The sequence below is a fragment of the Klebsiella sp. BIGb0399 genome (assembly GCF_003752615.1).
GTDB lineage: Bacteria > Pseudomonadota > Gammaproteobacteria > Enterobacterales > Enterobacteriaceae > Klebsiella > Klebsiella lignicola.
Genome location: NZ_RKHT01000005.1, coordinates 907,841 through 960,640 on the forward strand (window position 1 = coordinate 907,841; position 52,800 = coordinate 960,640).

The window sequence follows — 52,800 nt, forward strand, 5'->3', positions numbered from 1 at the left end:
ACCAGTGATCTGTTTAACGAAATGATCCCTCTTGGTCGCTTGATTCAAATGGTTAACCAGAAAAAAGATCGCCTGCTCAACGAGTATCTCTCCCCGATGGATATCACTTCCACCCAGTTCCGGGTGCTCTGTTCCATTCGTTGCGAGGTATGCATTACCCCCGTTGAGTTGAAAACCGTGCTTTCGGTCGATCCTGGCGCAATGACGCGCATGCTCGATCGCCTGGTCTGCAAAGGCTGGATTGAACGGTTACCCAACCCTACTGACAAACGCGGTGTGCTGGTGCAATTGACATCAGACGGTGCGGCGCTATGTGAGCAGTGTCATCAGGTTGTGGGTCAGAAGTTGCACCAGGAATTAACAAAAAATCTGTCGGCGGACGAAATCGTCACCCTTGAGCATCTACTCAAGAAAGTCCTGCCGTAATAAGAAGAGGTAAGATGATGTCCAGACGCAATAATGACGCCATCACTATCCATAGTATTTTGTCGTGGATCGAAGATAACCTGGAATCGCCCCTGTCGCTGGAAAAAGTGTCCGAGCGTTCTGGTTACTCCAAATGGCACCTGCAAAGAATGTTTAAGAAAGAGACCGGTCACTCCTTAGGCCAGTACATCCGCAGCCGCAAGCTGACGGAAATCGCGCAAAAACTCAAGCAGAGCAACGAGCCGATTCTGTACCTGGCAGAGCGCTACGGTTTCGAATCGCAACAGACGCTGACGAGAACCTTTAAAAACTATTTCGACGTTCCGCCGCATAAATATCGCATGACCAATATACCGGGTGATTCCCGCTATCTGATGCCACTGAACAACTGCTGTTAACCGCCTGCAAAAAGACGTATTGAGGAAATCATGAAACTATTCGCTTCCGCTGCTTTTGTCCTGCTCGCGCTGGTCTCCAGCCAGAGCTTCGCGGAGCAAACCACCACGCCGGTACGCCACAATCAGCACGACGCCATGATTATGCCATCCGAGCACAACGACTCGCCGTTTGATTTCAATCATATGGCCGCCGGTAGCGATAAATCGGATGAGTTAGGCGTACCCTATTATAACTAATTGCACTACCCGAGCATTTTGCCCCGTTTACGGGGCTTTTTTTGCCTGCCGGAAAGCCGCGGTTTACCCTTGCAGACGTTTGCTCATATTAATACCGGTGACATGAAAACCGGTAGCCTCATAGACGTGCCGGGCGCGCGCATTGTCGCCCGCGACGCGAAGCCCGATCTGCTCAAACCCCTGCTCCCGCATTGCATCTTCAAACACCTGCATGGCCTGCTTACCCAGCCCCATTCCCTGACAAGCGTTTAAGATATGAAAATCATAGATGAAGACCCGACGCTGGTCGGCATCGGGTTTGTACCACAGGTAGCCGACCAGCCTGTCGTTATTATCTTGTCGGGTCATTAAACACAGCAGGATCTGACCGGGCGTATTAACGCCCTCAGGAAGGTCGCGCTCGATCTCCTGCTTTGCCCTGGCCAGTGATGCCTCAGCAGAAAGCCGGTAGTTTGCCGCAATTTCTCGCGCGTAATCGGCAATAAAATAATCCAGATAGCCCGGATATTCATCCTCGCGCATGGGGCGCAGCGTAATCATTGAAATTCCTTTTAGCGTGTTTTCTTTATAAAGATCCGCGCTTGCCCGGTGAAATCAGCGCAAGCACCTGGGCTTATCTCGGCACCGCGCCAGCCCGACGCACCCGCAGACCGAACACGTTGATATACAGGCCGCCCATGATCAACACCGCCCCCAGCATCTGCAATCCGTTCAGGGTTTCGCCGAGCAGCAGCGCGGCGCTGGCCATTCCCACCACCGGTACCAGCAGCGACAGCGGCGCCACCCGCCAGGTTTCATAGCGCCCGAGCAGCGAGCCCCAGATACCGTAACCGACGATGGTGGCAACAAACGCCAGATACAGCAGCGAGAACACCGTCAACATATCGATATGGCGCAGGCTGTCGGCCATCACCTGCGGGCCATCAATAAACCATGACGCCAGCATAAACGGCAGGACAGGAATCAAGGCGCTCCACACCACCAGCGACATAATCTGCGGCTTCTCGGCATGGGACATGATCTTCTTATTAAAGATATTGCCCGTGGCCCAGCTCAGCGCGGCGGCCAGGGTCAGCATAAAGCCAATCGCCGGCACATGCTGGCCGCCGAGGCTCGCCTCAACCAGCACCAGCACGCCGAAGATGGCCAGTGCAATCCCCGCCATCTGCTTGCCCTGTAGCCGTTCGCCAAAGGCAAAGACGCCGAGAATAATAGTGAAGAACGCCTGCGCCTGCAGCACCAGCGATGCCAGCCCGGCGGGCATGCCTAAAGAGATGGCGCAGAATAAAAAGGCGAACTGGCCGAAGCTGATGGTCAGCCCATAGCCCAGCAGCAAGCGCAGCGGAATCTTCGGCCGGGCGACAAACAACAGCGCCGGAAAGGCCACCAGTAAAAACCGCAGCCCGGCCAGCATCAGTGGCGGCATATTATGAAGACCGAGCTTAATCACGACAAAATTAAGCCCCCATACCACGACCACCAGCAGCGCCAGCAGCCCGTCTTTACGTGTCATACCCTGCCTCTGTTGTTATGTAAATTTTTGTGAACTAAATCAAAGTACCGAAAAACTGCCCCGGCGGATAGATCATTATTTTTGGCAGGGTCGAAAAGCATCTCCGGACACCTGGCAAGGCTATACAAGCTATTAAGAGCATGATATTTCTGAAGGGTACAACATAAAAATAACATTTCATCAGGCAAAAAAATGATACCGACCATCAGGCGCTCGACCATTGCGTTGCTGGCGTCCTCGCTGTTGCTGACTATCGGTCGCGGCGCCACGCTCCCCTTTATGACCATCTTCCTCACCCGTCAGTACCATCTGGCGGTGGATCACATTGGCTATGCGCTGTCCATCGCCCTGACGATCGGCGTGGTGTTCAGCATGGGGTTCGGCATCCTGGCGGATAAGTTTGATAAAAAACGCTATATGCTGATTGCGATACTGGCCTTTATCGGCGGCTTTATTGCCATTCCGCTGGTCAATAGCGTGACGCTGGTGGTGTTCTTCTTCGCCCTGATCAACTGCGCCTATTCCGTCTTCGCCACCGTGCTGAAGGCCTGGTTTGCCGATATGCTGTCGCCGGAGAAAAAAGCGCGGATTTTTTCCCTCAACTATACCATTCTCAATATTGGCTGGACCGTCGGGCCGCCTATCGGCACGCTGTTGGTGATGCACAGCATCAACCTGCCATTCTGGCTGGCAGCGGCCTGCGCGTCGGTACCGCTGGTGTTTATTCAGCTTTTCGTCCAGCGCACGACGGCGGCGGTCGCCCAGGATAACGCGGTGCAGTGGTCGCCGTCGGTGCTGCTACGCGACCGGGCCCTGCTGTGGTTTACCTTTTCCGGCCTGCTGGCCTCGTTTGTTGGCGGCTCCTTCGCGTCCTGTATTTCCCAGTATGTACTGGTGGTTGCCGATAGCAGCTTTGCCGAAAAGGTAGTGGCGGTGGTGCTGCCGGTGAACGCCGCGGTGGTGGTCTCCCTGCAGTACGCCGTGGGCCGGCGACTCAGCGCCAGAAACATCCGCCCGCTGATGACCTTCGGCACGGTCTGTTTCATCCTTGGGCTGGGCGGTTTTATGATCTCTGACAGCAGCTTGCTGATGTGGGGTCTGTCTGCCGCGGTGTTTACCCTCGGCGAGATTATCTATGCCCCGGGCGAATACATGCTGATTGATAACATTGCCCCGCCGGGGATGAAAGCCAGCTACTTTTCCGCCCAGTCGCTGGGCTGGCTGGGTGCGGCCTTTAACCCGATGATGACCGGCGCTATCCTGACCCATATGCCACACTGGTCGCTGTTTGTGGTGTTGATGGTGGCGATAATCGTCGCCTGGATCATGATTTTACGCGGCATGAAAGCGCGCCCGTGGCATAGCGGCGGTTGCGCAACCACCAGCGCCTGAGCCACGTGTCATGGGGCTGTCGGGTTACTGTCGGGTGCGGATCGTGGTGCCCGACGGTGCTCTGTCGCACACTCCATCTCAGGTTTTCACCCGGAGATAGACAACATGAACAGCAGCAATCAGGTTAAACAATTACGTCTGCAACGTGCCTGGTCCCAGGAGCAGTTAGCCGAACTCACCGGCGTTAGCGTGCGGACCATCCAGCGTATCGAAAATGGCGATCGTCCGGCGCTCGAAACCCTCAGCGCCCTGGCGGCGGTGTTTGAGGTCAACGTCGCCGACATTACCGCTGATGCGCCGGCTGGCAACGAGACGTCGCTGGACCAACGTATCGAAGAGGCAAAAGCGCGCCTGCATCAGGAGAGCCGCTTTTTGCGATCGCTGTCGACGGCGCTGGTGGTATGCGTACTGCTGGTGCTGCTAAACCGCTTTACTCATCCGGACTATTACTGGTCTGCGTGGGTGGCCGCGATCTGGGGTACGCTGCTGCTGGTGCGCGGATTACGCCTGTTTGTCTTCGGCGGGCTCATCCGCAACTGGCGTCAGGCTCGCCTGCAGCGACTGCTGCGTAAATAGCGGCGGTGCGGACAACCCTCGGCCCCGCCGGGCCGATGGGGTTAAATCGTCACCATGCCGCGTACCCCTTCGGCTTCCATATCCGCGCCATTGCCCTGCTGAATAATCGTGCCGCGAGACATCACCAGATAGCGATCCGCCAGCGCCGCGGCGAAATCATAAAACTGCTCCACCAGCAGGATTGCCATGTCGCCACGGTTCGCCAACTGGCGGATCACCTCTCCTATCTCTTTTATGACCGACGGCTGAATGCCCTCCGTAGGCTCATCGAGGATCAGCAACTGCGGGCGGCTGGCCAGCGCACGCCCGATAGCCAGCTGCTGCTGCTGACCGCCGGAGAGGTCGCCACCGCGCCGCTGCTTCATGGTTTTCAGTACCGGAAACAGCTGATAAATCTCCTCCGGCACCTGGCTGGCCTCCCTGGCGGGAAAGCGCGACAGGCCCATCAGCAGGTTCTCTTCCACCGTCAGACGGGGAAATATTTCGCGCCCCTGCGGCACATAGGCAATCCCGGCCTGCACCCGCTGGTGCGGCTTACGCTGGGTGATGGGCTTTTCCTGCCAGATAACGTCGCCGCTGCGGGCCGGAATCAGCCCCATCAGGCACTTCAGCAAGGTGGTTTTGCCCACGCCATTGCGCCCCAGCAAGCAGGTGATTTCGCCCTGACGGGCCTCAAAATTTACGCCGCGCAGAATATGACTGCCGCCATAGTATTGATGTAACTGGTTAACCTGTAGCATCCGCGCTCCTTAACGTCCGAGATAGACTTCAATCACCTGCTCGTTGTCCTGCACTTCGCGCAGCGACCCTTCCGCCAGCACCTGCCCCTGATGCAGCACCGTGACCCGGTCGGCGATGGTTTCGACAAACCCCATGTCGTGTTCCACCACCATCAGCGAGTGCTGCCCGGCCAGGGTACGAAACAGCTCGGCGGTATACTCGGTTTCGGCATCGGTCATCCCGGCGGCGGGTTCATCGAGCAGCAACAGATGCGGCTCCTGCACCAGCAGCATGCCGATCTCGAGAAACTGTTTTTGCCCGTGGGAGAGCAGCCCCGCCGCGCGCCCGCGTTCGGCCTCGAGACGCAGCAGGCGCAGGATTTCGCTGATGCGGTCCTCCTGCTCGCCGTTGAGCCGCGCCCGCAGGCTGGCCCACACAGACTTATCGCCCTTCAGCGCCAGCTCGAGGTTTTCCGCAACGGTTAACGCTTCAAACACCGTGGGTTTCTGGAATTTGCGTCCAATTCCCTGACGAGCGATCGCGATAGGATCGAGGGTCATCAAGTCGATCGACTGGTCATACAGCGCCTTGCCGCTTTGCGGCCGGGTTTTGCCGGTGATCACATCCATCAGCGTGGTTTTCCCGGCGCCGTTGGGGCCGATGACGCAGCGCAATTCCCCGACGCCAATCTGCAAAGAGAGATCGGTCAGCGCCTGGAAACCATCAAAATTAACGTTGATTTTTTCCAACTGCAGCACCGGGTCGGTCTGTTCGCGAAAGCGGTCCGTCGGCTGCTGACGGGTAAATAAACCATCATCTGGTTGCATCAGCGATCTCCTTTACGCAGCAGGCCAATGACCCCGCGCGGTAAAAACAGGGTCACGATAATAAAAATCAGACCGAGGAACAGCTGCCAGTACTCCGGCATCGCCACGGTAAACAGGCTCTTGGCGCCGTTCACCAGTCCGGCCCCCAGCACTGGACCAATCAAGGTGCCGCGTCCGCCCAGCGCGACCCAAATGGCGGCTTCGATGGAGTTGGTCGGCGACATTTCGCTGGGGTTGATAATCCCGACCTGCGGGACGTACAGCGCCCCCGCCAGCCCGCACAACACCGCCGACAGCGTCCACACCAGCAGCTTAAATCCGCGCGGATCGTAACCGCAGAACATCAGGCGGTTTTCCGCATCGCGCACCGCGGTCAGGATGCGGCCAAACTTGCTTTGCGCCAGCAGATAGCCGATCCATAGCGTCAATAACAGCAGCAGAACCGTCGCTAAAAACAGCGCCGCCCGCGTGCTGGTCGCGGTGACGGAAAAGCCCAGCAGCGTAGTGAACCCGGTAAAACCGTTATTTCCACCAAAGCCGGTTTCGTTACGGAAGAACAGCAGCATCCCGGCATAGGTCAGCGCCTGGGTCATGATCGAGAAGTAGACGCCTTTGATTTTCGAGCGGAAGGCAAACCAGCCGAATACCAGCGCCAGCACGCCCGGCACCAGCACCACCAGCAGCATCGCCCAGGCAAAATGTTGCGTTCCCCACCAGAACCACGGTAGTTCGTTCCACGACAAAAACGACATAAATGCCGGCAGGCCGTCACCTGCCGCCTGACGCATCAGGTACATCCCCATCGCATAACCGCCAAGCGCGAAAAAGATGCCGTGGCCCAGCGACAGCATCCCGGCGTAGCCCCACACCAGATCCAACGCCACTGCCACAATGGCGTAGCACAGGATTTTGCCGGTCAACGTCAACAGCCAGGTCGATACCGCCAGCGGATGCGACTGGGCCAGCAGCGCCAGAAACGGCATGCTCACCAGGCCCAGAATCAGCAGCAGCCCGAGCCACTGCAAAGGTCGCGGCGCCTTACGCGCCAGCGTCAGTGTTATCGGTTGGCTCATCAGTCAATCACCCTGCCTTTCAGTGCGAACAGTCCCTGCGGACGTTTCTGGATAAACAGAATAATCAGTACCAGGATCAGGATCTTGCCCAGTACCGCGCCGAGCTGCGGCTCAAGAATTTTATTGAAGATACCCAGACCAAAGGCTGCCACCACGCTACCCGCCAGCTGGCCTACGCCACCGAGCACCACCACCAGGAAGGAGTCGATGATATAGCCCTGGCCCAGTTCCGGACCGACGTTACCGAGCTGCGACAGCGCCACCCCGCCCAGCCCGGCGATCCCCGAACCGAGACCAAACGCCAGCATATCGACCCGCCCGGTTGGCACGCCGCAGCAGGCCGCCATCGCCCGGTTCTGCGTCACCGCCCGCACGTTCATGCCCAAACGGGTTTTGTTGAGGATAAGCCAGGTAAAGAACAGGACCAGCAGCACAAAACCCAGCACCGCCAGCCGGTTCCACGGCAGGATCAGGTTTGGCAACACCTGCAAACCGCCGGAAAGCCAGGCCGGGTTTGCCACTTCGAGGTTCTGCGCGCCGAACAACATGCGCACCAACTGGATCAGCATCAGGCTGATCCCCCAAGTCGCCAGTAACGTTTCCAGCGGCCGGCCATACAGATGGCGGATAATGGTGCGTTCCAGCGCCATCCCGATACCGCCGGTGATCATAAATGCCACCGGCAGCGCAATCAGCGGATAAAAAGCCAGCCACTGCGGCGCGAATTGCGCCAGCGCTTGCTGAACCAGCCAGCAGCTGTAGGCGCCGAGCATCAGCATTTCGCCGTGGGCCATATTGATAACGCCCAGCAGACCGTAGGTAATCGCCAGTCCCAGCGCCGCCAGCAGCAGCACCGACCCCAGCGACAGCCCCATAAAGGCCTGCCCAAGAACATCGCCCAGCATCAGGCGCTGTTTAATCTGACTGAGACTGTGGGCCGCGGCCTGACGGACCTGCGCGTCCGGCTCATGCTGGACATCGGTAAAGGGAATTAACAGCGCCTGGGTGTCCGGGTCAACGGCGTGGCCGAGCCGCTCAACGGCGGCCAGGCGGCGAGCGCTGTCGGGGCTGGCCAGCTGCAGCCGGGCCAGCGCAATCTCCAGCTGGGCTTTCACACCGTCATTAGTCTCCTGCGCCATCCGCTGCTCGAGCAGGCCTGCCATTTCCGGCGTCGCCTCCCGTTGCAGGGTTTTGACGGCGGAGAGCCTTTCTGTGACGTTGTCACTAACCAGCAGGTGCGTCGCCAGCGCCCCGGCGACCAGATTACGCAGGCGGTTGGTGAGGCGAACCGGTTTTGTCGCCCCTTGCGGCGTCTGCGCGGCGCCCAGCGGCTGTTGCTGACTGAAGGCATGACCGCTGCCATCGACCGTCAGCGTTTCCGCCTTCAACGCCCGCAGCAGCGGCAGTCGTTGCGCCTGGGGCGCGGCGGCCCACTGCTCCAGCAGCTGCGCCTGCTGGCTGCGGGTTGCCACGACAAAATCGTCGGCTTCCGCAGCCTGGGTCTGCCACGGCAGCAGCATTATCAGCAACGCAAAACCGTAACTCATGATGCGCCATGCGTTCATGATCGTCTCCTTGTGCTGTCACCCGTTACGGGTATCCCCGGTCATAACAACGCATGCCGGGGCTACGGTGAGATATCCCGGGCCAGGCCCGGGTGGACAGGATTAATTCGCGGCGGTTTTTACCGGGTGATCGGGCTTCTTATCGTTACCGGCGATCCATGGGCTCCACGGCTGGGCGCGAACCGGCTCCTCGGTCTGCCAGACCACGTTGAACTGACCGTTGGCTTCGATTTCGCCGATCATCACTGGTTTATGCAGGTGATGGTTGGTGGCATCCATGGTCAGCGTGAAACCTGACGGCGCTTTAAAGGTTTGTCCGGCCATCGCCGCCCGCACCTTATCAACATCCGTCGTACCGGCTTTGGCCACCGCCTGCGCCCACATGTGCATCCCGACCCAGGTGGCTTCCATCGGGTCGTTGGTGACTACGGTATCGGCGTTTGGCAGCTTATGGGCTTTGGCATAGGCGCGATAATCGGCGACGAACTGTTTGTTGGTCGGGTTATCCACGGACTCAAAGTAGTTCCAGGCCGCCAGGTTGCCTACCAGCGGTTTGGTATCGATGCCGCGCAGCTCTTCTTCACCCACCGAGAAGGCCACCACCGGCACGTCGGTGGCTTTCAGCCCCTGGTTCGCCAGCTCTTTATAGAACGGCACGTTGGAGTCGCCGTTGATGGTGGACACCACCGCCGTTTTGCCACCGGCGGAGAATTTCTTAATGTTGGCCACGATGGTCTGATAATCGCTGTAGCCGAACGGGGTGTAGACCTCTTCGATGTCTTTATCCTGAATCCCTTTGGCATGCAGGAAGGCGCGCAGGATTTTGTTGGTGGTGCGCGGATAGACATAGTCCGTCCCCAGCAGGAAGAAGCGTTTCGCCCCGCCGCCATCTTCACTCAGCAGATATTCCACCGCCGGGATCGCCTGCTGGTTAGGCGCCGCGCCGGTGTAGAAGACGTTAGGCGACATCTCTTCGCCTTCATACTGCACCGGATAGAACAGCAGGCCGTTCAGCTCTTCAAACACCGGCAGCACCGATTTGCGCGATACCGATGTCCAGCAGCCGAACACCGCCGCGACTTTATCCTGAGTCAGCAGCTGGCGGGCCTTTTCAGCGAACAGCGGCCAGTTTGAGGCGGGGTCCACTACCACCGGCTCGAGTTTTTTTCCCAGCACCCCGCCTTTGGCGTTAATGTCGTCGATCGCCATCAGCGCCACATCTTTTAACGGCGTTTCGGAAATCGCCATCGTCCCGGAAAGCGAGTGCATAATCCCGACTTTAATGGTGTCGGCGGCGTAAACCTGGAATGAGTAGCCCATGCTGATCACAGAGGCGGAGAGTGCAAAAGCTTTTAATAATGTTCGACGCTGCATGATTCACTCCTGAATAGCGCAAAGACAAAAAATGAATTAACGACTAACCGGAAGTGATAAGGCAAAAATGGTGCCAGGTTATCTGGCAATCAGAAAGCGCGATGTAGCGCGAGGGGAAGGGAAAAAAGCGGCAGCGTTGCTTCAAAACGGTGCAACGCTGCGCTATGACGAGCGCTTACCAGACCTGCGCGGCGATCCCGGTGACCAGGCGGACTTTATCCCACTGCTGGGACTCGGTCAGGGCGTTCCCCTCTTCGGTCGAGGCGAATCCACACTGCGGGCTGAGGCAAATCTGCTGTAACGACACGAACTGCGAAGCTTCTTCAAGGCGGGCTTTCACCCCTTGCGGATTTTCCAGTTCGCCGTTCTTGGTGGTGATTAACCCCAGCACCACCTGCTGCTTGCCCGGGCGGATGAAGCGCAGCGGCGCAAAATCGCCGGAGCGGTCATTGTCATACTCGAGGAAGAAGGCATCGACATTAACGCCGCCAAACAGCACTTCCGCCACCGGCTCGTAGCCGCCTTCGGAGATCCAGGTCGAGCGGAAGTTACCGCGGCAGACGTGCAGGCCAATGGTTAAATCTTCCGGCTTACCTTCCAGGGCCTTATTCAGCACCCGGGCGTAGGTTTGCGCCAGCTCGTCAGGGTTATCACCGCGTTCGCGAACCTGTTGACGCTGCTCATCGGAGCATAAATAGGCCCAGACGGTGTCGTCGAGCTGAAGATAGCGGCAGCCGGCGTCATAAAACGCGCGGATCGCGTCGCGCCAGGTGGTTGCCAGATCGTCGAAGTAGTCGGCGAGATCCGGGTAGACGGTGGCGTCGATATCTTTACGCCCGCCGCGGAAGTGCAGCACGCTCGGGCTCGGAATGGTCATTTTCGGCTGGGCATCGCCGCTGATGCTTTTCAGAAAACGGAAATCCTCCAGCATCGGGTGATCGCCAAACCCCAGTTTGCCGGTGACTCGTACCCCGTGCGCTTTGGTCTGAATGCCGTTGAACTGGATCCCCTTATCGGAATCGTAGCGCTCAACGCCCTGTAAGCCGTCGAAGAAATCGAAGTGCCACCAGGCACGGCGGAATTCACCATCGGTCACCACGTGCAGGCCGCAATCGCACTGCTGCTGTACCAGCTGACGGATGGCCTCGTTTTCGATCTGGCGCAGATGCTGAGCATCAATGGCGCCTTCGGCGAGCTGCTGACGGGCGAGTTTTATTGCGTCCGGACGTAAAAAACTGCCGACGATATCAGCGCGGAACGGGGCCTGTTGACGTTGCATGGTGTCTCCTTAGCGGTGAGCAGAGTTAGTTGCCTGCCGTGATAGTTCACTATTTGAATTTATAGACTTCTGGATGGCTATATGTCCAAATACTGGCATGCACTGCCGTCAGCAGCAAACGAGAATATTTCATGGGAGATGAATTAAATTCATGTTGTGGCCGACGACCTTACGCCACCGGCCCTCGACACTATTGCGCGAACGCGAAACCTTCATCCTGCCAGCCGGTGATCCCTCCCAGCATCATTTTCACCGGTCGCCCCAGCTCCGCCAGTTTGAGGGCGGCGATATCGGCGCCGTTGCAGTGCGGGCCTGCGCAGTAGACTACGAACAGCGTCTCTGGCGGCCAGGCCTGCATCCGCTCAGCATCGATCTGCCGGTGCGGCAAATGCAGTGCCCCCGGCAGATGACGACGGGCAAAGGCTTCGGCGCTGCCGACGACATGCAGCAGGACAAAGTCGCCCTCGCCATCACGCATGGCGCTATGAACATCTGCGCAGTCGGTTTCAAGGCTCAGCTTGTGGCGAAACCAGGCAACGGCGTCGCGGGAAGTGGCTGGGGTAAAGGCGGTAACAACACTCATGGCTTATTCTCCTTCTCTGTGGTACCACTACTTTACCGAGCCTCTCCACTTCCCGTCCGCCGCTAACGATGACAGAAAACGCTGAAATCCTGACAAATTCTCCCGCCACGCCGTCACGCCATCAGATTGTGGCACTGGCCTACGATGGCTTATGTACCTTTGAGTTTGGTATTGCCGTCGAACTGTTCGGCCTTCCCCGCCCTGAGATGGGCGAACGCTGGTACCGTTTTGCGGTGGCCGCGGTAGATGATGGCGAACTGCGGGCGACCGGCGGGATCCGGCTGATGACCGATGGCGGCATGGCGTTGCTCAGCGAGGCAGATACCATCGTGGTTCCCGGCTGGCGCGGCGTTGATGCTCCGGTGCCTGCGGCACTGTGTGAGGCCTTAACCGCTGCTCATGCCCGGGGATGCCGGATTATCTCCATCTGTTCCGGGGTGTTTGTCCTGGCCGCCGCCGGGCTGCTCGACGGCCGCCGCGCCACCACCCACTGGCGCTATACCGAGATCCTGCGCGAACGTTATCCGCTGATTGAGGTGGTCGCCGATGTGCTGTATGTCGGCGCCGATGGCGTGATGACCTCCGCCGGCAGCGCCGCCGGGATCGACCTGTGTCTGCACCTGGTGCGTGAAGATTTCGGCGTTGAGGCCGCCAACACGGTGGCGCGACGACTGGTGGTCTCTCCGCATCGCGATGGCGCGCAGGCTCAGCAGGTGGTGCGCCCGGTCGCCCAGGCGCGAGAAAGCCAGCGGCTGGGGCTGGTATTCGATTTTCTGCATCAGCATCTTGCCGCCAGCCACACCGTCGGATCGCTGGCGCAGCAGGCGGGCATGAGCCCGCGCACCTTTTTGCGCCGTTTCCAGGCCGCCACCGGGAAAACCCCGGCCCGCTGGCTGCTGGAGGAGCGTTTGCAGCGCGCGCAGCAGCATCTTACCCATACCCGCCTGAGCATTGAGAAAATCGCCGAGCTCAGCGGTTTTGCCGATGCCAGCACCTTGCGCCACCATTTTCGCCAGCAGTTCGCCATCAGCCCTTCCCGCTATCGTCAGAAATTTTCGCCTGCCGCAGTGGAAAAATCGGCATAAGCAGTCACAATGGCGTTCACATTGATGAGATTGCGCAAGGAGCCTGTCTGATGAAAAAAGAGTGTCGCGTTGTTATCTATAAAGAAGGAATTCTCGGGAGTCTGTTTTTTGGTGAAGCCAAAGCCGACCCGGAGAAGATGAGCCGTTTCCTCAATGAGTTCACGATGCAGGGCTGGGAAGTCAAAACCATGTCCGTAGAGCGCCGCAGAACCGGACTGTTCTGGTCGCGGGAGGCCTATCTGTTCGTACTTGAACGCCCGCTGTGATCGTGACACGTTAATTTGTTTCATCACGAAATTGTATACCTGGTTAATTATTTGTTTAGATTAACCAGGCTATGATTCATTCAACAACCGTACACCACGTTCAAAAAGGACAACTTAGCGCACACGACACACTGATGGAGGTTAATCATGCTGGGAAATATGCATGTATTTATGGCAGTACTGGGAACCATTCTGTTCTTCGGATTTCTTGCTGCGTATCTAAGCCACAAATGGGATGACTGATGAACGACGATAATCCCCACCCGTAAAAGCCCCCTGCTGCAACCGCGCCAGGGGGCTTTCTGTTTTTGGTTTTTTATCATGATGTTATCTTTATCGCGAAAAAATATTGTTGTGCTCCCGAGTCCGCAGCCACGCCACTAATGGTAGTTTTCTGAATAGCCATACGTACGGCACTTCTCACCTGAATCTTGGACAATAGCGGACAAATACGGACATTTGATTGCCCCAAATCGTGCCCCAAACGCCATTTTGCCCCAAAATCTGCCCCAAAAAATTGTCACACGGGACTCTGATTTTCTCTCACATCGATGATGGTGAATGTCACCACCCCAAGAACATGCACTTCATCCAGAGCCTCTCCCTCGATCGCCTCTCCGTCCCTGGTGATGAACGCGCGCCCCATAACCTTTGCAAAATCGGTAAGGCCGTCGTAAGCAATCAGGACCGTGCTCTGTTGTTGTGGTTTCATCGACACATCAATCACCGCATAACCAGAGTCTGTTTCGATGATCCTGGTATTCGGCCCGGTACCACACAATGAGTCTGCCGAAAGACGTTTCTCTACGTAGTCAGTAGCTGGCGAAGCAAATCCCATCACAGACCTCCGTTCGGGTTAAATAACTGGAACGTGCGGTCATCACCTTCTTGCGTTGAGACATCCCGGAATGTCGTCACGTAATGCTCTATCCACTGATTGGCCTGCCGTGGCGACCAGTGCCAGTTCACCTTTTCCAGCTCCTGCAGAAAGCGCCCGGTAGTAATAGTGCGCCGGCCGTTGGGCTCGATGACTATCGCCGCCCGGCAGGCAACTTCGATTTCGTATCGACGTGGCATGATGCCCTCCCGCCAAACAAACTGTATGCATATACAGTATTTTAATTTTCGGGGAAGGATCAAGGGCTACTGGCAGGATTTAAGATAACGGTTTGATGTGTTGTGGAATTTAATCAACTGGCCGATGGTCTTCAGGGAAATCCGTCAATTGGTACACTTCAGTTGGCAGGTAATTGCTGTCAACCACCTGGCTTCGATCCTCACTGACAACAACACCATACAGGCTGCCGCTTTCATCAGCGTAAAGATAGGTCACTGAGCCGTCGATTTGGTTCTCGATCAGCAGATTTTCCAGACGCGTTATTCCACTCATCGTGCATTCCCCTTGTTAAACAAGATACTCGTTAGCTAACGTTACCTCCTGGGCGATTAAATCAGTCGCAACAGTTGTTTTCCCGGTGAGGTTTACCAGCATCGGTCGCCCGATTTTCATCCCACCCCACGGGCTGTGGATTGTGGCAGGGTAACTACCAATACGCGGCAGATTAGTCGGTGCTGGAATCACTCCATCCCACGCGTTGTTGGTCGCTGTCGCTACCAGCGTGTTATCAACATAAATGCGCGTAACAAGTGTTCCCGCTGTGGTTTCCCCGTCAGCGTATACGGACACCACATGCACATTCCCATCGGTCAGTGTTGCAAGCTGGGCCGTGGCCGAAACCGGTACTGACCCCATCAGTGCGCCCTGTACGGATGTCAGAACGCCGGCAGTGCTGACAATCCCCCAGATACCAAAATTGATACTGGCAGCAGCGGTATTATTAAGGCGGCCAAAAAACATAGGGTACCGGTTAGCAGCTGGCGTGCCATATCCAGATGCAGGCAGTTTTACCGCCACGCTCGCCAGGGCGCGTTTGCATCCGGCAGGTAACGAAAACTCAGCCGTTGGCAGAAGCACATAATCGTTGATGTTTGGTTCGGTGCCGTCGAACTTCAGCATACCGGTTTCCAGTACGCGGACATTCGGACCGTTTGTGGCATTGGTCCCGCCATACACCAGGTTCAGCAGGTTCGCGTAGGCCGGGATTGGTGTGCCTCCGGAATAACAAATATCATTGCTGAAGTCGAGCAGGCCCAGCGTCTGCCCTCGAATGATTGCAGAGTCGTTTTCAAAATAGTTTCCGCCGCCAGCCAGAGGCGACTCGTCTGATTGTAGAAATCTCGCCATTCTCAATAGCCTCGTTTAGTTCTGAATTGATAGCCAAGGGCTGCATAAATTCCGTAGCCGGCTGTATTGGGATGACGGTTATCGCTGCGCAGCGACGAGGGTGTTATATCATTGCCGTAATCAGTTACATCCTGTGCTATAGCAGGGTCGTAATCTGCAACCAATGTTTCGCGCAGGTCCAGACCGTTGTTCCCCCGGACGTAATAGTCTGGGTATTTCTGAGTCCAGTAGTAATTGAGTTCCAGGATGCGCGGATAGCGAATGCCGCCGTAATATTCGACGGAATAATTATCAGCAGTTAAACCAAACAGAAGGATATTCCGGCCGGATTTCTCCGCAAACGCCACCATGGCATCAACATTAGATTTTATGCTCGCCACGTCATCATCGTAATCGGCAGAGGTCGTCGCTCCGGAGCGAAAATCATTAATACCGGCATCAATCCACGCTTCAACGTCTGAATAATCCTGCAGCGCGTAATCAGGCACGAACAGCGACCCAGGCAGACAACGCACGCCGGTACCCTCCAGCGCTGTCAACGTGTACGCCTCCGTTTTGGTGTTGTCGTTGGCGCCACTGGCCGTTCGGGTGATGCGGCATTTCACGCCGCATAACCACCCGTCCAGAGTGCGCGTTGTATTGTCCGAATTGGTGCTGAGGATGCGGCGGTCCTGGCTCGGATATGCCGGCGCAGCCGTTGCGCTGGCGCCGTTAAACTGCGTGATGGTAACGGCGCTGTTTGCCGCCGGGATTGCGTTACCCTCGACTGTGATATACGTCGGTATAGCCCCCATCCGCATAGCTATTTGACCAGACCTCTGTCCACCGATTCCATAATTCACAGCAGTAAACCCATTTCCAATGAGTTCTGCTAATTGCGTGGGATACGGCGTACCTCCAGTTCCGGCCGTTTTGCTGTTACCATGCGCGTGAGCAATAACTGCATGCGTAACACCGCCGGAATTATCAATCAGCCACTGGATTTTTTCGTCAATATTCCCGCTGAGATAGGTAACAAACGCTCCGTCTGACTTACGGCTGCCGTACAGCAGCTCATCATTTTTCCCGGCGGCCCCGGCAATATATCCTGAGCGCTGAAATTTATCCGTAATCTGATTTTCCGTGATGATGGAAAATACCGGAACAGGTGCATTATTGACGTTGGCGTAGAGCACAGGATTATTATCAGCGTCAACATAGACGAAACACATATCCTGTGCCGTTTTATCCATTGCAGTATTAATATCGGTATATACACGCAACGTGCCAATAACATCCTCTAAAACAGTGCCGTCGGCAATTTCCGTTTTCCCGTCGGATTTGCGTCCACCGATGCAAATCGTGCCGTCAGCACCAAAAACCCCAGCATAAAAACGACTCCGGCTTGAGGAAGGTAACCTGACGTCGATGTAGCCCTTGGACACCATAACGTGGCCAGTTGGCTCCAGCGTCCCGCCTACATTCATGATTTCAATAGCCAAGGCTTTATTATCCGGGCTGCGGTAATAGGTACTAGAACCGAGAGGAATGTTCGCGATATCATTTTGCGCCTCCGACAGCGTCGTGTACTGCTTCCCGAGAGGGATCAGGTTCTGGCGCGTTTCCTCTACGACAGCTGCGCCCGCAGCAATCATTTTTTTAATCTCACCGCGCAAGGTATCTCTTTCATTCCCAAGGCGATCAATAAATGTGTCTGCCTCACTATTCAGATAATCATCGTTAGCAAGGGCGTTATCATTTACGTCCTTCATGCTGTTTGAAGGGCGTGGGTTTCCGGTGTTATATCTTTGGGCCATAGTGAGTTCCGTTAAACCGTAAACACTCGGTTTAGATTGATAAAATCAGTCAAAGAGGCTAATATTTTTGGTTTAAAGCATTTTGAACTATTGTTTTGTATGGCATGTGATGAATTTAATAATTGAATACACACTAACCCCTGAGAGACAAAAAACGCCGTTCAAAGGGAATAAATAATAATGAAGAAGAGTTTTAATCACTGGCTTGATTTCTGCAGGGCCTCCGCAATCATTTTGGTGCTACTTTCTCATGGTAGGTATTTCTTACTCCCGTCATTCCCTCAACTTAACTTCTTTAAGTTCGGTGGATTCCTTGGTGTAGAATTATTCTTCGTCCTGTCTGGGTTTTTAATAGGTAAAATTCTTCTAGAAAAAATAGAGAACTCTACTTCCCCGACTGACTGGGTCATGGGTTTTTGGTGTCGGCGCTGGCTTAGGACATACCCAAGCTATTTATTATTCCTATGTGTGAATTTGACATTACTATTCAACATCAGACCTGATTTATTCCCAAATATTATTAAATATCTAACTTTTACTCAGGGGTTATTAGCCCCTCACCCGACATTTTTTGGTGAAGCATGGAGCCTGGCTGTTGAGGAAATTTTTTACTTGTTAACCCCTTTAATATTCTCAGTCTTCCTGTGGCTATCTGGCAACAAAGATCTATCTCTCAAAATAACAATTACCGTGCTTATAACAATCCCCCTCGCATTAAGAGTTTATGCCGCGTTTAATTCACAATTATCGCTTAACGAAATAAGAACAATATCACTATTTAGAATAGACTCAATCACCTGTGGGGTTTTAGCTATTTTATATTTAAAAAAATATGGCAGCAACTATTTAAACAAAGTGGGAATGTTATTAGTCCCAATATGCATATACATTTCCTCCAAGGATGATTCATACATAAATGACAGCACCTTTTTAAAAATATTTTTATTCCCCATGGCAAATTTAGGTTTTGCTTGCTTAATTTGCACTGGCCTAAGCATTCATTTCAATAAATATATTGCAGTTATATTCTCCAACATCGCAAGATGGTCCTACGCTGCTTACTTAGTAAATCTACCTGTATTATTCCTTATTAAATATTTGCTTTCCCCACCAGCAACATACGCTGAATGCTTTTCGCAATGGATATTATTTATTACATTAACACTGGCAATCTCTTGCCTTATTTATAGTGTATTTGAAAAAAACATTTTACGATTGAGAGACAAGCTTGTAGCCTCATAAGGATTGGCCGAAAGGCCTATCCTTACACCCCAAGTGAAAACCAAAAAAAGTTATCGATGGCCACTGGATCATTAGCCAACCGGCCATAAGCTGTAAATCCATTCACATCTGGCTCACCAACAGTTGAAAACCTACCATCACCAGAAGTAATCTTAACGGCTGATACAAAAAACACTGACAACGAAAAAGGAATTGGGTACTGAATATTGACAGATATGCTATTTGAATACTCACGCCCCCATTGAATAACCAATCCCGAAGGAAGTTTTTGATACCCTCTGGCTTCCAAAAGTGCAGGATTATTGGTTTTTATTAATTTATTAATGGATTTAAGAGCCTGACCATCATCATTAGGATCAAGCGCTATCCCGGCCCCTTCAACCACATTAACTAATTCACGCTGAAAGGTGTTAAGCATCTCTGCATTAATAATCGTCGGCGATACTCCATTGGCAACGTTACCATTAGTATATTCGCCATTGGAATCAGCTGTGTCCGTTGTACTTCCTACTTTTTTCATAATTAACCTTAATATCTTTAATTTGCAGAAATGTACCCTGAGGCAATATCAAATATCGTTGCGAATTCCGGGGTAACTTCATAAACCCCTTCATCATTAAATCCGAAATAGATATACCCGAACTTGACCAGGGTATAGGAAGGAGAAAGCGCAGACAGACGGCATTCAAGTTGCCGGTTTCCCCAGGAACGCAGCGGATCACCACAATAGCTCAACCCAACACGCGCATAAGAAATATTGGTTTCTTCCCCCTCCACCAGCCAGACAAAAGGCCAGTCATCACCATTTAGCCCATCCCCACATGCAGAAAGGCCTGAACGCGCCTGCCGATATTCTTTAATCGTGATGTTGTAACCCAGCGCTTTGGCGATACCAATAAAGTAACTTTTCGACTGGCCACCAGTGCTGATGAATTTTGAGACGATAGCATTTTGACGCTTGGCGATCGTATCCACTTCCCCGATCGAGCAGTCATCAGGCAACCCAAGGGCCTTTTCCCATTCTGGCAGCATGATTGTTGCCGTTTGCGGGAAAGCGCCGCTCAGTATCCCCAAAGCATCATTGTCGCTACGCTGAAAGCTGGCGGCCAGAGACCTGAGAACGGCAGCCTGGACCGTATCAGGGTCACGTGGCCACGCCCGCCCGGTTGGGATAAGCGCCTGCAGCGCCTGGCGGTAATCATCCGTCGTGAAGAGGCTCATGTATAATTCACCTCACCTCGTACCGGTAACTCCCCCACTCCTGGCTCAATATTGGCTGACGGCGAAACCAGAATAAAACCTGCAGTGCCAGCGACATCACCAATAGCCCGGTTAATATCGGAAAGATAAATTTTCCCGGTGCCAAGTGGGTCACCATTTTCAAAAAATACGCTGTCTATGGCATCCGCAATCGCAGTTGTCGTTTCACTCCCGACGCTGGAAATGCCACTGATCTCAAAATCAATAATGCCCGGAACGGGTGAACATACGTAATTCAGGGAGGTCACGGGTGACCGCGGGTAAATGTAATCGGCCACCCTGCCCTGATCGCCGGTGGCTTTTGTGGCTCCCCAGTCATCCAGCGATGAGACGCCATCAGTACCGACAGGAAATCCGTGATTCGTCGTATCCCCACCGTCGCACATGATATATATCACAACGGTTCCCGGCCCCATTCCACGGCGTCGGATCCACGCACGGGTGACGCCGGAAACTGACAGTGCCCAGCCGCGATAATCGGTATCGCTCCCCCCTTGCGGAGGGTTCTGATAAGCGAGCAAGCCACGCAAACGAAAATCCTCTTCCTTTTCGATGTCGGCACCGCCCGTTGCTGGTTCTGTCAGCGTCACGGTACTGTCAATCCCCGGAACGTTGGCGTCCAGAGTCAGCAGCGTCCCCGCGTCAGCATTTCCGTTATTTCCCCCACCGGTCACATCATCTGAAATATCAGGCAGAACAGCCGTAACGGCTACAGAGGCATTTTTTGTTGCATCAATCAGGACATCCGCGTCTGTGGTGTACTGATAGCCATTAGCGCGGTTCAGGACGCTCCCCTTTTTTAACGTTACACCCGGCGTACCAGAGATACGCGCGGCAGTCGAACGGGCGGGCGTGGCTGCTTTGCGATAAATCTGTTTTAACGCCATCCACCCCGCCAGCCATTCTTCGGTGGACGTAAACGGGTTTGTTTGCCGGGCAATATAGTCCAGGTAGGCGTAGTGAAGATGAGCCATCCCGGCATCCATATCCGCCAGCACCTTCAGGTTTCCATACCGAAGCAATGCCCCGACTTTCTCCAGTTCCGCCTGCATGAACTGGCGGTTATCCGTTCTCAGTTCACTGAGTGTTTTTCGTTTAAATGGCATGACTCAGTTGCTCCCATAACCAGAAGAATTTGAATTCCTGCCAGTCGCCGTCTGGAGGCAAATACCGGATAATCAGATTCAGCCTGGCAGGAAACACGATTTCCGAGGTGGCCTGAATATCCCGGGCGATGCCGTCATTTTTCATCCACGCCAGCGCTTCTTCAGCGTACTGTTCTGCCCGCATGGCAACGTCACGAGTCAATTTCTCGCGACGCAATAACCAGAGCCGTGAACCAATAGGTTTCTCGTTATCCAGATCTCCCCACCAGCCGCGGCGGTCAGTGCCTTCAAACGGGTCATCCGCGCGCGCAAGTCCATCGGTGAACAGGCTAATCAAAACAGCGGTCTGCATATCATTGCCGGAAGTCAGCACGCCGAAGTTTTCCTGCCAGTCGGCGTGCATCTCATCGACATTCCAGAAGGATGAAATATCACTCATCGTTTACCTCGGTCGCCTCGATCACCTGCTCCGCTGTTTTTTCACTGGTGATGGTGCTTTCGCCGGACTGAACTTCTTTCACGTCATGATCATGATCGTTATAGGCATCACGCAGCTGTTTCAGCGTTTTGCTGTTCGATTCGCAGTTGTCCACGATATCACCCGTGCATTTTAGTAATGGCGTGTTGGCCATGATGCTTTCACTGGCATTGATGGTGACAGTGGCTACATTGTTGACCTCAACATTTTTCCCTTTGACATCAATGAAAATGCCGTTTTCCGTCAGGTGAATATTCAGCCCCCACTGGTTATAAACAACCGATTCCCCCGGCTGGAGATCAGCATGGCGAAAATTTTGGTGATTGGTGGCGATAACCACCGGGCTTGACCTGTCACCGCCCAGGAACGCCAGCACGACATCCGTTCCAGCCGGCAGCCCGGAAGAAAAACCAAAATCAGCAAAGCGCGGGGCGCTGGCGACCTCAAGAGGAGTCTGATACTGAACCTCCTGAACCACACCACCATCTTTTTGACTGGTGATGCGTCCAATCCCCAGTAACCCAGCAATACGGGTTGCGGCTTTTTTTAAGTTCTGGTTCATTGATTCAATCCTGGGATCTGCTGGTAAAAGGCGTATGGCTGAATGGCGAATGCCTCCGGCGGCATCAGGTAGAGGCGGGCATGGGTACCGTCGCCATCCCTGATATAAGTCACCTCCGCAATCAGCATCTCCGTGTCGGGGAGTTGAAGGGTTGGAATGTGTACCGGGATCAGGGTATTTGGTTCCCAGAGTGCGCCGGCTTTGTCCCTCCAGGAATCAATCGTGACGGTCAACTGCCTGGAGCGTCCGTAACGCCGGTTCATTTCCCAGTCAATGGCGCGTTGAGCCTGCTGTGACGCCATCAGCGTACTTTCCACAATAATGATCCGTTTGCGGTACCGCATATCGGCAGCTTCCGGATCTCGCGCTGTGGCCAGCGTCACGGAGTCATAGGCGGTGTCCGGTGAAAAGCCGGCTATCGGGGAGATGCTCATGGACACGCCGATATAGTCAGAGAAGCGGTCAGCCATGGAGCGGCGATAGTACGCCTGCTCAATATTGACCCCTTCAGCGACGCCGCTTGCGGCCCGGCGGGCGCTCACGCGGGTAAGACGAAGGTTTCCATCAGGTTGGTCATAATAAAGCAACGCTGACCAGCGGCAGACACGCTCTATAATTTCCTGCGGAGACTCACCCCAGTTCAATGTGAACTGGGGAACCTTAACCAGGTCATCCACATTCGTTGTCACCGAAATGCCATAATACGACGCCAGACGGTTCGCAATTTCCAGCGCGTTACTGCTGTTGATAACGTTGTTCGGCCATTCAGCTGAACAGTCGACGAGATCCGCACACTTACTTCTGCCCGTCGCCCGGACTTCGTGCCGGGAACGGGAAATAGCGGGCGCCCAGTCATCAACATAACCGGTGACAGTGAGATCGTTACCGATTTTGACCGTACAGGGCATCCCTTCTTCCACCAGTTGCTTTTCACCACTGCCGGGGAAATAATCCATCAGACCTAAATCAAAATCGGAGGGAAAGCGCTCTATCCCACGGGTCACCCGTACCGAATCCCACCCCTCAATGATTTTTCCGCCAACGTTGAGAGATACGACATCCTGATCGCTCATTGTCTCAACACCCTCATGGTTATCGGCATAAATGCCGGATGTGGCACGTTGGCTTCCTGAATTAACTCATTCGCGCGGGAGCCATCCTGGTAAAGACGATTCGCCAGCACAAGCGCGGGCAAGGGGCTGGCGGTATTAATCTGCATGAGCTCGCTAAGCCCTGCAGAAATCAGATCCATTGCACTGAGGAATGACGCCCTGACCTGCATCAGTGCGTTATAGAGTTCGTCATCACCACGGTCCCCGGCCAGAATGAGCGCCGTATCCAACTGTGTGGCGACGCGCCGGGTAATATCTTCCGCCTCATCACGACTGGTCGGGTTGGCGTTTGCGGCGGCAGCGGTCATGGCGCCACTGCATAGAATGACAATGAGCGTGTTTATCGTCGCCGCAATTTGCTGGCTGCTCTCAGCGCGTTGGTATTCCGTACTGATCGAGGCCGCCAGCTTCTCAAATGCCGAAATCTTGTCGTTCACACCACCGGCACTGTCCAGAATAGCGTTAACGACATCCGCAACCCCCTGAACAAATGCATCCGGGGTCGTTGAGGTGTTCAAATTAGTGGTTTTGTCCAGCACGCCCTGACGGTCCATAACCGCCTGAGCGGTGACCTGACCGGAAAGCGCCTGATAATCATCGGTATCATCAGCATCCCGATCCCCTTTCAACCCCGATGAACTCCCGCCAATAGCCCCTTTGCTGTAGCGACCGTAACGATTATTACCAAAAGTTGAGCTCAGCACGTTGCTGACGTTGGTCACCTCACTGATGGTGCTGTCCACCATGCTGGTCCAGAAGGTGATCGTTCCCTTAATCGTGTTAATCCCCTGCGTTACCCCACGGATTTCACTCTTCACTCGGGCGATAGTGCTGAGCACTGCCGTGCTGACCAGCTTCAGATAGTTGGTCCTGACCGTCTCACCCGACGTGGTGTTGCCAGTAACAGCGAAAACTTTGAGGCCGGACTCAATCACCATCAGGGTGAATTCGAAAGAGCGACCTGACTCGGCGGAGCCGGAGATCCTCAACCCATTTTCAGGAATGGATACCGTCATCTCCCCCAGAGTCGGATGCATCAGCGTCCCGCTCCCTTTTTCCTCGCACGCCGCAATCAACGCCAGCCGCTGGGAAATAACATCTCCACCACCGTAAACCAGGCTGTTCTGGACGAGGAAACCACGAATAATAAAACGTCGAGTTCCCCTCCCCATGTCCTCAATCCAGGCAGTGTCCCGATACGGGTATTCGTGGACCGCCTGCCGGCGCCCATGGCTTCCCTCTTCGTTAAGAATCGCAAAAGGCACACCGCGGAAAGAACAGGGCTTTAACTGGCTTTGCCAGTCATCACTGGCGCTGCCACCCATCAGGGTGGTGATTGCATCCTGGATAATTGGCATCACGCCTCCGGAATAAAAAACCCGCCTAAGCGGGTTATTTTGACTTTGGACATAAACTAATAGGAAGGGAGTCTTATTTTGCTTTCGAGGAGTAATGAATCAATGATAGCTGGAGGTATTTCAATAATATCACCGACGTTTTCAGCTTTGCTTTCTGCATATTTACCAACTTTATCAAGGAAATCATGATGCATCTGAACTAATAACTGAACGTCACTAACGATTGGTTTGAACTCAGATTCCCAATCACCTTTATTTTCCAGACAATTATAATAAAAAAAGTATATTTCTTCAGCTTTCCAGAAATCAGAGTAAGCGCCCCCGGTCCGGCCCATCTCATGATTAATGCGATCGTAATCAAAACGTTCGCCATCATAACCATCAGCATATGCACCACAATATAGGACTTTTACCCTTCCGCGGGCGTAATCTCTTACGTCCTTGATAGAATTTAAATCAACCTGATAACTACATAATGCATACCCGTAATGGTTGTTCTCTGAGCCAGGTACCCTTAGTTCAATTTTTCTGGGCCTCCACCCAAGCGTATACGCCGCAAGCCAGTGACCAGCTTCATGCCTTGCTATCCGATACACTCCTTTCTTATAGTCGTAGGCGTTCATTTCCCCTCCTGTTTTTGAAACAGATTAGGGCATAAAATGAACTTAATCACCACATCTTGAGGGGTTAGCTTCAACTTCAATATCAGGAGTGGTGTACGGAGCAAATCTTTCTAAATTTACTGGATAAGTAATAAAAGTATCCTCCAAATGTTCTTGAACGCATTTCGAATCCGCGCAAGGAATAGGATGGAGATCGGTTTTTTCACCAGCGAAATTATCAGTCATAATGCTTCTCCCTGTTTATTGAGCGTCGATAGGCTGCTTAAAACGGGTTAGTAATTCATGGCAGTTGTTATCCTGCCGTTATCCTCAACGTTATAGGTTTTCTTCTCTCCCTTATCATTGACCAGGGTGATTTCCAGCTTCATTTTCTGATCCGCCATCGCCTCCTTGAGGGAGCGCGTCAGGTTATCACTGGCTGAATCCCTCCCGGTGCCTGAGGCTGTCAGGATGGAAGAACTGTCAAACGTATCAGGCTGAGGACCGAGGATGTTCTGTCTCTGTTGGCTGAGTGCGCTGCTATCACGACGACCTGACCAGCGAGGATCACTGATGGCCGTCTGAATTGCAGCCCGTATATCATCTTCAGAATATGGCTGCGCACCATTCTCATGTTGAATCATGGCGGCCATGACAGACTTCAACACTTCAGGATTATGGAGATCCATTCGTTGCTGAGGCTGAAATCCCGTCGCGGCCGAGACGGAGTTGATGTAGGACTGAGTATCATTTTCTGAACGTGGCGCATAAGTGTGGAGCATGCTGTTCAGCGTATTATTGCCACGATCGCCATATAACATCAGTTGCCGTGCCATCGCCGCCAGTCCATCATTGCTGTTGTCATAGGTGACAAAGCCACGATTAACACCCGTCGCATTAGGCGCCACCCTCAGGTTGCCAGGGTTATTATTTCTCAGACCCAATGCCTGGTTTGACGGCTGGTTGTAGTTCACATTCCCGCGCGAAGTTGCTGAACCCGGAGGCAAGATAATGGATAAGTCATTACTGAGTTGCTCAGCCAGATCACCAGGACGGTATTGCGCATCGTAGCGCTGCCTGACGGCATCCGTCATAATGCCCGCATCAACCGCCCCACGCTCACGCCTGGTAAGCGTGTTATACAGCGCTTTATCTCTCTGAATGCGTCGTAATTTATCGGCATCTTTGCTGCTGACAAACCCCAATGCATGTGAAAGCCCGGTCAGGTCGCCATGAGAGAATAAGTCTGTAACCCCTTCAAGCCCGTCTTTTACCGAACCATCAGAAAGAAGACCTTTGAAGAGTGAGTTTTTAGAGCGATTTTTCAGCCCATCCCATGCAGCGCCGAGTTCATTCATCGTGCCGTTAATGGCGGAAAGTTTCTGATTAAGCTCGGGGTCAACCGTCAAACCCAGTTCATCCGATTTAGCCAGCAACGCTTTCATCCGGACGCCTTCTCGCATCAACGCCAGCATCTCAGGCGTCAGGCCAAGCGCATCCGAAACTGATTTTTGCTGATCAGGCCGTAGCGTCGGAAACACCCTGGCGATTGATTCCAGCGTTCTCAGCGTATCGACAGACCCATCATTATTTTTCTGGATCTGAACGCCAATCTGCGCCAGCGCCCCCAGTACCTGGCCATTCGCACCGCTGGCGGCTTCCTTCAGGCTTTTAGCCATCCCCTCGATTGAGGTGTTAGCGCTATCCCCGTCAGCCCCCAGAATACGCATAGCCCCGGAAAGGCGGGAAAAATCATCAACCCGCATACCGGCATTTTTAGCCGCAGTATCAAGGTTGTAGGCTTCCCGCGATGCCTCCCGGAATCCATAGGCAACCTGTTTCAGACCATACCCGGCAGCACCGACCACCCCGAGCGCCCCCAGTTTGCCTGCGAGTTCCCCCACCATTTTCAGCGGAGGAACCATATCCCCGATATATTGCACGTTATCACGGGCATTTTTGGACAGATTTTCGAAGCGGGAGATAAAACCGTTCAGGCCATCGAGGGTCTCTTGTCCTCCTAACTGCAGCCCCTCTTTTGTTTTATCCAGCTTAGGCTCCAGATCGCGGATAGCCTCATTGATACGCTCAATGGCCTCCGTCGCCTGATCGCCAGCCACCAGCTCAAAGTCGAAAGAATTACTCATCGGGTTTGGTATTCCTGAGTTTATTGATGCGGGTGGCCTGCGATACCCACCACTTCAGACGGGCATAGGTCATGCCCCATGCCCTGTCCTCTGTCCAGCGAAAAAAGAACGTGACGTCAGCGGCCGTTTCCTGCCAGGCAGTCAGGGCTTCCAGGTCAAAAAACCGAGCAAATAATCCTCGCACTTGCGGAAGTCGATAAAGTCCATTGGCTGAAGCACGCTCTCCCGCGTATCCGTGACCAGTGCGATCAGCAGACGCATCGCCGCCAGTGAAGTGGACGAGGCCTGTTTTTCATAAAACTGCTCGGCCTGGCTGAGTGTCGGGGCCTTCAGCTCCAACTGTTCATAACGCGTTTTTTGCGCCTCATCTGCCAGCGGCTTGATAAGAGGAATAACTTTTGTGCGTTCGAGTTCTGCCATCTTAGTTCTCCGTCACGTCCCGACCTTCCCAGCGAACATCAAACACGGCATCTTCGCTTTCCACTTCCTGAACGTTGACTGTCCAGAGTGCACGACCGATGATGGTCTTACCATTCGCCAGCTCGGCGATCACGTTGACGTTCGTCTGGTCGTTAAACCCTTTTACGTTAGTACCGCCACTGTCACGCAGACGAGCAGAAATATACGGGGCAACCGGCTTTTCTTTATATCCGTGCACACCGTCCATTCCGGTAAGCGTGGTGCGGTTTACCGTGGAAGGCTGATATTTGAATGACCCCTCCACCATCACGCTCACGCCATTTACAGTGACATAGGCGGTACCCGCAACGCGGTTAGAAGTATCTCCGGCCATCTTTTACGCTCCTGTTGATTCAGCCTGCAGGCGGAACTGGTTAAGCAGCGCAAAAATACGCAGCTGATTGATGAGGGTTCCCGGCCACAGCACGTCCACCCGGTTAGGATTTGAGGCGTTTTGTTCAACGATAATGTTTTTCGCGAACGCGTCAGCATCCTGGGCGTAACCGTTAAACACCAGCGTCTGGTATTCGGCGATCTGGTCAGCTTTGATGATGTTGGGCGTCACAATGGGCTGCCCTGGTGCAAAACGGGTCCCGTCAGCAGCCAGCTTCATGCGCCCGAACTTGCTGGTCACCGCTGTGCGCAGATAGCGGGTCACGAACATCAGGCTGAACAACGTTTCCACCTGCAAGTAACTGTCGTCTTCATCGCCGTAACTGTTTTTCTGGTAGGTGGTGATGATGTTTTCCACATTCACCGTTCCGTCGTCGGCGACGGTATAAGTTGAAATGCCGCTGTACAGCAGGTTGTTACGCTCAGTGAGTTCGAAGCGGTCCTGCAGATCGGGCGCCAGTACGCCATAAACCGGCAGGCTCTGCAGCGGGCGGCCCGGATCATTACGCAGGCTCGGGGCAATGGCACCGGTCAGCGCGGCAGACCATATATAACGAGGCGTTGGAGAGCAATAGACGCCCAGCAGCGTTTCATGCTGGTTATTTCGGGCCTCGCCTTTTGTGCCCAGCTCGGCATAGGTTCCCGACGTTGTGCCGAAAGCATGCCCGTACAACTGTTTATCCCACGCCCAGCGGCCGGAAGCATCGTTCAGAAACGCCTTCATGGCATCAAGAGAGGCCGTATCGTCGTAAGGGTTGATGATGAAATCGAACGTTTTATCCTGCAGATTGCCGAGTGCATCCACAAAATCCGGAGAGCCGGCGCCGCCTGCCATCGAGGTAATGGTCAGGGTGAGACCTGCAGGCGTCGATTCCCCGCCCTGCGTCCCCAGATAGTTGAGGCGAATATCAATCCCGTTACCCAGGAGCCCCCTGTTTTTTGCCGTGAACTCCACTGTGTCAGTGGCATCCGATTTAACAGCTGCTGTAACCGGGAGGTCAGTTTTTCGGGCGATAGCGGCGACCAGTGCCGCAGCGATTTGCGCCGGCGTATCGGTTGCCAGAACGGTGAGCTGCACGCGGGTCCCGGCGAGGTAGAGAGAGATTACGCCCGTCTCAGACGCCTGTGACGCAACCTTGATATTCCCCTTCGCAGCTACCATTGACCCGGAGTCGTCCGCCAGCGGCAGGATCCAGATTTCAGCGGCCGTATCATTCTTCTGATAGGCGGTCATCATGCCATGCAGTTGTGACCCCTTACCGGTCAGCTCTCCCACGCCATTCGGCGAGGAGACTTTGACGGGGATATTGGCCTGCGTCGAACCAGCAGCCAGCATCTGGCCAATCAGCAAGGTTCGTTGCGTCGCCGTCGCCGTATTGGCCATGGAGTTGTCGAACTCGACGTAAAACAACGGCGTCCGGAGGTTACCGGGTACGCGAGAAAACGGAACGGTCATTTAAGCGTCCTCTTTTTTAGCGGTGTTCTTCACACCTTTTTCCAGCACCAGGCTGACATCGCCATCCTTCAACCGACGGCGCCAGAACGTATTATCAGGCACCTCTGCGCCATCTGCGGGTAAAGGTTCACCCCTGACGGGGCAGCGAACGCTAAGCCCGTCCTTTGGTTTTACAAACATGGATCACTCCTGCAGGTTGATTTTTATACCTGGCTTGAACGTACCGGCTGGCATTTCGACGGTGATATCGATCCCCTCCAGCGGAGGCGGGTCGATGGGATAAAAATCTTCCGGCCCCTGATAATGTTCGATATCGATTTCGAACAGCAGCTGGCCCAGATGGGCTTCCCCCTCACCGTCAACGTTAATCGTCGAACGGATTTCCGCGTACTTCTGGATTTTACGGGTGAGCTCGTAGCTGTTGATGACCGCCCTTTCCACCTGCTCACGCAGGTCTTCCAGCGCGGTCTCAGCTCGCAGAGCGCCGTCATCATCAGTTTCCCCGTCATACTCCTGGACGCGGCCAGTGATGCGAACGGTGGTCACCGTGGTGAACGCCGGCGTATTCCGCCCCTGCGCCTTTTTATGGTCAAACGGGGTTTGTACCAGCAGCGCCGGATAAAGCGCCGCCGAGGTTGGCCAGTCCCGCGGGGAATAAACGCGGTCTCCGGCATCGGTGTGCCCGACCAACGCCGTCACCACCATTTTGCGAATAGCTGATGCATTCATCGTGCTTTCACCACATTGAGAACAAGGCGGGATCCGCCATGACTGTCAGGCTCGACATTGGACACCACGAATAACTGATTAATGACGTGGCCGCCGACGGTTTTAATAAACACGCGGTCAGACTCCATCGGCTGAGATTTACCCAACTGGCGGAACTCGGCATCACGTACGCCGAGCATCGGACTTGACGTGTTAATCACTGAGTCACCATCGAGGTTTTCAGCAGCCTGGGCATACCCACGGTCAAAAATGCCGTTAATCGTGAAAGGAGAAGTACCGTCTTTAGGGCGGTACTCGTGTTCATCGCCGAAGACGCCATGTAGCGGACTCAACAGGTGTAAATCCCAGTCCACTCCCATCGCGCTTACTCCGTAGTAATTTTCACGCCACGCGCAGCAGATAACGCACGCTGCCGAAGAACCTGAACATCGGCGATCACACCTGCAGCCAGCAGACGTTCTGCGTCCTTACCGGAGACCGGAATACGCAAATTTTCGCGGTAAATCTCGCCGTCATGGCGAATGCAGTTCCCCTTCAGAACGACGTATTCAGGGGCAGCGGTTTCATCTTCATCGCCATCCGCTTCCTCTGCTGAATCACCGTCTGTTTCGTCATGCTGTTGGTTATCCTGAACGATGCCTCCTGCATTCAGATCGTCAACATTCAGGACTTCTTCGGCGGTGCCTTCCGCATTCAGGTCATCCACCGACCCGGTTTTGATTGTTTTAGCCATATCAGACCACCGTTGCGCAGAGGGATGCGTTTACCCGGCTCGGAATAACAAGCGGGGAGGATTGCATCAGGATAAGGCGTTGCGCTGGATCTTCTTTCACCCAGGACTTGGGCGCATAAGCCAGCGGGCCATAGTTGAATGCCGGGTCCAGAATCACACCAAAGGCACGGGTGCCCATCAGGTCCGCGCCGCTCATGATGACAGCGCCATCAGGGATCATTGGTTTCTCGACATTATCAAGCGGGTCAATAAACCAGTCGTTATACAACCAGAGGTCAAAGTTACCCCAGCGGCCTTTATAGATAGCTCCCTTCATGACCTGCGGGCCCGCATTAATCTGGTTACCAAACGGGCTCAGCGCCGGAAATGTGATGGCGTTATCCTTGATGGTGGTATCGAGTCGGAATGCACGCCATGACTTATTCGTGAAGACCAGGTCGGTGGCGACAGAACCGGATTCTTTCAGGAAAGTGGTCTGCCAGACTTCGATATCATCAGAAGGTTGGGTATTGGTCGCGCCGGCGGCAACGGTCAGCGGCCATTTGTCCGAACCGCTCAGGGTGATGGTCAGGTCGGAAGCACGACCAAAATCCACCACTTTAGTTTCGTAACCTTCCCCGGTGACCGTGACGGTCCCGGACACCAGCGCGCTGGCCGCCATCCACTCCAGACGACGGTTGATCATGTCGATCTGGTCAGTCATTTCAAACTGCAGATTTAACATTTCACGTTCGGCGGCAGTGTATTCGCCACCAATTCGCTCGCCAATCTGACGACGAATCGGTTTACGCAGATCAGGGGCGCGCTTGTCTTTGATGTACGCAGGTTTAAAGGTATTGGTCTGGTATTTACGGGACTCGACCAGCTTGCCCTCCACCAGCGGAGAGACAAACGGCGCCATACGACGCAGGCCGACATCGACATCAATCGCCACTTCTTCAGTCTCATAGGTCACGACATTCGGGAAGAAGCGATCCAGTAACCAGTTCTGACTGGTTTTCAGGTTAGGAACGACCTGTACCAGCACGCTGGTATCAAAAATATTTTCCATATTCAGTCTCTTGATAATGCCAGCTGCACGCTGGCAAAAATTGGAATGAGTCAGCCCCTGCCGGTTAAAGCATTAGATCAGGAGTGAGAGGGGTAAATCAGGAAGTGGCTACAGGGGCCTGAGTGCTGTCTTTCAGGAAAATAGCCAGCGGACGCAGCGCGGTTTTCATTGCCGCCAGAGTCCATGATGCATCAATAATGATATGGTTCTGGTTGAACTCGCCCATCAGATAGAGTCCGCCATTCTGATCGGCTGACGAGGCATCGACATTATCAACAAGAATTGCCACAGGCGTTTCACTGCCATCTTCAGCCGTTTTCACACAAGCAGTGTATTTGCCGCTGGCGGTCACCATCCCCAGTACGGTTCCACGCTTATAGGTCCCACCGGTGATAATGCCGGTATCAGTAACTACCTGAAGCGTACCGGCGATGAGCTGGTCCGGCATAAACAAGGCACTTTTCATACCCGGAGCAAACTGATTCTGACCATACTGATCCATTATTTCTCTCCTTTAGTGGAGTTGTAGAGACTGGTCATTTTGTTCACCAGCGTCGCTTTACCGCCAGATGGTTTCTCCCCATCCTGCCCAAGCCGGACATTCTCGCTTTCCTGCATGCGCTGATCGAGAGAGCGCTTGCGCGTCGCCTGGGGTTGAGTAGCTGGCGCGGTAGATGCCAGAACGTCGATAGCAGCCGCAGCGCTCATCCCGGTGTTGAATGCGAGCGAGGCGGCCAGCGATGGATTCGCAGCGGCATGCTTACTACCGAAGATGCGGGCGCAACGTTTACGCTCAGCAATGCGGGCACTTTTAGCCGCTTTGCCTTCTTTGCGGTCGTCGTCATCGTCGGGATCATCCTCTTCGGAAGCATCCGGATCGTCATCATCATCTTCCGCATCGTCGTCGCGTTCGTCTTCTTCGGCGTCGTCGTCACGCTCATCGTCTTCCGCATCATCATCGCGCTCGTCTTCTTCCGCGCGACGGGCTTTCGCCTTTTTGGCTTTTTTATCGTCTTCCTCTTCGGAAGCCGACGCGCCAAGTCCAATAAGGTGGGCAAAACTAAACGGTTTCTTTGCCATTTCAGGCTCCTGTTTTTTCAAGTAAATGTCTGAACGCAGCATCCGGAGGGCATACCTCATCAGCCAGTCCAAGCTCCACACCATCAGCAGCCATAAAACAGGCGGCCTGCGTACTTTTAATCACCTTCGGGCTGATCCCGCGATTTCTGGCGACGGTATTCACAAATAATTCCCCCATCGCGTTAATATCCCCCTGGATGGCATTGAACGCTTCTTCAGAGAGTTCACGTAATGGCGAGCCTTCTGCTTTACGGCTTCCGAAGGTAATGATCGTCACTTTCAGACCGTCGTCTTTAATTCGCTGCGTCCAGTCCAGGTGCATGGTGATGACGCCGACTGAACCCACGCCGCCGGTTCTGGGAACGGAAATACGGTCAGCAGCGCTGGCAATCGCATACGCCGCGGAGTACGCATTTTCGGTCAGAATGGCATGGATGGGTTTCGTGCCCCGGGCGTTGTAGATTTCATCAACGAGATCAAAACAACCGGCCACTTCACCACCGGGCGAATCAATATCAAGGCAGATGCCGTTAACTTCCGGGTCCGCCAGCGCGGTCAGAAAGGACTGGCGGATGCCGTCATAACCGGTCATGCCGCTATACGGTCGCAGACTTCCCAGTTTTTGAACCAGCGTACCGCAGATGGGGATCACGGCGACCCCGGCCACGTTGTCATATCCGGGGTCGCGTTTTGACTCCCGACCACGTTTGTCGTCGTAGCCGTACCAGTCATCGTCTTCCATCGCCAGAGAGGATTCGATTCTGCTGATGCCAAACCGGTCCATAACCGCGGCCATGATGACCTCGGCTTTATTCGGATGAAGGGCCAGCGGCGTATTAAACAGACGTTGCGCCAGATGAGGTAGATTCACTTTTCCTCCGGATCTTTGATTGTCTCGCTGGCGAACTTGTCCGCCTGCGCCCAGCTGGGTAATGGAAGCCCGCGTTTCAGGCAGGACTCAATTTCGAGCTGCCGTTGGTCAAGCACTTCCTCCCAGTCCTCACCGACGTTTTCCCCCACTTCAATTTCAAGCGTGGAAAGCCCCGCATCCAGACCAAGAATGGCGCCTTTTTTCTCTGCAACCGGATCCACCCAGCCGCGGCCCGGCCCCATCCAGCGCGCGCGGGAATAGGCGGCGCGGGCCTCTACAAAGTCAGGCGCACCTGCTGGCAAGGGCAAATCTTCGTTATCGTGAACTTCCTCAACAAAAGCCGTCAGAATGGGCTGTGCAGTACCCATAGAGAAATCATCACGACGTCGGGTCAGCGTCTTCCATGCTTCCAGCAATGAAGATCGCGCGGAACTGTAGTTAACATCTGACCAGTCCTGAGTGACCTGCTGCGGAGAAAGTCCGGTACCGGACGAGAAGTTACGCAACACGGCTGATTCGAACACCTCAAAGTTGCTGTAAGGGCGGGCGGCATTAACCGTTGTTATTTTTTCACCTGGATAAAGAATCGGCATCCGGGCGCCATTTTGCAGGGTCAGCCGGCGGTCATTGTGAAATTCCACGCGGCCGTCCTGATAGGCTCCCAGACTGGTGTCATCGAAGCTTTCCCCCATCGCAGCCTGAACCATTTCAGAATCATAAGGTGACTCTATATATGCTGCGAAAATGGCATTCAGAATGGCGGCCTCCAGTTCGCTCTGGTCATATTTCACCAGCATTTTCAGACGCTGAATGACCGGCGTCAGGATGCCATTGCCGCGGTGTTGAGCACCCCGCTCATGGTCGAAATCATGGACGACATGCGGACGCCCCCAGGCGGTTTCACGGGGTATACGCCGCCATGTCATAGTTTTGGCACCGCTCCACCAGTCGCCGATATGCGCCTCACGGATGTGATAAGCAATCGGTGCGCCGTCCTCATCAATCTCCACGCCACCGCGAATATTCGGCATATCGAAATTCTGCTGTGGGTTACTGAGCCTGTCAGGATCGACGACCTGAACAGTGGTGGCATATCGTCCCCTGCCCCGCCCCAACCGGTCAGGCCGGTACTGGAGGACCATCAGCGCATCCCCGTCAATCAGCTTGTGGCGAAAGGCCAGGCGCAACATCTGCGGCACAGTCAGCTTGCGTTCAACATCGCAGTACCGCCCGGTGTCATATGCCCAGGTGCGCCAGTGCGCCTCCAGCGCTTTGCCGTACTCTTCAGCCCATGTTGAATCGAAGGATTTATTACCGGTGACCATACGCAGCACCCGGTAATCGGGTTTCATGATGGGCCTGAAATTGGCGCCGACGGCGTTATCCAGAAGACGGGTTACCGCGCCGTTCGCCCACCCGTCATTACGGACCAGGTCACGGGCACGCGAAACAATGCGATCGCGATAAATGTTGATTTCGTTGTCCGGCGACCATAGCGCTGGTTGCCAGTTCGCCAGCTGATCACTAAACGAATCGGCGGCGTCATAAGGTACCCGGCTGCCGCCCGTCAGCATGCCAGGCCGCGGTGCGCGATAAGGGGTACCATCCGGGCCAAGTATTTGTACTTTATTCATCAGAATCGAAACCTCACTGGCTTACGTGGCCTCACGACAATACCCAGATACGCCTGTAGAAGCTGAATCAGCCCCAATAGTTCGGACAGTGTGGTTTGCTGGTAGGACACGGAGCGTGTTCCGTCTCCCTGCGTATAGGAAAATGAAACACCGTGGCTCCCTGCGGCTAAGTCAACGTAAGCAGCCTGGGCTTTAGCTAATGCTGCCCGCGCCTGATCATCACTCATTCCAGCCAGCAGGCTGGTATTCCGGTTGAACATGGTTTTCCTTATTGCGGCAGGAGTTTAGAAATTTGCTTACGCTTAACTGGCGTGGGTTCTTCAATAACCGCACCGGGTAACTCGTAGCTGATTTTTTCTTCTGGTACGGCAGGTGCCGGCAGGAATTTTTCGGGGTTGGCTTCAAGGTTTGCGGCCCGGACGTTGAGCTTTAACCCCATATGCTTGAGTCCACACAATGCGGCATAGCTGTAAACCAGGCAGTCGAGCGCTTCGTTCGCCCGACCCGGTATCTGCTCCCAGACACTGAAGCGCTGGCCCGCAGTCACTTTGTAAACCAGACGTTCGGCCAGCAGCTGGTTGAAATACCCCAGGTCCCGATCATCAGGGAAATGCATATAACCCGCTGCGGCTGCGCCCGGTGCGGGAGGGTCAAGGTGGAGGCGACCACGCACAACATCCTTGGCAGAGTTCACACCAATGATAATTGGCCGGAAACTGGCTTTGCTTTTCGATGTCGGGCGCTTTGTCGGCCAGACAGGGTTACGCCTGCCGCTCTGAGCAGACTCACCTTTGATCGCCCACACACGACGCCCCAGACGCTCCTTAGCAAATTCGTAGACCTTTTGCGTGTGGTGTCCGCCGGAGTCCATGCATGTCGCCATGATGTTGAGTCCACGACCATCACCCCGGCGCCAGATCTGTTTCAGGTACGCATCGAGTCGTTTCCACGGCTCATCCGTTTCCAGATCGCCATAAATCACATCGTGGGAAACCGACCATGATTCTTCATCCCTTCCCCAGCCGGTGATCGTGATTTCGAAGCGATCATCCTGGGTATCTACGCCTGCAGTTAACAAAGCCACGCCATCAGGAACGATGGCCGGGAAGACTTCACGACGCGCCAGCAGAATATCAACCGGCAGCTGCTTGCCGTGGTTGGGTCTGTGTGGCAAACCCATCTGGGTATTCCACCAGGCCTGCTCTTTATCTGGATCCCCCTTCGCCTTGATATATTTTCCCGCGATATCCGACGGTTTATCTTTCTGCCAGGGGCTGAACAGTTTGGAAGCCTGATAACCGGCGTGGTGGTTATCGACAGCCTCTTTGCCGCAATCCGGACAAATCGCCCGGTAGACCGCATGCCGCGGTGATTCGGACCATTTCCAGACAGCAGCCACGCTATTTTCGTCATTCGCCCGCCAGGCCTGATCGTACTCGAGCAACGGGGAATGGCGTGCTCCACAACACTCAAACGGCCGGGTCTGATGCCAGCGGATAGTCTGTAATGCGCGCAGGCGCTCACCTTCAGACCAGCCGGCACCGCAACACTCACAGTGGATCATTGCTGATTTTGTCAGGTGTTTATCACCCTCTTTCGGCCACTGGACGTGTTTGAAAAAATCCAGAAACTGCCGATGCCCGCAGTGCGGACAAACGACCGAGGCCCGCCGCTGGTCAGATTCGGCATAGCTGTCGGCAATTCGGCTTTCGTCCTCAACGGTCGGCGAACAGGCGCGAACGGAAAGCCAGGTCAGGCCATACGTTGCGGTGCGTTCCTCCGCGAGGGCGATCGGATCCCCCTCTCGGGTAATCGGGTATTTATCCACCTCATCCGCCAACAGAACGCGGATAGGTCGGCGTGCCAGGTTATCCGGGCTACCGGCGCCAGCCAGCGCCAGAAATCCGCCCGTAAACGCTTTATAGAGGATGGTTTCTTTTGAACTCTTCTGTTTTGAGTCACCGATGATTTTCCGTAGTACCGGTGTCACCCGCACCAGCGGGCTGATACGCTCCTTAGAAAACTGCTCTGCCGCCTCTTCTTTCGGCTGCAGGAGCAAAATCGGGCACGGGTCGAGGTGAGCGAAATAGCCGAACAGGTTTTCAAGCAATGCCGTTTTCATCAGCTGCGTGCAGCACATCACCGTGACGACATGCACGCCGGATTCAGTCGCCGCCAGCATCGGACCACGGGCAATTTCTACAGTCGAGGTATCCCAGTTCCCTGACATGCTCCCGGCCTCTTTCGCCAGCTTCCGGTAGTCATCTGCCCATTGCGGAACGCTGATACGCGGCGGTGGCGTCCATCCTTTTCTGACACTCAGTTGAAGCCGTTCAATCTTCAGCTGAGTTAAATTCTGGCTCTCCGAGGACTGAGATATGTTTGTGGACATGTTCGATCAGCACCTCTGTCATCCTGTCCGCCGGCACACCCAGATCAGCGGCTATAAGCGGTGCCACCCGGGAAGGCCAGTTCATCCAGGCATCCCGCTGTTGGCGAAAGGCGTTGAAAAGAATCTCCTCGGCGGCGACCAGTTCAATCGTCTGGCCACTGTCTTTTTCATACTGAAGTTTGGCCAGCAGAGCCATATAGTTTTCGCGCACCCGCGCGGCTTCCTCCCGGGTAAGATCGGCACCTTCGGTAAGGATAATTTTTCTGGCTGTGTCTTCAATTTCATCACCGACATCATCGACGACCGTCGGCGTTTTCTTTTTCTTCGCGTTCGATGCGCGCGGATCCTTTCCGTCACGGTTTTTCTTCAGTGCGGCATCGCTCGCATCTACATCAATCAGGTCACCGTCCATCACGATGAAACGCCCGGCTTTAATCCAGCGCCCAATCGTTTTGCGATCGACGCCTGAGTGCTGCGCATACTGGCTCTGATTCATCATGGTCATGGGACATCACCTGGGACATTTTGGAGTTGGGACATTTACCTGGGACATTTTTGCAATGTCCCACACGAATGTCCCACTGGAATAAATGGAATAATCCGTGCTGGCTCTGGCGTGGATGACGATCCCTTGAGGTGGGACATGGGACACAAAATAAAAAGTTGTAGCTACAAAAACACCGCGGCGCGCAATGCCCGTGCCTTACAAAAGTCTCAGGAAGGACCCATTTTTTGTAGGGTGGTATTTGAAAACATTTTTTTACATGGCATCACGATGAATCACCCCCTATCATTGTCACGATTAATGCAAGGGGATAATGATGAAAAAAACTCGTTTGATTAACGCGGCGTTGGCTGCTGTTTTACTTACTTCTTTTGTTGCACACGCTCAATGGCTCACCAAAGTAGATGACGACCTGTTTACCGGTGGGAAAAAAGCTTTGATGATCGGTGATTTATCATCCTCAGATTCTGGTCTGATTTTTGACTGCACCAAAAATAAGTTATCAGTTGCATACGTAGAGACAGACAAATCGACTGACTCCGTTCCTGCTGTCGCAATGGATTTGATCATCAAAATTGATGGCAACCCAGCCAATAAGCTTGAAGCCTCTCTATCACGCAGAAATGCCCAAGCCGTTGAAGTAGGAGCTGATGACGCAGAAAAAATAACTGCAGTTCTTAAGCAGTTACAAAACGCCAAGTCTAAAATTTTGGTTGGTATACAGACTCAAGACGGAGGTAATCAATCCTCGTTCTCGGGCAATGCATCCGGTTCTACCACTGCGACAAATAGTTTTATAAAAGCCTGTGAGATATCTCTGTAACTCACATATCAGCATGGGGCATCACTGCCCCTTACTTAGCTGTCCTGATAGCCTCAGCAACCGCTTTGCTAAGAGCCGCCGGCATCAACGCTTCCGCCATCGCCTTTGAGCGGTCCATGTATCCCAGTACTGGCGTTACGGGCAACGCATCACCAAACCTGACCAGCAGCTTAGGGGAGCGCTGTTTCGACTTCGGTCTTCGCGTACCGTTCGCAGAGCGTTTTGCCCGTTTCTTTTTCGCCTTCTTCGGCTTCCGGCGTTGCCAGACAGCATCAACGCCATTCACCTCACCGACGAACACATTCGGCGACGCTTTCATCTGCGAAAGCTTATTGCGTGTCATGTTGCCGTATTTGTTCAGCTTGATGTTCTTCGGGTTGAGCAGCGCCTGACTGTTCAGCTTATGCTCGCCGCCAAACTCGAATGGCTCCAGATACTCAGCGGCGATATCACGCACATAAACTTTTGCACTGAGGTTGTTCTTTCTGGCCCCCGATGAGCCCACAGCATTAACCGTGAACGGCGTCGGCGATTCCAGCCTTCGACCCAGTGCGATTTTTTGCGCTGCGGCAATTTCCCGTACGACAGCTGTCATAGCCTGAGCGGTGGCAAAGGGGATTTGTTTCTGTAACTGAGTTAACTGGCGGGAAAGATCTTTCAGAGTTGCCATGATCACCGCCATTAGTTAAGCCATTAAAAAAGCCACCCGGAGGTGGCCTTTGTGATGACATTAAATAGCCCGACAGGGCGCGTTTACCATAGATATTTTAGTCAAAAACACCGTTGATTACTGAAGTAACGATAGCCGTACTTAATGCGACTAATACCAAATCATCACCAACTGCTCGCCATTCATAACCAGGATAATATGGCAGGTCGTTGATCATCGATGCTGGAAGCGTTTTCTTTGCAATCCCCGGAGGTAACGGCTTGCCACGCACTAAGTTCTTAGCAATCCCCGGCGGCAAAGCCTGATAACCAACCAACCCGTAGTTCACCGCCAAAGAACGTGCTCGAGAGAAGCTGATGTCTGAGTCTACATGGTCTGGCTTACCGTAATTTTTACGATTTCCATGTTCATCACCTGACTTACCGTTCCCCTGAGCTTTGTCCCCGTGGTCTCCGCTATTCCCGTGGTTGCCACTATTGCCATGATTGCCACCGCCGCCGCTGTTACCATGCCCACCTCCGCCATTACCATTACCTGGGTTTGCGTAAACAGGAGCAGCAAGCACAGCAAGTGAAATAACCGCCGCCAGTGCAGTTTTGAGAGTGCGACGTTTAGACATGATAATTGTTCCTTTAGGTTAACTTGACGCCTTAAACATAAGACAAAGCAATACCCTTAACAATCTCATGTTTTCTTATTTTTGGAATGGCTCCTGTATGGCCAATAAAAAAGCCGCATCAGCGACCTTGGTCTTTGTTTATTTATTCGAAACCTTACTGGCTCAGTCACGTATAGAACCAGCCCAATACACCAATAGCCATTGCAAGCACTATGAAAATAATTGAAGTTTTACGCATTAACACACCGTAAAAAGCTAAAGACATTGCGATACACAAAGTTATCAACACTGGCCACATGCTGAGTAGAAGTAAGAAATATGCCTCGATATCACTGTGAATAGTCATTTTTTTGCGAAAATCCGTAAATTTGACCTTCCATGGTCCTAAACTTCATCGCATGAGATCATGTGACGGCCCCTGATGTTGTTTGGACATTATCACAGTCACTCAGTGAAAACCGTTAAAAATCCGTTGGATGGTTTACTTACAATTTAGCTGGTGCAGCGTTTCGGTAATAGCTTTTTCCTAACGAAATTAGCTTTAGTCATTTGTTGCCATATCCCTCGCACAAAAAGCAAGTAACCACAGGGCAAGGAAGGTTATAAAGTGAGCTATCCCCTGTCCTATAGTGTATGGTTAGCAATCACTCACTAAGGATAAACTCCATGTCGACGCTCAAAGACAAGATACGTACACTCAGACCTTTAAAAAGCACCTGCCCTCACTGCTCTCGCCAGTCAACATACACACTATCGAGAATAAAAAATGATGTAACGTTAATCTGTCCCTACTGCGGAAACATTTTCCTTCCCTCTGAAAGTAAACCTATTAAGTAACTGATTAACTGTTCTCCTGAAGCTTGATCGGCACTTAGGCTTAAGTTCAGGTAAACGAAACTACTGTCCACTTTCAAGATTTAAACCGGCACTCTCTATACGTTGTGGAGAACATTATCGAGCCAACTCGCAAGGTGGCTCTGTAATGCCCTACTCAGCCGGGATGATATCGATGAAATACTCTTTACCCTGCTCAAACTGTTCTGCTGCTGCAGGGTTAGAGATGACCATTTGAAGTTGACCGCTGGGGGTATACTTCGACCAGGTTTCGTTCTCCGTGCTGCCAGTCGTTACCGCGATAAGGTGGACGACAGCAGTAGAATTATCCGGCGATTTATTGATGCTGTTACATTGAAATTTTGCACGTACGGTCATTGGAACTCCTCGGTTAGTAAAAAGCCCCGCTATTGCGAGGCGATTCTTGTAGCGGCTCTTATCTCAGCGCAGCCCCTTACTGCGTGCTGGATACTCAGTTGAGTGGGCCAGCGTTGAGATATTTGACCTAACTGCTAGCCAGGCCGGCTTCTCCGGTAGTCGACAGAGCCATATCGACAGGAGAATGAAGAGTATGAGCATGGCTACCTCAGACACTGCGTACGGACAACCGCCAGAACATCTCAAATAAACATTGACACAAATCACATTAATACAATAAGTAGTAGGAGTTACCTTAAGCCATACAGGAGTAATCCAATGACTGACACAATCCTGCTGGGAGTTTCGGTGGTGCTTTTGGTGTTTGCTGCATACTCTCTTATTACTTATGTGCGTGGTAGACGTCGGCAACATTCAGCCTTTAGTAAGAAAAAGTGGTAAGAATCGGTGACGAATAGCTAGTCGCCTCGGAAAGTGGCTCTGTAATGCCCTACTTCAGGCACTGCGTGCGGATGTAGTCCTGCAGATAGCTCACTTGTCTTGTGATGGTGACGATTCGCTCTCTGAGGGTGAAATAATCCCGTTCAGCGGAGTCTGTAAGTCGGGGGCCGGAAGCATCGCCCACGCCGCCGGTTGCGGTCGCTCCGTTCGCGGGACATTTTGCGTTGATGCGCAACCCACACTTGCCAGAGCTAACGCAACGCTGCAGATCATCAAGCTGAGATTTCGCATCGGCTAATTCCTTCGTGTACTTCGCATCCAGCGCAGCGACATCACGCTGGCGGGTTTGCATGTCGGTGATGGTGTCGTTAGCCAGGTTTAGTTTTTGCTCGGCGCCATCGGCTCGCTGTTTTTCCTGCTCGGATTTGCCTTTGTAGTGGCTGGCAGCGATAGCAAGCGCTGCAATCAGCAGGACGACGAGCGCCGGCAGCCAGAATTTTTTCACCAGCGCCATAATGGCCTCGACAATCATTGCGGCTTACTCTGACTAACCAGGCGGCCCACAACACCACAGGCAGCAATCACCGCTGTAATGGCGCCCATCGTACCCGGTGGAATTGAGGCTTTAAGGTCCGGCGGCAGTTCTGCCCACACTGTAGGGATTACCCCGGCCAGCACCAGCGCATGCATGGAGAACCAGCGCCAGGCGCTTTTCCAGTCATCAACGAGTTTCATGATTTAACTTCCGCCACGTAGCCGCCAGCGGCTTTGAATTTGGCAATGAGGTTATCGGCTTTATGTTCAAACTGCCCGTAACCGGCGCCCGGGAGCGACGCCCAGATATTGCTGCAGCGATCGATAGCCTGCCGGATGTTCCCGCTGTCGATAAGCGGGATAGCGCCACGCTCTTTAATCTGCTGAAGAGCAACCTGGTCCTGCGACGCCGGAGAGAAGTCTTTCAGCCTAAGCTGTTTACGGTACGCATCCCACCATCTGGCCAGCAGCTGATACCGCCCGGCTGCCGTGGATTTAAGTTTTGGGTTTAACGTGATCAGCTTGCGGGGATGGTCGGAGTAATTGCTAAACAACGAGCCGCCGACAATTACGTCATACCCGCGGTTCTTTGTCGGCTGGCCGGCTTTGTCTGTACCTTCAGACCAGGCGAGCATGTCCAGAAACGCTTTACGCTGCTTATTAATTTCCAGCATTTTTTAACCCCGTCAGCCGCTCCCAGAAATACGTCAGCGCAACGGAACCCATCGCACCACTTATCCCCGATGTCGCGAGTATCATGTAGATGCTTAATCCGCTTTCAATGCTCACCAGGCCAGCGATAACGCCGGTAAACCCTGAAACCACCATTTGGGCAAGAGCATTGATCAAGCTCCATGTTGCCTTGCTCTGCTTTACATCAATCAGGTAGCGGACAAGTCCACCCCAGCAAGCAATGATCAGCAGAACCAGCCAGGACATCCCGGCAATGCTCTCTTTGTCTTGCATACGTTTAGCCATAGTTACCGCCTCCGATGAAAGATCAGGAAGCTGTGTGAAGAGGGAAAGGCCGCCAGATGGATTTACGACAACACACAGAGTGAGTGACGTTCTGGCGGCACAAATAAAAAACCCGCTCAAGGCGGGAAGATGTAATGAGGGTCGAACAATGTCGGCTTTATTGCCGTAATGGTCCCTGGTAGCGGGATTGGGTGTGGCGGCCGGTGCTGAGCTCCGACATAACTACCGTTTCAATGAGTAGTTGTTGCACGCGCATCAGCCTGCGCATTCACCACAAAAGTAACATTTTCTATTTGTCGAAATCCTAGCCTTATGCGACTTTGAGTTGTCGAGATTCAAGTAACGCAATCAACAAGGAGATCAAGCAGTGGAAAATTTCATCAACGCAATTCAAACATCTATCGAGGGTAAAAATTGGTACTCGGTACTATTTATTTCACTAACCCTTCCAGACATTTGCGGAAAAATAGATACCCCTTCAAGTAATAGTTCTAAAACCAGAACCATAGAATGGTGTGATAAATATTTAACCCCGCTATACACTGTTCACAGTGGTAGTGCTCGAGAAGAACGTATTCTCTTGGGTGGCGCTGACTTTTACGCGCTCCGTTGTGCATATTTGCATGAGGGTAGTGACGACATAACTACGCAAAAAGCAAGGCAACACCTTGATAATTTTAGGTTCATCCAGCCACTAACTGACGGGATATGTATCCATAACAACAAAAGCTATAACACGTTGCAACTTCAGGTTGATGAGTTCGGGAAGGACATAATAAAAGCAGTGCATAACTGGCTTGACGATATTAAAGACGACCCAGCGAAAAAAGCAGAGGTTGACTCTCTGCTTAGTATTGAAATGATTGATCCCTCGAAAGGGTTTTCTTTGTAGGCCGCTTACCCCCCTCCCACCAAACCGATACATGGGGGACTACGCGACCATAAGGTTTCTGCTTTAAGCGTCATCAGGCGCAGGGGGTATCCGCTTGGGCATCTACTTAGTAGGCGATGATGCCGTAAGACTTGTAATTAAATCCCCAGCGGTTACTGAGTCTTGTTGGTTTTCATTGTTGCTATACGACGATGTGACAGGGGCACTGATGCAATGCATCTCGCGAATACCCCTGTCGTATCGCCGGAAAGAAAAAACCCCGCGCTGGCGGGGTTCTCGTTATGTTCAAATTGTCGCTTTTTAACGCTGCCGAGTGGCGCAGCTCTGCCAAGCATGAATAAATTATCTAAACTTCTGGGTGAAATTCAAGTTATTTTTCCAAAAAAAATCACGGTTAGATAGTTCTTGCAGCCAGAAAGACCTTTGACCTGAATATCTGAAGACACCATTTAACACGCTCCCTTGCCTGTTCTGACGTTAGCCACGGGGCTAACCGCTGCAGCTCTCTGGTGATATCGGATATTTTTTTTCTGGTGGTGTAGTAGCTCACGCCAACAACGTAGACAGGATCGCTTAAATCAAATGCCTTGAGTACGCATTGCTCAACAAAATCGACATCATCATCACGGATAGCGGTATCTATTACACTACTGGTAGCCTTAGGCCATAGAATTGCGTGAGCCCTGTTTAATGCCTGTTGCCCACTAAACCCCTCTCCTCTTGCCTGCTCAATGGCGACAGTAAAACGCTCCAGCGCTTTATCTGACCAGCGCATTCCCTTCTGCATCCTCCAGCAGGAATGGCTGGTTGGCTTCCTGGGGGCTGCCCCACCGCAGACACTTTCTCCCCAAATGGTAAGCAGCGATTTAATCCAGGCGGACTGAATGCCAGTCAACAATTCAGGTCGCCCCAGGTATCGTTTATGGACGGCCGCCGCCACCTCTGACAGGGCACCATTGTGTTTACGACGCTGTTGTGGGGTCATGCGTTTTCTCCTTTGCCAGTAGCAAACTGCGCCAGTGTCAGAAATGCGCGGCCCTTTGCTTCGATGTCTGTTCGATTGATGTAACTAAAGCGCTCTCCTCGCCAGGCCTTATCAAATACGGCAATAGCACCTGCGAAAAATGCACTAGTCGCCTTTTGTTTTTCATCCGCAGGCTTAAACCAGACAGGCAGATCGAAACCAATTCGCCTACGGATAAAGCAGACATGATCCGCATCTTCCGGCCACCATGTTTCACTCGTTGCTGATTTAACCAGGAATACGTAGCGCCCGCCCTTCTCACGTTGCACAGCCGCGTAATTCATGATGTGAGTCATGCCAGTGATGGCTTGCTTTTCGTGATATTGAGAGCGGCTATATGGAGGGTTTCCGAAGGCCGCACCGCCAAGTTCATCCAGGCGGCCAGACCAGTCTTGCACCAGCGCATTGTCTTCAGCGGTATACCAGGCGGGGCATTTTGCGTTGCTGTCGTCGGCGAACAGGTCCAGAACCAACGGACCGAACATAGCATTAATGCCCCAAAACAGCGGATCCGGGGTGCGCCATTGGTCGCCAACCTCTTTTAATTTATGAGATGCCGCTACGCGCTGAGCAGCAAGGGATTCGCAGTAAGGGTTAGTCATGCGCTGGTTCCCCCTATCTCTTGGAGAACCTGGTTAAGCAACTCAGCCTCGGTACCGAATTTTTCTTCCCATGACTTACGCCCAGCATGAATGGCAACGCCGTAGCCACCGGTGCGGTGATGGGCATGGCACAGAGGAATTACATGGAAGTTATTAGCGCGGACAGAAAGGCCCGTACCAGAACTACAGTGATGGATTTCTGCCGGTGATTCACCGTAGTCAAGATTTCGGCAAACTATGCAACCAAGCGCGGCCACACGGCTAAGATGGAGCTTTTCAGCTTTGTTTTTTGATTTGCTCATATCGCACCACCTGGGCACGACAGACAAACAGAAACACCGCGCACAAAGGCACGGCGTAGAATGGCGTTACTGCGTTTTTGCGTCATCACTTTACTCCGGTGATGGCGCGATAGGTTCGTTCGGTGTTCAGCCGAGATGACTAGTATAAATCACTTTTTCTTCTTCCGGAAGAATACTTTACACTCCTCGTGAGATTCCTCAGTAGTTACAATTTTACCCTTTTCAATTGGGGTAACGACATAAACGCCACCAGGAAGGTGATCGACGACATAGCTGCCCAGGATGCAAATTGCTTCATTCATTTCTTTCTGATTCATTAGTCAGCACCTTATGAGTATTCCATAAATCGTAGGTTTTGCTTTTCCTGTACAGGGATGGATAAAAATGAACTCGCGACGTCCTGGAATACAATGACATATTTAGATCGTCCATCAAGACCCTATTTTCACGGGCAAAAGAGAATAACAATGAAAACACAAATAACAACAAATTCAATGCATTACAAAAATACACAGATTCTAAAAAAGTCATTCATATTCTTTCTTTGGCGCAACCCCCTATTTAAATAAATTAAAAGAGCCAAGCAAATTTCAGAGTTTAATTAATTGCAGATCAAATGAGATAGCAGAAAAAACTACCGCAGCAAAGAATGCACATTTTGTGTAGCGTGCAACCCCCTATTTTCCAGGCAAGAAAAAGAAAACCCGCAAAAGCGGGCTTAAGGTGATGGGCTAATAATCACTGAAGTAACTTGGGTTCGACCTTGCTGTGAGTGTTTTTGGGGGAGGCGGTTATAAGAGGTGGAATTAAAACCTCGCCGAAGTGGACCCTTAAGAATAACTCAGAACTCAATCAACTGAGCAGGTCGGGAATTTAATATCCAACTTTCCTGATGAATATAGTGCAAATCAAGCTGATTAGTATAGATCTCGTATTTAGCCTTGCAATCCAATCCATTCTGAGTGTTTGTACCCACATCTCCTGTATCAGTATCAGCAATCTCCTTTAGCCTTTTATATTCATGATGTGCATCAACAATTTTCATAAACCCGCTAGTCTTATATGCTTTATTATAATAGTTAGAATACATGCCGGCATGTTTGTAAGAATCCATAATTGTATACGCCCCATCCCCATCGACATCAAATGGCGAAGACATCCACTTAAAGACGTGAAGCAAAAAAACGTTGGCATACCACGGGAATTCCATTGCAATAAATTGCTCAGTTGTACTTAAACTTAGACTCTCATGCAAATTCGTCGCACCAGCAATAATAATTTCTGGTCCCTGCCCTCTCCCCTTCCCAGCATTAACATAGTTGAATGTTCCTGCGTAACATTGCCCTAAATAAATGATAGCCTTATCCAGGTTAGGCGCATTCTTCAATGCATTCAACAATTGACTTGGGGTAATTGGCTGAGGCCCATCCATACCTTTTGGACCACCATGACCTGAGACGAACATGACCAAATTGGCGTAATCATTAAACATCAAATCTGAAAAAAAATCAGAACTAGGGCGTGCTATAAAAGGGTGAGCGGATGCCAATCCAAAAAAACCATTATAATTCTGACTCGGACTATCAATATAAATAAATATATCATTTGGGGATATCCCAGCTCTTTCGAGACAAAATACACCGTATACCAGATCCATCACATGACGCTGGTCAGCAACAGGTTGTGAGCATGGTAAAAAAAGCACCCATTTAGTACGTTCAGTTCTGAGGCTCATAAAATCCCTTTTCTCCTAGTTACCAATAGTAAATCTAACGAGCTAATTGGTAGGAAGTATTGCTGAGTGATTCTGGTTTCGGAAGATCAGAAAAGTAGAATACTTCAGTCATATCTAATGGTTCGCTTATCGGTGAAGAAGGCATAACCTTTCCCGTTTCACTCAAAGCGAAAATCTCTTTGCCTGCACGCAAAAAAAACATCACCCCACAGGTCTTAGTATTTGATTTAAAGAGCGTCCATTGCCCAAGATTCACACACTCTTTGACGGAATCAGAGGTATCGGGCAGTGAAGATGACTGTAACCCTGTGAATTTCATATAGTATTCCTTAATAGACCGAACGCCGTTTGTCAATGTGTTTATTTTAGCTGACGTAATATCATACATCCACTCGCATTGCACCAAATAACATCATCCAACAATGTTTTGTTGCGGTCTTTTGTATTCCAAAAGAAAAACCCACATATGCAGGTTGCACAGGGGATCACTCAGGAGGCTTAGCCACTACCTTGCTATGAATCTCCCACAGGCAGATTCCACAGCTCCCACAGAAGTTAGCCAGGTAGTCCAGCCCGGACCACTCCCTTACTCCGCCCCGAGCAGCTTCTACGTACACACCAATTTCTTTATCACGCCATAGGCCGAACAATCGCCAACCACCGCTATCGGCATTTCTGACCGCAACTATGCGAGTCAGGACGCCAGTCTGATACAGCTCAGTGAAGGCGGGCTTCTTTCTGGTTATCATTCGCATAAATACAAACCTTGGATTTGTTGAAAACAAATAGCGAGTTTGAGTTTTACGGCTTCACCTCCTGCAGGGCGGCTCGGCAAGTTTTCTCTGTCCACTTCAGATACTTTCCTTTCACCCCGGCATCCAAGCCGCCACAATCGACAAGGTTCTCAACCAGTTCGCTAGCCAGTTTTTTGAAATTGGGTACTACCGGCGCTGGCTGCGCGTGGCGATAGAGCGGGAAAGCACCTTTCACATTCTTACTGCACTGGTCGATGATGTCCTCGTCATCCGGGTCAAATCTACTGAAGTAGCCAACCGGCTCGCTGTCCATTGCGGACTTGCGGCGTTCCTGTAGCTCACGCAGCGCTGAAATCATATCTGCATATTCTTCCGCTGCACCTGTATAGCCGTGCCCCTGGCATCCAGTGAAGCTTTTCTCCATTTCAGAAAGAAGTGCGGACAATTTGTCGTCTGTTATGGTTAATGTGCTGGTCATTGATTAGCTACCTTAGCTCGGCATTCTTGCAGCTCTATCACTATGGAGAGCATTCTTTCCCACCATTCCTCATCGACAGCTGGACTACGCAGTGCCAGCATTCGTTCAGCGTCCTTTGTCATTTTTCCAAGGGCAAGATTTGATATCGGGCTATTCATGCAGCATCCTCCCCTAACACCCAGCGCAGAGCTTCGGCATAATCGCCACTGGCACCATCCAGAGCCTTAATGATTTCTTTGCGGGTTCTAAGGCGTGGTTTTGTTTCGCCCAGCACCTGGCGCTGACGACGTGATTTTTCGTGACCAGTGGTGCCAGCCGTCGCCGCTTCGATTTCCGCTACCTTTTCCCTCTGCTCATCTGGTGTGAGAGATGTAAGCTGGCGAGCCTGAGTTACGGTTATGGCACCTTGTTCCACTGCATCTCTAACAGCCTGGGTTGCATCCAGCAAAGACAGTGTTGCGCGTACGGTTTGGATGCTGACCCCGAACATCAGCGCCAGGTCCTCTTCATCGTGACCACGATCCAGTGCATCGGCCATCTTCTTAGCTCGGCCCAACGGCGTATCGGCCTGGCGGATTTCGTTAGCTGAAACCATCGCTTGAGCCATGCGAACAGCTGAACCGCGTTTAGTCACCGCCGGGACTAGTAGTGGGGCTTTACCCTCTTTTGCCAGAAGCTTGTTTGCTTCCAGTGTATGGCGCACTCGCTGGCGACCATCGACGACGCAGGATTTACCAGTCTCAGGGTCTTTCCAGACGATGATCGGTTCAAGAACACCCTGATCCATGATGTTCAGCACCATCGCCTCGTTAATCGGCAGATGGATACGCTCGTCGTAAAGCGGGTGGGTTTTATCGGTAACCAAGTGCAGGTTTTTCGGTTCGAACATCAGAACGTTCGTTTTGCCGCTGGCGCCGTATGCGTCGATTGAGTTCTTAGCCATTTTTAACCTCGTTGTTATTCACCGCCGCCACCCATTGATCTTCCAGAATGTGTTTGGCTTTATTCTTTCCACCAGCCCAGTAGCTGTACTGGACGCGATAATGTTCATTCGGGCACTTCAGGGATCCAGAGCAAGAACCGAACGTGTAATTCTTCCAGTGAAACTCCGGGGGAAGCCCACAATCAGGGCATACAGGTAATTTCACTGAGCCACCCCGCGACATTCTCTCAGCAGGTTTTCAAACATCATCCGCAAACGGTTTGCGCAACCAAACGGCATGTCGTTAAAACGCCAGGTGATTACGCCATCACGTAGCCCGCTCTGGACGATTTGAGCGCCACCATGCAACTGCCGCAGTTGACCGTTCACTGACGCCATGCCGCGACCAAGAGCATTGGCGATCTGACGCGCTGTTAAATCCGGGTTGGTTTTGAGAAATTCGAGCGCTGTGATTTCACTGCGGTATTTTGTTTTCTGTGATTTTTTCGTTTTCATGAAGAGTCCTCAGCCCCGAAAACCTTTCGGGATGTTGGTATCCAGTTTCCCGCTCACGCCAAATGATCCACCGCCCGTTGCCAGATTTACCGGGCACAGCTTCAGCGCCAACTCTTGCCATTTGCTGCGTAGTGTTTTCATGGACTGAACTTTCGGGCACCAGAACTGATCGCGCTGAATGCGCTCAATCATGGTGCGGATTTGGTCGTGGTTGCAGCCGTGCTCCTGGCGCAGCAAACGAATTTCGTTCGCCCAGGCGACAAAGTTTGGTTCTCTCGGTTTTGCCAGAGAGCCGTCAAATTCAGCGGCGCGTTCGTACATTTCGATGATGGTCGACCAGAACCACATCGCCAGATCGAAGTCATCTTCGGTCGAAAGGATGCTGTCTTCAGTAGCGTCAGGGAGGTTATTTTCCCGACCTGATTCTGGGAAGTTATCCACAGGAGAAATCTCTCCCGCGTGGTTTTTATGATCTGTATGTAGTGATCTGTTTTTAAGATCTGTATAGAGATAGGATTCGGCTTGAGAGCCGTTTCCAGGATTCGGCTCTTGGGCCGTTTCCATTCGGCTCTTGGGACGAATGCATTCGGCTTGAGAGCCGTTTCCATTAGTTTCAATTACTTGCTTCGATTCGGCTCTTAAGCCATATCCATTCGGCTCTTGAGCCGTTTCCAATACTTTCAATGGCTTATTGGAATTAGCCCCTTGCGGGAATATTCTGGCAATTAACTCATCCTGATCGACCCGATAATGCTTCTTCGGTGTGCCGTTTACCTGCCTGAGTTCTTCCTCAATTACCCCCGACAGGTACCCCTCTGTAATCTTGAACATAGCCTTCCGGACCACGTCGCCATCTTTGGCGCGAATCTCTTTCGCCAGTGCTGCGTGCTCTTTGTAAAACCAACCATCGTCCAGGCTTGATTTACCCGACCAGAACACCAGCTGATTTAAAATCGCCGCCAGCAAATGCTGTTGCCTGTCCCCAGCAAAGAAATCCAGATACGGTCCGGGGATCGTGATGCAGTTCCCCTGCCCCGACATGGCCTGAACAATGTCAAAGACCTGATTGTTCATACCGAAACCTCATTGTGTAACCGTAAAAATTCACGTAACCCCATCCAGCAAGCAGTCCCGCATGCCTTCCGGTATGAAACGTCTTTCTCAGTCGCGATGATGACTGTCACCATGTAGCCCCTGCGTCCGTGCTTAAACCGCGCCCCAGGCTTCAGGATGCTATTTGATGGCCGGTCGGCCGGCACATGTGCCGGGTACGCCTTTTTGAGGCGAGCGATAAGCTCAGCAGCAGATGGGTTACACATAGTCACCTCCGGATCAGTGGTATTTCGTTACTTCAACAGCACCGGGTTGATACGCCTTGCTGTAAACGGCTTCGATTGCATCGTCATGTGCGTCAATAGCCGTTCCGATAGCGTACTGAGCAGCAAGCAGCGCACGACGCTCAATGGTGTCGTAGATGCTCAGTCGGTGGCGGATTTCACGCGGGAGAACGCGCAAAATTGCCGGGAGAAGGAGCCGGATTTTTTCACGCTGCAGTTCGGTCTCCCCCTTAAGCCAGCGGTGGAAAATGTTCTGCTGATTGCTCCAGGTTTTCCCGGGTACCAGGCGCAACTGATTACCGCCAATTCGCACGTACTCTTCGGCGATCGCATTTGCGGCGAAAGCCTGACCAACTTCAGCGGCCCAAGCCAGCAAGGCCATTTCTACGTGCTCGTGTTTGATTTCCATCAATCAGACTCCTTCTGTCGCTTGGT

The 52,800-nt window shown here is 52.8% G+C and carries 70 protein-coding genes (2 of these 70 only partly in view); 12 read left to right on the forward strand and 58 right to left on the reverse strand.

The genetic code is table 11. From position 1 onward, the window contains the following. The 3 genes in view from marR to marB are tightly spaced (at most 30 nt apart) and all read left to right on the forward strand, a layout consistent with a single transcriptional unit that may run on beyond the window. A protein-coding gene (gene marR, locus EDF82_RS04585; RefSeq protein WP_123754409.1) for a multiple antibiotic resistance transcriptional regulator MarR crosses the window boundary here: on the forward strand, nucleotides 1–426 show its 3' portion. Its footprint begins 9 nt before the window's first position; the window shows 426 of its 435 coding nt (coding positions 10–435); its start codon lies beyond the left edge, outside the window; the stop codon is at nucleotides 424–426. Between the two features lie 17 nt (nucleotides 427–443). Further along, nucleotides 444–824, forward strand: coding sequence for an MDR efflux pump AcrAB transcriptional activator MarA (marA, locus tag EDF82_RS04590; protein WP_123755483.1), 381 nt, complete (start codon nucleotides 444–446; stop codon nucleotides 822–824). A 30-nt stretch (nucleotides 825–854) separates the two neighbouring features. Further along, nucleotides 855–1,061, forward strand: a complete 207-nt coding sequence (gene marB, locus EDF82_RS04595; protein ID WP_123754410.1) for a multiple antibiotic resistance protein MarB — start codon at nucleotides 855–857, stop codon at nucleotides 1,059–1,061. Between the two features lie 63 nt (nucleotides 1,062–1,124). Here the strand turns inward: marB and EDF82_RS04600 are convergent, their stop codons facing one another. Then, nucleotides 1,125–1,601, reverse strand: a complete 477-nt coding sequence (locus EDF82_RS04600; protein WP_123754411.1) for a GNAT family N-acetyltransferase — start codon at nucleotides 1,599–1,601, stop codon at nucleotides 1,125–1,127. A 73-nt stretch (nucleotides 1,602–1,674) separates the two neighbouring features. Next, the gene (gene eamA / locus EDF82_RS04605; RefSeq protein ID WP_123754412.1) at nucleotides 1,675–2,574 is read right to left on the reverse strand and encodes an O-acetylserine/cysteine exporter; all 900 of its coding nucleotides are present in this window, start codon (nucleotides 2,572–2,574) and stop codon (nucleotides 1,675–1,677) included. Nucleotides 2,575–2,766: 192 nt separating this feature from the next. Here eamA and ydeE point away from each other — a divergent pair, with 192 nt between their 5' ends. Both ydeE and EDF82_RS04615 read left to right on the forward strand, forming a co-directional pair. Further along, complete coding sequence (gene ydeE / locus EDF82_RS04610; RefSeq protein WP_123754413.1) at nucleotides 2,767–3,966, forward strand: efflux MFS transporter YdeE; 1,200 nt, start codon at nucleotides 2,767–2,769, stop codon at nucleotides 3,964–3,966. Between the two features lie 105 nt (nucleotides 3,967–4,071). Beyond that, a complete protein-coding gene (locus tag EDF82_RS04615; RefSeq protein ID WP_123754414.1) occupies nucleotides 4,072–4,542 on the forward strand; it encodes a helix-turn-helix domain-containing protein in 471 nt (156 codons plus the stop codon). A gap of 41 nt (nucleotides 4,543–4,583) precedes the next feature. Here the strand turns inward: EDF82_RS04615 and urtE are convergent, their stop codons facing one another. The 7 genes from urtE to EDF82_RS04650 all read right to left on the reverse strand — a co-directional run bounded on the left by urtE (nucleotide 4,584) and on the right by EDF82_RS04650 (nucleotide 11,963). Then, nucleotides 4,584–5,282 (reverse strand): urea ABC transporter ATP-binding subunit UrtE, encoded by a 699-nt coding sequence (gene urtE / locus EDF82_RS04620; RefSeq protein ID WP_123754415.1) that lies wholly within the window; start codon nucleotides 5,280–5,282, stop codon nucleotides 4,584–4,586. Nucleotides 5,283–5,291: 9 nt separating this feature from the next. Then, complete coding sequence (urtD, locus tag EDF82_RS04625) at nucleotides 5,292–6,089, reverse strand: urea ABC transporter ATP-binding protein UrtD (protein WP_123754416.1); 798 nt, start codon at nucleotides 6,087–6,089, stop codon at nucleotides 5,292–5,294. Next, the gene (gene urtC / locus EDF82_RS04630) at nucleotides 6,089–7,162 is read right to left on the reverse strand and encodes an urea ABC transporter permease subunit UrtC (RefSeq protein ID WP_123754417.1); all 1,074 of its coding nucleotides are present in this window, start codon (nucleotides 7,160–7,162) and stop codon (nucleotides 6,089–6,091) included. Before urtC ends, urtD begins: the two co-directional genes overlap by 1 nt. After that, nucleotides 7,162–8,727, reverse strand: a complete 1,566-nt coding sequence (gene urtB / locus EDF82_RS04635) for an urea ABC transporter permease subunit UrtB (protein ID WP_123754418.1) — start codon at nucleotides 8,725–8,727, stop codon at nucleotides 7,162–7,164. The genes urtC and urtB overlap by 1 nt, the downstream gene beginning before the upstream one ends. A 102-nt stretch (nucleotides 8,728–8,829) precedes the next feature. After that, nucleotides 8,830–10,101 carry an urea ABC transporter substrate-binding protein gene (gene urtA, locus EDF82_RS04640; protein ID WP_123754419.1) on the reverse strand — a complete coding sequence of 424 codons (1,272 nt, stop codon included), beginning with the start codon at nucleotides 10,099–10,101 and terminating at the stop codon, nucleotides 8,830–8,832. Between the two features lie 175 nt (nucleotides 10,102–10,276). Beyond that, nucleotides 10,277–11,380 carry a cobalamin-independent methionine synthase II family protein gene (locus EDF82_RS04645; protein ID WP_123754420.1) on the reverse strand — a complete coding sequence of 368 codons (1,104 nt, stop codon included), beginning with the start codon at nucleotides 11,378–11,380 and terminating at the stop codon, nucleotides 10,277–10,279. 190 nt (nucleotides 11,381–11,570) lie between these two features. Then, nucleotides 11,571–11,963 carry a rhodanese-like domain-containing protein gene (locus EDF82_RS04650; RefSeq protein WP_123754421.1) on the reverse strand — a complete coding sequence of 131 codons (393 nt, stop codon included), beginning with the start codon at nucleotides 11,961–11,963 and terminating at the stop codon, nucleotides 11,571–11,573. Nucleotides 11,964–12,031: 68 nt separating this feature from the next. Between EDF82_RS04650 and ftrA the strand changes: the two genes are divergently transcribed. The 3 genes from ftrA to mgtS all read left to right on the forward strand — a co-directional run bounded on the left by ftrA (nucleotide 12,032) and on the right by mgtS (nucleotide 13,557). Then, nucleotides 12,032–13,048 carry a transcriptional regulator FtrA gene (gene ftrA, locus EDF82_RS04655; protein WP_123754422.1) on the forward strand — a complete coding sequence of 339 codons (1,017 nt, stop codon included), beginning with the start codon at nucleotides 12,032–12,034 and terminating at the stop codon, nucleotides 13,046–13,048. A 50-nt stretch (nucleotides 13,049–13,098) separates the two neighbouring features. Beyond that, on the forward strand, nucleotides 13,099–13,314 hold the full coding sequence (locus EDF82_RS04660) for a DUF4177 domain-containing protein (RefSeq protein ID WP_123754423.1): 216 nt from the start codon (nucleotides 13,099–13,101) through the stop codon (nucleotides 13,312–13,314). 147 nt (nucleotides 13,315–13,461) lie between these two features. After that, complete coding sequence (gene mgtS, locus EDF82_RS04665; RefSeq protein WP_004102377.1) at nucleotides 13,462–13,557, forward strand: protein MgtS; 96 nt, start codon at nucleotides 13,462–13,464, stop codon at nucleotides 13,555–13,557. Nucleotides 13,558–13,834: 277 nt separating this feature from the next. Here mgtS and EDF82_RS04670 read toward each other — a convergent pair whose 3' ends face one another. The 5 genes from EDF82_RS04670 to EDF82_RS25375 all read right to left on the reverse strand — a co-directional run bounded on the left by EDF82_RS04670 (nucleotide 13,835) and on the right by EDF82_RS25375 (nucleotide 17,355). Next, nucleotides 13,835–14,152 (reverse strand): hypothetical protein, encoded by a 318-nt coding sequence (locus EDF82_RS04670; RefSeq protein ID WP_123754424.1) that lies wholly within the window; start codon nucleotides 14,150–14,152, stop codon nucleotides 13,835–13,837. Beyond that, complete coding sequence (locus EDF82_RS04675; RefSeq protein ID WP_048023968.1) at nucleotides 14,152–14,391, reverse strand: hypothetical protein; 240 nt, start codon at nucleotides 14,389–14,391, stop codon at nucleotides 14,152–14,154. The genes EDF82_RS04670 and EDF82_RS04675 overlap by 1 nt, the downstream gene beginning before the upstream one ends. A gap of 109 nt (nucleotides 14,392–14,500) precedes the next feature. After that, a complete protein-coding gene (locus EDF82_RS04680; protein WP_123754425.1) occupies nucleotides 14,501–14,704 on the reverse strand; it encodes a hypothetical protein in 204 nt (67 codons plus the stop codon). Nucleotides 14,705–14,719: 15 nt separating this feature from the next. Next, on the reverse strand, nucleotides 14,720–15,559 hold the full coding sequence (locus tag EDF82_RS04685) for a hypothetical protein (RefSeq protein WP_123754426.1): 840 nt from the start codon (nucleotides 15,557–15,559) through the stop codon (nucleotides 14,720–14,722). Nucleotides 15,560–15,561: 2 nt separating this feature from the next. Then, on the reverse strand, nucleotides 15,562–17,355 hold the full coding sequence (locus EDF82_RS25375; RefSeq protein ID WP_227540102.1) for a hypothetical protein: 1,794 nt from the start codon (nucleotides 17,353–17,355) through the stop codon (nucleotides 15,562–15,564). Between the two features lie 180 nt (nucleotides 17,356–17,535). Here EDF82_RS25375 and EDF82_RS04695 point away from each other — a divergent pair, with 180 nt between their 5' ends. Continuing rightward, entirely contained in the window at nucleotides 17,536–18,597 is a 1,062-nt protein-coding gene (locus EDF82_RS04695; protein ID WP_123754427.1) for an acyltransferase, read from the forward strand. Nucleotides 18,598–18,619: 22 nt separating this feature from the next. Here the strand turns inward: EDF82_RS04695 and EDF82_RS25380 are convergent, their stop codons facing one another. The 25 genes from EDF82_RS25380 to EDF82_RS04820 all read right to left on the reverse strand — a co-directional run bounded on the left by EDF82_RS25380 (nucleotide 18,620) and on the right by EDF82_RS04820 (nucleotide 38,525). Beyond that, entirely contained in the window at nucleotides 18,620–19,117 is a 498-nt protein-coding gene (locus EDF82_RS25380) for a hypothetical protein (RefSeq protein ID WP_227540103.1), read from the reverse strand. Nucleotides 19,118–19,134: 17 nt separating this feature from the next. Continuing rightward, a complete protein-coding gene (locus EDF82_RS04705; RefSeq protein ID WP_123754428.1) occupies nucleotides 19,135–19,818 on the reverse strand; it encodes a YmfQ family protein in 684 nt (227 codons plus the stop codon). Next, nucleotides 19,815–20,963 carry a baseplate J/gp47 family protein gene (locus EDF82_RS04710; protein WP_123754429.1) on the reverse strand — a complete coding sequence of 383 codons (1,149 nt, stop codon included), beginning with the start codon at nucleotides 20,961–20,963 and terminating at the stop codon, nucleotides 19,815–19,817. Before EDF82_RS04710 ends, EDF82_RS04705 begins: the two co-directional genes overlap by 4 nt. After that, the gene (locus EDF82_RS04715) at nucleotides 20,953–21,402 is read right to left on the reverse strand and encodes a phage GP46 family protein (RefSeq protein WP_123754430.1); all 450 of its coding nucleotides are present in this window, start codon (nucleotides 21,400–21,402) and stop codon (nucleotides 20,953–20,955) included. Before EDF82_RS04715 ends, EDF82_RS04710 begins: the two co-directional genes overlap by 11 nt. Beyond that, nucleotides 21,395–22,003 carry a phage baseplate assembly protein gene (locus EDF82_RS04720; protein WP_123754431.1) on the reverse strand — a complete coding sequence of 203 codons (609 nt, stop codon included), beginning with the start codon at nucleotides 22,001–22,003 and terminating at the stop codon, nucleotides 21,395–21,397. The genes EDF82_RS04715 and EDF82_RS04720 overlap by 8 nt, the downstream gene beginning before the upstream one ends. Next, nucleotides 22,000–23,076 carry a phage baseplate assembly protein gene (locus tag EDF82_RS04725; RefSeq protein ID WP_123754432.1) on the reverse strand — a complete coding sequence of 359 codons (1,077 nt, stop codon included), beginning with the start codon at nucleotides 23,074–23,076 and terminating at the stop codon, nucleotides 22,000–22,002. The genes EDF82_RS04720 and EDF82_RS04725 overlap by 4 nt, the downstream gene beginning before the upstream one ends. Next, nucleotides 23,073–24,473: a DNA circularization protein gene (locus EDF82_RS04730; RefSeq protein ID WP_123754433.1), complete on the reverse strand. Its 1,401-nt coding sequence runs from the start codon at nucleotides 24,471–24,473 to the stop codon at nucleotides 23,073–23,075. Before EDF82_RS04730 ends, EDF82_RS04725 begins: the two co-directional genes overlap by 4 nt. Before the next feature lie 56 nt (nucleotides 24,474–24,529). After that, nucleotides 24,530–25,096 carry a hypothetical protein gene (locus tag EDF82_RS04735; RefSeq protein ID WP_123754434.1) on the reverse strand — a complete coding sequence of 189 codons (567 nt, stop codon included), beginning with the start codon at nucleotides 25,094–25,096 and terminating at the stop codon, nucleotides 24,530–24,532. Between the two features lie 42 nt (nucleotides 25,097–25,138). Continuing rightward, a complete protein-coding gene (locus tag EDF82_RS25125) occupies nucleotides 25,139–25,321 on the reverse strand; it encodes a hypothetical protein (protein ID WP_148060378.1) in 183 nt (60 codons plus the stop codon). A 47-nt stretch (nucleotides 25,322–25,368) separates the two neighbouring features. Continuing rightward, nucleotides 25,369–27,222, reverse strand: coding sequence for a hypothetical protein (locus EDF82_RS04740; protein ID WP_123754435.1), 1,854 nt, complete (start codon nucleotides 27,220–27,222; stop codon nucleotides 25,369–25,371). Between the two features lie 141 nt (nucleotides 27,223–27,363). Next, nucleotides 27,364–27,642, reverse strand: coding sequence for a phage tail assembly protein (locus EDF82_RS04750; RefSeq protein ID WP_123754436.1), 279 nt, complete (start codon nucleotides 27,640–27,642; stop codon nucleotides 27,364–27,366). A 1-nt stretch (nucleotide 27,643) separates the two neighbouring features. Beyond that, nucleotides 27,644–28,015 (reverse strand): phage tail tube protein, encoded by a 372-nt coding sequence (locus tag EDF82_RS04755; RefSeq protein ID WP_123707257.1) that lies wholly within the window; start codon nucleotides 28,013–28,015, stop codon nucleotides 27,644–27,646. Between the two features lie 3 nt (nucleotides 28,016–28,018). Further along, the gene (locus EDF82_RS04760; RefSeq protein ID WP_123754437.1) at nucleotides 28,019–29,530 is read right to left on the reverse strand and encodes a phage tail sheath subtilisin-like domain-containing protein; all 1,512 of its coding nucleotides are present in this window, start codon (nucleotides 29,528–29,530) and stop codon (nucleotides 28,019–28,021) included. Then, nucleotides 29,531–29,710 carry a DUF2635 domain-containing protein gene (locus EDF82_RS04765; RefSeq protein WP_123754438.1) on the reverse strand — a complete coding sequence of 60 codons (180 nt, stop codon included), beginning with the start codon at nucleotides 29,708–29,710 and terminating at the stop codon, nucleotides 29,531–29,533. 3 nt (nucleotides 29,711–29,713) lie between these two features. After that, nucleotides 29,714–30,259 carry an ATP-binding protein gene (locus EDF82_RS04770; RefSeq protein ID WP_123754439.1) on the reverse strand — a complete coding sequence of 182 codons (546 nt, stop codon included), beginning with the start codon at nucleotides 30,257–30,259 and terminating at the stop codon, nucleotides 29,714–29,716. Further along, nucleotides 30,256–30,618 carry a hypothetical protein gene (locus EDF82_RS04775; protein ID WP_123754440.1) on the reverse strand — a complete coding sequence of 121 codons (363 nt, stop codon included), beginning with the start codon at nucleotides 30,616–30,618 and terminating at the stop codon, nucleotides 30,256–30,258. Before EDF82_RS04775 ends, EDF82_RS04770 begins: the two co-directional genes overlap by 4 nt. 5 nt (nucleotides 30,619–30,623) lie before the next feature. After that, nucleotides 30,624–30,992 (reverse strand): hypothetical protein, encoded by a 369-nt coding sequence (locus EDF82_RS04780; protein ID WP_048271840.1) that lies wholly within the window; start codon nucleotides 30,990–30,992, stop codon nucleotides 30,624–30,626. A gap of 1 nt (nucleotide 30,993) precedes the next feature. Continuing rightward, on the reverse strand, nucleotides 30,994–32,043 hold the full coding sequence (locus EDF82_RS04785) for a major capsid protein (RefSeq protein ID WP_042944984.1): 1,050 nt from the start codon (nucleotides 32,041–32,043) through the stop codon (nucleotides 30,994–30,996). 97 nt (nucleotides 32,044–32,140) lie between these two features. Further along, nucleotides 32,141–32,545, reverse strand: a complete 405-nt coding sequence (locus EDF82_RS04790) for a head decoration protein (RefSeq protein WP_048271842.1) — start codon at nucleotides 32,543–32,545, stop codon at nucleotides 32,141–32,143. After that, nucleotides 32,545–33,123, reverse strand: a complete 579-nt coding sequence (locus tag EDF82_RS04795; RefSeq protein ID WP_123754441.1) for a hypothetical protein — start codon at nucleotides 33,121–33,123, stop codon at nucleotides 32,545–32,547. The genes EDF82_RS04790 and EDF82_RS04795 overlap by 1 nt, the downstream gene beginning before the upstream one ends. A gap of 1 nt (nucleotide 33,124) precedes the next feature. Beyond that, complete coding sequence (locus EDF82_RS04800) at nucleotides 33,125–33,994, reverse strand: S49 family peptidase (protein ID WP_064359398.1); 870 nt, start codon at nucleotides 33,992–33,994, stop codon at nucleotides 33,125–33,127. Further along, entirely contained in the window at nucleotides 33,991–35,628 is a 1,638-nt protein-coding gene (locus EDF82_RS04805) for a phage portal protein (RefSeq protein ID WP_123754442.1), read from the reverse strand. The genes EDF82_RS04800 and EDF82_RS04805 overlap by 4 nt, the downstream gene beginning before the upstream one ends. Continuing rightward, complete coding sequence (gene gpW / locus EDF82_RS04810) at nucleotides 35,628–35,888, reverse strand: gpW family head-tail joining protein (protein WP_025713573.1); 261 nt, start codon at nucleotides 35,886–35,888, stop codon at nucleotides 35,628–35,630. The genes EDF82_RS04805 and gpW overlap by 1 nt, the downstream gene beginning before the upstream one ends. A gap of 8 nt (nucleotides 35,889–35,896) precedes the next feature. Then, nucleotides 35,897–38,020, reverse strand: a complete 2,124-nt coding sequence (locus EDF82_RS04815; protein WP_123754443.1) for a phage terminase large subunit family protein — start codon at nucleotides 38,018–38,020, stop codon at nucleotides 35,897–35,899. Continuing rightward, the gene (locus tag EDF82_RS04820; RefSeq protein WP_123754444.1) at nucleotides 37,962–38,525 is read right to left on the reverse strand and encodes a hypothetical protein; all 564 of its coding nucleotides are present in this window, start codon (nucleotides 38,523–38,525) and stop codon (nucleotides 37,962–37,964) included. Before EDF82_RS04820 ends, EDF82_RS04815 begins: the two co-directional genes overlap by 59 nt. 313 nt (nucleotides 38,526–38,838) lie before the next feature. Between EDF82_RS04820 and EDF82_RS04825 the strand changes: the two genes are divergently transcribed. Beyond that, complete coding sequence (locus EDF82_RS04825) at nucleotides 38,839–39,348, forward strand: hypothetical protein (protein WP_227540104.1); 510 nt, start codon at nucleotides 38,839–38,841, stop codon at nucleotides 39,346–39,348. A 31-nt stretch (nucleotides 39,349–39,379) separates the two neighbouring features. Here EDF82_RS04825 and EDF82_RS04830 read toward each other — a convergent pair whose 3' ends face one another. Continuing rightward, nucleotides 39,380–40,018, reverse strand: coding sequence for a hypothetical protein (locus tag EDF82_RS04830; protein ID WP_123755484.1), 639 nt, complete (start codon nucleotides 40,016–40,018; stop codon nucleotides 39,380–39,382). A gap of 97 nt (nucleotides 40,019–40,115) precedes the next feature. Continuing rightward, nucleotides 40,116–40,637, reverse strand: coding sequence for an anti-virulence regulator CigR family protein (locus EDF82_RS04835; protein WP_115192532.1), 522 nt, complete (start codon nucleotides 40,635–40,637; stop codon nucleotides 40,116–40,118). 666 nt (nucleotides 40,638–41,303) lie between these two features. Between EDF82_RS04835 and EDF82_RS25625 the strand changes: the two genes are divergently transcribed. Beyond that, entirely contained in the window at nucleotides 41,304–41,474 is a 171-nt protein-coding gene (locus EDF82_RS25625; RefSeq protein WP_217698317.1) for a YnfU family zinc-binding protein, read from the forward strand. A gap of 150 nt (nucleotides 41,475–41,624) precedes the next feature. Here the strand turns inward: EDF82_RS25625 and EDF82_RS04845 are convergent, their stop codons facing one another. The 5 genes from EDF82_RS04845 to EDF82_RS04865 form a co-directional block, all read right to left on the reverse strand. Beyond that, nucleotides 41,625–41,849 (reverse strand): hypothetical protein, encoded by a 225-nt coding sequence (locus EDF82_RS04845; protein ID WP_041145885.1) that lies wholly within the window; start codon nucleotides 41,847–41,849, stop codon nucleotides 41,625–41,627. Nucleotides 41,850–42,339: 490 nt separating this feature from the next. After that, a complete protein-coding gene (locus tag EDF82_RS25560; RefSeq protein WP_255417647.1) occupies nucleotides 42,340–42,822 on the reverse strand; it encodes a lysis protein in 483 nt (160 codons plus the stop codon). Then, nucleotides 42,819–43,025: a hypothetical protein gene (locus tag EDF82_RS04855; RefSeq protein WP_123754446.1), complete on the reverse strand. Its 207-nt coding sequence runs from the start codon at nucleotides 43,023–43,025 to the stop codon at nucleotides 42,819–42,821. Before EDF82_RS04855 ends, EDF82_RS25560 begins: the two co-directional genes overlap by 4 nt. Next, entirely contained in the window at nucleotides 43,022–43,498 is a 477-nt protein-coding gene (locus EDF82_RS04860) for a glycoside hydrolase family protein (RefSeq protein ID WP_123754447.1), read from the reverse strand. Before EDF82_RS04860 ends, EDF82_RS04855 begins: the two co-directional genes overlap by 4 nt. Continuing rightward, a complete protein-coding gene (locus EDF82_RS04865; RefSeq protein ID WP_123755486.1) occupies nucleotides 43,485–43,790 on the reverse strand; it encodes a phage holin family protein in 306 nt (101 codons plus the stop codon). Before EDF82_RS04865 ends, EDF82_RS04860 begins: the two co-directional genes overlap by 14 nt. Nucleotides 43,791–44,169: 379 nt before the next feature. Between EDF82_RS04865 and EDF82_RS04870 the strand changes: the two genes are divergently transcribed. Next, a complete protein-coding gene (locus EDF82_RS04870; RefSeq protein WP_123754448.1) occupies nucleotides 44,170–44,694 on the forward strand; it encodes a hypothetical protein in 525 nt (174 codons plus the stop codon). A gap of 394 nt (nucleotides 44,695–45,088) precedes the next feature. Here EDF82_RS04870 and EDF82_RS04875 read toward each other — a convergent pair whose 3' ends face one another. The 12 genes from EDF82_RS04875 to EDF82_RS04940 all read right to left on the reverse strand — a co-directional run. Next, entirely contained in the window at nucleotides 45,089–45,679 is a 591-nt protein-coding gene (locus EDF82_RS04875; protein ID WP_123754449.1) for a hypothetical protein, read from the reverse strand. Next, entirely contained in the window at nucleotides 45,676–46,320 is a 645-nt protein-coding gene (locus EDF82_RS04880; RefSeq protein ID WP_123754450.1) for a phage N-6-adenine-methyltransferase, read from the reverse strand. The genes EDF82_RS04875 and EDF82_RS04880 overlap by 4 nt, the downstream gene beginning before the upstream one ends. Beyond that, nucleotides 46,317–46,622 (reverse strand): Ref family recombination enhancement nuclease, encoded by a 306-nt coding sequence (locus tag EDF82_RS04885; protein WP_123754451.1) that lies wholly within the window; start codon nucleotides 46,620–46,622, stop codon nucleotides 46,317–46,319. Before EDF82_RS04885 ends, EDF82_RS04880 begins: the two co-directional genes overlap by 4 nt. A 149-nt stretch (nucleotides 46,623–46,771) precedes the next feature. Further along, a complete protein-coding gene (locus tag EDF82_RS25265) occupies nucleotides 46,772–46,939 on the reverse strand; it encodes a hypothetical protein (RefSeq protein ID WP_180958813.1) in 168 nt (55 codons plus the stop codon). 524 nt (nucleotides 46,940–47,463) lie between these two features. Next, a complete protein-coding gene (locus EDF82_RS04890) occupies nucleotides 47,464–48,357 on the reverse strand; it encodes a hypothetical protein (RefSeq protein WP_123754452.1) in 894 nt (297 codons plus the stop codon). A gap of 34 nt (nucleotides 48,358–48,391) precedes the next feature. Further along, nucleotides 48,392–48,676 (reverse strand): hypothetical protein, encoded by a 285-nt coding sequence (locus EDF82_RS04895; protein ID WP_123754453.1) that lies wholly within the window; start codon nucleotides 48,674–48,676, stop codon nucleotides 48,392–48,394. Nucleotides 48,677–49,158: 482 nt separating this feature from the next. Beyond that, nucleotides 49,159–49,590, reverse strand: a complete 432-nt coding sequence (locus EDF82_RS04905; protein ID WP_123754455.1) for a hypothetical protein — start codon at nucleotides 49,588–49,590, stop codon at nucleotides 49,159–49,161. A gap of 154 nt (nucleotides 49,591–49,744) precedes the next feature. Further along, nucleotides 49,745–50,533 carry a hypothetical protein gene (locus tag EDF82_RS04910; protein WP_123754456.1) on the reverse strand — a complete coding sequence of 263 codons (789 nt, stop codon included), beginning with the start codon at nucleotides 50,531–50,533 and terminating at the stop codon, nucleotides 49,745–49,747. Between the two features lie 201 nt (nucleotides 50,534–50,734). After that, entirely contained in the window at nucleotides 50,735–51,028 is a 294-nt protein-coding gene (locus EDF82_RS04920) for a hypothetical protein (protein ID WP_123754458.1), read from the reverse strand. Nucleotides 51,029–51,037: 9 nt separating this feature from the next. Then, nucleotides 51,038–52,102, reverse strand: a complete 1,065-nt coding sequence (locus EDF82_RS04925; protein WP_123754459.1) for a hypothetical protein — start codon at nucleotides 52,100–52,102, stop codon at nucleotides 51,038–51,040. Between the two features lie 258 nt (nucleotides 52,103–52,360). Continuing rightward, nucleotides 52,361–52,774 (reverse strand): toxin YdaT family protein, encoded by a 414-nt coding sequence (locus EDF82_RS04935; RefSeq protein WP_123754461.1) that lies wholly within the window; start codon nucleotides 52,772–52,774, stop codon nucleotides 52,361–52,363. Next, nucleotides 52,774–52,800: the final stretch of a YdaS family helix-turn-helix protein gene (locus tag EDF82_RS04940; RefSeq protein WP_123754462.1), read on the reverse strand. The gene runs 243 nt beyond the window's last position; the window shows 27 of its 270 coding nt (coding positions 244–270); the start codon falls outside the window, past its right edge — the gene reads right to left on this strand; it ends in the stop codon at nucleotides 52,774–52,776. The genes EDF82_RS04935 and EDF82_RS04940 overlap by 1 nt, the downstream gene beginning before the upstream one ends.

Excerpts from the sequence above, each read along its gene's own strand:
- EDF82_RS04860 (WP_123754447.1), bottom strand. The coding sequence starts at position 43,498 with ATGCTGGAAATTAATAAGCAGCGTAAAGCGTTTCTGGACATGCTCGCC.
- EDF82_RS04910 (WP_123754456.1), bottom strand. The coding sequence starts at position 50,533 with ATGGCTAAGAACTCAATCGACGCATACGGCGCCAGCGGCAAAACGAAC.
- EDF82_RS04790 (WP_048271842.1), bottom strand. The coding sequence starts at position 32,545 with ATGGATCAGTATGGTCAGAATCAGTTTGCTCCGGGTATGAAAAGTGCC.
- EDF82_RS04760 (WP_123754437.1), bottom strand. The coding sequence starts at position 29,530 with ATGACCGTTCCGTTTTCTCGCGTACCCGGTAACCTCCGGACGCCGTTG.
- EDF82_RS04705 (WP_123754428.1), bottom strand. The coding sequence starts at position 19,818 with ATGAGCCTCTTCACGACGGATGATTACCGCCAGGCGCTGCAGGCGCTT.
- EDF82_RS04795 (WP_123754441.1), bottom strand. The coding sequence starts at position 33,123 with ATGGCAAAGAAACCGTTTAGTTTTGCCCACCTTATTGGACTTGGCGCG.
- EDF82_RS04715 (WP_123754430.1), bottom strand. The coding sequence starts at position 21,402 with ATGAGTGATATTTCATCCTTCTGGAATGTCGATGAGATGCACGCCGAC.
- EDF82_RS25375 (WP_227540102.1), bottom strand. The coding sequence starts at position 17,355 with ATGGCCCAAAGATATAACACCGGAAACCCACGCCCTTCAAACAGCATG.
- EDF82_RS04865 (WP_123755486.1), bottom strand. The coding sequence starts at position 43,790 with ATGCAAGACAAAGAGAGCATTGCCGGGATGTCCTGGCTGGTTCTGCTG.
- EDF82_RS04740 (WP_123754435.1), bottom strand. The coding sequence starts at position 27,222 with ATGAGTAATTCTTTCGACTTTGAGCTGGTGGCTGGCGATCAGGCGACG.
- EDF82_RS04670 (WP_123754424.1), bottom strand. The coding sequence starts at position 14,152 with ATGGGATTTGCTTCGCCAGCTACTGACTACGTAGAGAAACGTCTTTCG.
- EDF82_RS25265 (WP_180958813.1), bottom strand. The coding sequence starts at position 46,939 with ATGAATCAGAAAGAAATGAATGAAGCAATTTGCATCCTGGGCAGCTAT.
- EDF82_RS04770 (WP_123754439.1), bottom strand. The coding sequence starts at position 30,259 with ATGAATGCATCAGCTATTCGCAAAATGGTGGTGACGGCGTTGGTCGGG.
- EDF82_RS04685 (WP_123754426.1), bottom strand. The coding sequence starts at position 15,559 with ATGGCGAGATTTCTACAATCAGACGAGTCGCCTCTGGCTGGCGGCGGA.
- marA (WP_123755483.1), top strand. The coding sequence starts at position 444 with ATGTCCAGACGCAATAATGACGCCATCACTATCCATAGTATTTTGTCG.
- EDF82_RS04895 (WP_123754453.1), bottom strand. The coding sequence starts at position 48,676 with ATGAAATTCACAGGGTTACAGTCATCTTCACTGCCCGATACCTCTGAT.
- EDF82_RS04925 (WP_123754459.1), bottom strand. The coding sequence starts at position 52,102 with ATGAACAATCAGGTCTTTGACATTGTTCAGGCCATGTCGGGGCAGGGG.
- EDF82_RS04735 (WP_123754434.1), bottom strand. The coding sequence starts at position 25,096 with ATGAACGCCTACGACTATAAGAAAGGAGTGTATCGGATAGCAAGGCAT.
- EDF82_RS04815 (WP_123754443.1), bottom strand. The coding sequence starts at position 38,020 with ATGTCCACAAACATATCTCAGTCCTCGGAGAGCCAGAATTTAACTCAG.
- EDF82_RS04875 (WP_123754449.1), bottom strand. The coding sequence starts at position 45,679 with ATGACCCCACAACAGCGTCGTAAACACAATGGTGCCCTGTCAGAGGTG.
- urtA (WP_123754419.1), bottom strand. The coding sequence starts at position 10,101 with ATGCAGCGTCGAACATTATTAAAAGCTTTTGCACTCTCCGCCTCTGTG.
- EDF82_RS04660 (WP_123754423.1), top strand. The coding sequence starts at position 13,099 with ATGAAAAAAGAGTGTCGCGTTGTTATCTATAAAGAAGGAATTCTCGGG.
- marB (WP_123754410.1), top strand. The coding sequence starts at position 855 with ATGAAACTATTCGCTTCCGCTGCTTTTGTCCTGCTCGCGCTGGTCTCC.
- EDF82_RS04730 (WP_123754433.1), bottom strand. The coding sequence starts at position 24,473 with ATGCCAATTATCCAGGATGCAATCACCACCCTGATGGGTGGCAGCGCC.
- EDF82_RS04835 (WP_115192532.1), bottom strand. The coding sequence starts at position 40,637 with ATGTCTAAACGTCGCACTCTCAAAACTGCACTGGCGGCGGTTATTTCA.
- EDF82_RS04725 (WP_123754432.1), bottom strand. The coding sequence starts at position 23,076 with ATGAGCGATCAGGATGTCGTATCTCTCAACGTTGGCGGAAAAATCATT.
- EDF82_RS25125 (WP_148060378.1), bottom strand. The coding sequence starts at position 25,321 with ATGACTGATAATTTCGCTGGTGAAAAAACCGATCTCCATCCTATTCCT.
- gpW (WP_025713573.1), bottom strand. The coding sequence starts at position 35,888 with ATGTTCAACCGGAATACCAGCCTGCTGGCTGGAATGAGTGATGATCAG.
- EDF82_RS04920 (WP_123754458.1), bottom strand. The coding sequence starts at position 51,028 with ATGAAAACGAAAAAATCACAGAAAACAAAATACCGCAGTGAAATCACA.
- EDF82_RS04720 (WP_123754431.1), bottom strand. The coding sequence starts at position 22,003 with ATGAACCAGAACTTAAAAAAAGCCGCAACCCGTATTGCTGGGTTACTG.
- EDF82_RS04830 (WP_123755484.1), bottom strand. The coding sequence starts at position 40,018 with ATGGCAACTCTGAAAGATCTTTCCCGCCAGTTAACTCAGTTACAGAAA.
- EDF82_RS04855 (WP_123754446.1), bottom strand. The coding sequence starts at position 43,025 with ATGAAACTCGTTGATGACTGGAAAAGCGCCTGGCGCTGGTTCTCCATG.
- EDF82_RS04785 (WP_042944984.1), bottom strand. The coding sequence starts at position 32,043 with ATGGAAAATATTTTTGATACCAGCGTGCTGGTACAGGTCGTTCCTAAC.
- EDF82_RS04615 (WP_123754414.1), top strand. The coding sequence starts at position 4,072 with ATGAACAGCAGCAATCAGGTTAAACAATTACGTCTGCAACGTGCCTGG.
- EDF82_RS04710 (WP_123754429.1), bottom strand. The coding sequence starts at position 20,963 with ATGCCATTTAAACGAAAAACACTCAGTGAACTGAGAACGGATAACCGC.
- EDF82_RS04775 (WP_123754440.1), bottom strand. The coding sequence starts at position 30,618 with ATGGGAGTGGACTGGGATTTACACCTGTTGAGTCCGCTACATGGCGTC.
- EDF82_RS04905 (WP_123754455.1), bottom strand. The coding sequence starts at position 49,590 with ATGACCAGCACATTAACCATAACAGACGACAAATTGTCCGCACTTCTT.
- EDF82_RS04825 (WP_227540104.1), top strand. The coding sequence starts at position 38,839 with ATGATGAAAAAAACTCGTTTGATTAACGCGGCGTTGGCTGCTGTTTTA.
- EDF82_RS04880 (WP_123754450.1), bottom strand. The coding sequence starts at position 46,320 with ATGACTAACCCTTACTGCGAATCCCTTGCTGCTCAGCGCGTAGCGGCA.
- EDF82_RS04805 (WP_123754442.1), bottom strand. The coding sequence starts at position 35,628 with ATGAATAAAGTACAAATACTTGGCCCGGATGGTACCCCTTATCGCGCA.
- EDF82_RS04820 (WP_123754444.1), bottom strand. The coding sequence starts at position 38,525 with ATGACCATGATGAATCAGAGCCAGTATGCGCAGCACTCAGGCGTCGAT.
- EDF82_RS04650 (WP_123754421.1), bottom strand. The coding sequence starts at position 11,963 with ATGAGTGTTGTTACCGCCTTTACCCCAGCCACTTCCCGCGACGCCGTT.
- urtC (WP_123754417.1), bottom strand. The coding sequence starts at position 7,162 with ATGAGCCAACCGATAACACTGACGCTGGCGCGTAAGGCGCCGCGACCT.
- ftrA (WP_123754422.1), top strand. The coding sequence starts at position 12,032 with ATGACAGAAAACGCTGAAATCCTGACAAATTCTCCCGCCACGCCGTCA.
- EDF82_RS25380 (WP_227540103.1), bottom strand. The coding sequence starts at position 19,117 with ATGAAAAAAGTAGGAAGTACAACGGACACAGCTGATTCCAATGGCGAA.
- EDF82_RS25560 (WP_255417647.1), bottom strand. The coding sequence starts at position 42,822 with ATGATTGTCGAGGCCATTATGGCGCTGGTGAAAAAATTCTGGCTGCCG.
- EDF82_RS04695 (WP_123754427.1), top strand. The coding sequence starts at position 17,536 with ATGAAGAAGAGTTTTAATCACTGGCTTGATTTCTGCAGGGCCTCCGCA.
- EDF82_RS04885 (WP_123754451.1), bottom strand. The coding sequence starts at position 46,622 with ATGAGCAAATCAAAAAACAAAGCTGAAAAGCTCCATCTTAGCCGTGTG.
- EDF82_RS04750 (WP_123754436.1), bottom strand. The coding sequence starts at position 27,642 with ATGGCAGAACTCGAACGCACAAAAGTTATTCCTCTTATCAAGCCGCTG.
- EDF82_RS04675 (WP_048023968.1), bottom strand. The coding sequence starts at position 14,391 with ATGCCACGTCGATACGAAATCGAAGTTGCCTGCCGGGCGGCGATAGTC.
- EDF82_RS04890 (WP_123754452.1), bottom strand. The coding sequence starts at position 48,357 with ATGAGCCTCAGAACTGAACGTACTAAATGGGTGCTTTTTTTACCATGC.
- mgtS (WP_004102377.1), top strand. The coding sequence starts at position 13,462 with ATGCTGGGAAATATGCATGTATTTATGGCAGTACTGGGAACCATTCTG.
- EDF82_RS04935 (WP_123754461.1), bottom strand. The coding sequence starts at position 52,774 with ATGGAAATCAAACACGAGCACGTAGAAATGGCCTTGCTGGCTTGGGCC.
- EDF82_RS04680 (WP_123754425.1), bottom strand. The coding sequence starts at position 14,704 with ATGAGTGGAATAACGCGTCTGGAAAATCTGCTGATCGAGAACCAAATC.
- EDF82_RS04755 (WP_123707257.1), bottom strand. The coding sequence starts at position 28,015 with ATGGCCGGAGATACTTCTAACCGCGTTGCGGGTACCGCCTATGTCACT.
- EDF82_RS04845 (WP_041145885.1), bottom strand. The coding sequence starts at position 41,849 with ATGACCGTACGTGCAAAATTTCAATGTAACAGCATCAATAAATCGCCG.
- EDF82_RS25625 (WP_217698317.1), top strand. The coding sequence starts at position 41,304 with ATGTCGACGCTCAAAGACAAGATACGTACACTCAGACCTTTAAAAAGC.
- urtE (WP_123754415.1), bottom strand. The coding sequence starts at position 5,282 with ATGCTACAGGTTAACCAGTTACATCAATACTATGGCGGCAGTCATATT.
- EDF82_RS04645 (WP_123754420.1), bottom strand. The coding sequence starts at position 11,380 with ATGCAACGTCAACAGGCCCCGTTCCGCGCTGATATCGTCGGCAGTTTT.
- urtB (WP_123754418.1), bottom strand. The coding sequence starts at position 8,727 with ATGAACGCATGGCGCATCATGAGTTACGGTTTTGCGTTGCTGATAATG.
- EDF82_RS04765 (WP_123754438.1), bottom strand. The coding sequence starts at position 29,710 with ATGTTTGTAAAACCAAAGGACGGGCTTAGCGTTCGCTGCCCCGTCAGG.
- EDF82_RS04780 (WP_048271840.1), bottom strand. The coding sequence starts at position 30,992 with ATGGCTAAAACAATCAAAACCGGGTCGGTGGATGACCTGAATGCGGAA.
- urtD (WP_123754416.1), bottom strand. The coding sequence starts at position 6,089 with ATGCAACCAGATGATGGTTTATTTACCCGTCAGCAGCCGACGGACCGC.
- EDF82_RS04600 (WP_123754411.1), bottom strand. The coding sequence starts at position 1,601 with ATGATTACGCTGCGCCCCATGCGCGAGGATGAATATCCGGGCTATCTG.
- ydeE (WP_123754413.1), top strand. The coding sequence starts at position 2,767 with ATGATACCGACCATCAGGCGCTCGACCATTGCGTTGCTGGCGTCCTCG.
- eamA (WP_123754412.1), bottom strand. The coding sequence starts at position 2,574 with ATGACACGTAAAGACGGGCTGCTGGCGCTGCTGGTGGTCGTGGTATGG.